Here is a 56255-nt window from a genome sequence, read left to right on the forward strand (position 1 = left end):
AGCCGGGCTACCCTCGCGAATTCCCCCGCCACGGAGGCCCGCCCCGAGGGTACGTCCCTGTAGCCCATCGGGGCTCTCGCGACATCCATGTCGCATGACCTCCTGAGCGCCGGTTTCGCTCGGCCTTCTGAAGGGGCGTTCCGGTGCGCTCGGTGGTTTCCCTGGAAACCCGTAGGGCGCATAACGCCTACGGCGTTATCCGCCATCGTCGTCGGGCATCGGTGTTTGGGCTAACGGCGGATAACCGCGAACGGTTATTCGCCCTACGAGTTTGCCGGCTGACGCTGTGTTATCCGCCCACGCCGAACGGCCCCCTCTCCCTTCAGGGAGAGGGTTGGGGAGAGGGGACGGACTTCGCTCTGGTACCTCTGCCAACCCTGACTCCGCACCCCCTCCCTAACCCTCCCCCGCAAGCGGGAGAGGGGACCGTTCGGCGTGATGCAAAACTGCGAAGCTCCCGGGCTCCCCGATTGGACTCACCGCCCACGCCGGACGCCCCGGTGGCACGGCCAACGGCGGATAACCGCGAACGGTTATTCGCCCTACGAGTTTGCCGGCTGACACTGCGTTATCCGTGCACGCCGAACGGCTCCCTCTCCCTTCAGGGAGAGGGCTGGGGAGAGGGGACGGACTTCGCTCTGGCACCTCTGCCAAACCCTGACTCCGCTCCCCCTCCCTAACCCTCCCCCGCAAGCGGGAGAGGGGACCGTCCGGCGCGATGCGAAATCCCGAAGCTCCCGGGCTCCCCGTAGGGCGCATAACGCCTACGGCGTTATCCGCCAAATCGCGGACAGAGTCCGCTCCTACGGTTCCAGGAAGCACCGTCGTAGGAGCGGACTCCGTCCGCGATCGTCTCCACCGGCCACGCTGGACTCCCCGGAAACCCACCCCGCTCCCTCCAATCGACCATCCCCCCAAACAGGTCCATGCTTGAACACAGGAGGAACGCAGCCATGACCCTCAGCGTCTTCGATATGTTCAAGCCCGGCGTCGGCCCGTCCAGCTCGCACACCGTGGGGCCCATGCGCGCCACCCGCGAGTTCGTCGAGCGCCTGCGCGCCGCCGGCCTGCTGACCCGCGTGGCCCGGGTGGAGGTGAACCTCTACGGCTCGCTCAGCGCCACCGGCAAGGGCCACGCCACCGACCGCGCCTGCCTGATCGGCCTGCTCGGCATCGACCCGGCGGACGCCGACCCGGCCGCCCTGGCGCCGCTGGTGGACGCCATATTCGCCGAGCACAGCCTGGCCCTGGACGGCGAGCACGTCATCGACTTCAGCCCCGGCCGCGACCTGGTGTTCCACGACGGCAGCCTGCCCGCCCACCCCAACGGCATGCGCCTGCGCGCCCTGGATGCCGCCGGCCACGTGCTGGCCGAGCGCACCTGCTATTCCGTGGGTGGCGGCTTCGTGGTGGACGAGGCCGACTTCAACACCGACCGTGCCCTGCCCGACAACCCCATGCCCCACCCCTTCCACAGCGCCGAGGAACTGCTGCGGCTGTGCCACGCCCATGGCTTCCGGCGCATCAGCGAGCTGATGTGGGCCAACGAACTGGCGCTGCGCAGCGAGGCGGACATCCACACCGGCCTGGCGCACATCTGGGCGGAAATGCAGGCCTGCGTGCGCCGCGGCCTGGAGACCGAGGGCACCCTGCCCGGCGGCCTCAAGGTGCGCCGCCGCGCGCCCATGCTCTACCGCCGCCTGAACGAGGCCGGCAGCGGCAACCTGATCGCCAGCACCCTGGGCGCCATGGACTGGGTGGACCTCTGGGCCCTGGCGGTGAACGAAGAGAACGCCGCCGGCGGCCGCGTGGTCACCGCGCCCACCAACGGCGCGGCCGGCATAGTCCCGGCGGTGCTGCACTACTACGCGCACTACCAGAGCGACGCGCCCATGGACGCCATCGAGCGCTACCTGCTCACCGCCGCCGCCATCGGCATCCTGTGCAAGCTCAACGCTTCCATCTCCGGTGCCGAGGTGGGCTGCCAGGGCGAGGTCGGCTCGGCCTGCGCCATGGCCGCGGCGGGGCTGGCGGAAGTGCTCGGCGGCAGCCTGGAACAGGTGGAGAACGCCGCCGAGATCGGCCTGGAGCACAACCTCGGGCTGACCTGCGACCCGGTCGCAGGCCTGGTCCAAGTGCCCTGCATCGAGCGCAACGCCATGGCCTCGCTCAAGGCCATCAACGCCGCCCAGCTGGCCCTGCGCGGCGACGGCCAGCACCTGGTGTCGCTGGACAAGGCCATCGACACCCTGCGCGACACCGGGCGCGACATGATGGACAAGTACAAGGAGACCTCCAAGGGCGGCCTGGCGGTGAACGTGATCGCCTGCTGAGCGCGACCGGCCGGTCGGGAATCGGACGAAATGCCATTAACCATCTAGTTAATTAGCTTGCTAAGGGTATAATTCGCACCCCCACACTGCGAGATTCCCGGCATGAAACAAGCACAGCGCGCCTCCGGCGCCAGCACCTTCATCCTGGTCGGCCTGGGGGCGCTCATCGCCCTGCTCGGCCTCGCCCTGGCCGCCGGCGGCGCACGCCTGGCCAGCCTGGGCGGTTCCTGGTACTTCCTCATCGGCGGTTTGGCCATGGCCCTGGCCGGCGTCCTGGTGGCGCTGCGCAAGCCGGCCGGCGCCTGGCTGTTCGGCGCCTTCCTGGCGGGCACCGCCCTCTGGGCCCTGGCCGACGTCGGCCTGCAGTTCTGGCCGCTGGTCTCGCGGCTGTTCATGTTCGGCGCCATCGGCCTGGTGGTGGCACTGGTCTACCCGCTGCTGGTGCGCGCCTCCGGTGGCGCGCCGGGACGCGGCGCCTACGGCGTGGCCACGGTGCTCGCCGTGCTGCTGGCGGTGGCCGCCGGCAACATGTTCGTCGCCCACCCCAGCGTGGCCCCCAGCGGCGACGGCCCCGGCCTGACCCCGGTGGACCCGGCCCACGCCCAGAAGGACTGGGCCCACTACGGCAACACCGAGGGCGGCAGCCGCTTCGCCGCGCTGGACCAGATCAACCGCGGCAACGTCGACAAGCTGCACGTAGCCTGGACCTACCACACCGGCGACGTGGCCGAGAGCGACGGCAACGGCGCCGAGGACCAGCTCACCCCGCTGCAGGTGGGCGACAAGGTGTTCATCTGCACCCCGCACAACAACCTGATCGCGCTGGATGCCGACACCGGCAAGCAGCTGTGGAAGAACGAGATCAACGCGCAGTCCAAGGTCTGGCAGCGCTGCCGCGGCCTGGCCTACTTCGACGCGACCAGGGCCGTCGTCCAGCCCAGCCAGCCCGACAGCACCCCGGTCACCACCGTCAGCGTGCCGGCCGGCGCCAACTGCCAGCGCCGCCTGCTGACCAACACCATCGACGCCCGCCTGATCGCCGTGGACGCCGACACCGGCGCCTTCTGCCAGGGCTTCGGCGTCAATGGCCAGGTGGACCTCAAGGCCGGCCTGGGTGACGTGCCCGATTCCTACTACCAGCTCAGCTCCGCGCCGCTGATGGCCGGCACCACGGTGGTGGTCGGCGGGCGCGTCGCCGACAACGTCCAGACCGACATGCCCGGCGGCGTGATCCGCGGCTTCGACGTCATCAGCGGGCAGATGCGCTGGGCCTTCGACCCGGGCAACCCGCAGGACCGGCAGGCCCCGGCGGCGGGCGGCACCTATGTGCGCAGCACCCCCAACAGCTGGGCGCCGATGTCCTACGACCCGGCGATGAACACCGTCTTCCTGCCCATGGGCAGCTCCTCCACCGATATCTACGGCGTGGAGCGCACGAAGCTCGACCACACCTACGGCGCCTCGGTGCTGGCCCTGGACGCCACCACCGGCACCCAGAAATGGGTGTACCAGACCGTGCACAACGACCTCTGGGACTTCGACCTGCCCATGCAGCCGAGCCTGGTGGACTTCCCCACGGCCGACGGCAAGCAGGTGCCGGCCGTGGTGATCGGCACCAAGGCCGGGCAGATCTACGTGCTCGACCGCGCCACCGGCAAGCCACTGACCCAGGTCGACGAAGTGCCGGTCAAGGCCGCCAACATCCCCAACGAGCCCTACGCGCCGACCCAGCCGAAGTCGGTCGGCATGCCGCAGATAGGCGCGCAGACACTGACCGAGTCGGACATGTGGGGCGCCACCCCCTATGACCAGCTGCTGTGCCGCATCGACTTCAGAAAGATGCGCTACGACGGCCTGTACACCGCACCGGGCACCGACCTCTCGCTGAGCTTCCCCGGCTCCCTGGGCGGCATGAACTGGGGCAGCCTGTCCACCGACCCGGTGCACGGCTTCATCTTCGTCAACGACATGCGCCTGGGCCTGTGGGTGCAGATGATCCCCTCGGCCAACAAGGGCCAGGCCGCCGGTGGCGGCGAGGCGCTGAACACCGGCATGGGCGCGGTGCCGCTCAAGGGCACGCCCTACGCGGTGAACAAGAACCGCTTCCTCTCGGTGGCCGGCATCCCCTGCCAGGCGCCGCCCTTCGGCACCCTCAGCGCCATTGACCTGAAGACCCGCAAGATCGCCTGGCAAGTGCCGGTGGGCACCGTGGAAGACACCGGCCCGCTGGGCATCCGCATGCACCTTCCGATCCCCATCGGCCTGCCGACCCTCGGCGGCACCCTGTCCACCCAGGGTGGCCTGGTGTTCATCGCCGGCACCCAGGACTTCTACCTGCGCGCCTTCGACAGCGGCAACGGCAAGGAAATCTGGAAGGCCCGCCTGCCCGTGGGCAGCCAGGGCGGCCCGATGACCTACGTCTCGCCCAAGACCGGCAAGCAGTACATCGTGGTCACCGCCGGCGGCGCCCGCCAGTCGCCGGACCGCGGCGACTACGTGCTGGCCTACGCCCTGCCCTGAACCCGACGCCCGCCACCCGGCGGGCGCCTCCTTCCGGCGCGGCCCCGGGGCCGCGCCCCTCTTCCGGTAAGTGTTCCGTCATGCGATCCCCCTTCACCTCCCCACACCTGCTGCCCCGCCTGCTGCTGGGCGCCGCCTGCCTCACCCCGTCCCTGGCCCTGGCCGACGAGCCGTTCCAGCGTTCGACCCTGACCGGCGACTGGGGCGGCCTGCGCCGCCAGCTGGACGACGAGGGCATCCGTTTCAGCGGCGAATACAGCGGCGAGACCGTCTACAACGCCGACGGCGGCCTGAAGCGCTCGGCGCGCTACTCGCAGAACCTCAAGCTCGGCGTGCAGTTCGACCTGGGCAAGCTCTACGGCCTGGACAACGGCGGCCTGGTGCAACTGACCCTCAACGACCGCCGCGGCAACGACGGCTCCGGCGACCTGGTGGGCAACCGCCTGCCGGTCCAGGAGAACTACGGCGGCCTCTACACCCGCCTCACCGAACTGAGCTACGAGCGCACCCTGTTCACCCCGGCGCTGGACGTGAAGCTCGGCTACATGGCCATGGGCAACGACCTCGGCGGCCTGGACAGCGGCATCCTCTGCAACTTCATGAACGCAGGCTTCTGCGGCCACCCGCTGAACATGTCCGGCGGCAGCGGCTGGGCCAACTATCCCAACGCGCACCTGGGCGTAAGCCTGAAGCACAGCTTCTCGCCGGCCTGGCAACTGCGCGTGGCGGCCTTCAACGTCGACCCCGAAAGCAACGGCAACTCCAGCCGCGCCTGGCACCTCACGCCCAAGCACAGCACCGGCACCGTGGTGCCCATCGAACTGGTCCACAAGCGCCTGGGCGAGCTGCCCGGCGAATACAAGCTGGGCTGGTACTACGACAGCTCCGACGCCCAGCGCATCGGCAGCGACGAGAAGGTCGCCGGGCGCGGCGGCCACTACTTCCTCCTGGACCAGGCCGTCTGGCACGCACAGGGCCTGCCGGGCCAGCGCCTGCACCTGTTCGGCCAGGCCTCCGTGGCCAGCTCGGCGGCCTCGCCCTTCACCCGGTGGTACAGCGCCGGCATGGTGCTCTACCAGCCCTTCGCCGAGCGCCCGCGCGACACCCTGGCCCTGGGCTTCGGCCGCGCCGTGCCCAACCCGCGCAGCCGCGAAGTACAGGAAGACAACGCCCTGGCCAACGGCCAGGCCTACCCCGGCCTGGACAACGCCGAGCGCCTGGTCGAACTGAGCTACGGCTACCAGGCCACGCCCTGGCTGCTGCTGCGCCCGGACGTGCAGTACATCATCGAGCCGGGCGCCTTCTCCGGGCAGCGCATCGACAACGCCCTGGTCTTCGGCCTGCAGGTCAAGGCCACGCTCTGATCCGCACCGCCGGCCGCCAGCGAGCGGCGGCCGGCGCGCCAATATTGCAGTTCGCGGCACAAGCTTTCTCAGCGGCGGAAAATATCGTTAGCTTGCTTTCTTTTTTTCCCGCTTCGGGCTAAGTTCGGCCCCGCAAGCCTTCCACACCATAAGAATCCGCCCGCAACGCCCAGCCCATTGACCTTCGCCCGAGCGCAGCGGCGCAACGCCTGCCATGCTCAATGGCGGTCCGCTGCGCCATGCCGGCAGCCCACCCCCGTGATCAAGCCCGACGACTGGAGATTCCATGAACCTGTCGCTGCTAAGCCGTTACGCCTTTTTCGCCGCTTGTGTGCTCTTCACCCTGTTCAGCCTGCCCTTCCTCGGGCACGACTGGGTCTGGCCCTTCACCCTGGTGACCCTCGCCCTCAGCCTGCTGGGGGTGTTCGACCTGCTGCAGGCGCCCCACGCGGTGCGGCGCAACTACCCGATCCTCGGCAACATCCGCTACCTGGTCGAAGGCATTCGCCCGGAAATCCGCCAGTACCTGCTCGAAGGCGACCGCGAGGCCCTGCCCTTCTCCCGCGCCCAGCGCGGCCTGGTCTACGCCCGCGCCAAGCAGGAAACCGCCGACAAGCCCTTCGGCACCCTCATCGACGTCTACGAGTCCGGCTTCGAGTTCATCGCCCACTCCATCCGCCCGGCGCCCCTGGCCGACCCCAGCACCTTCCGGGTGATGGTCGGCGGGCCGGAATGCAGGCAGCCCTACTCCATCTCGGTGTTCAACATCTCCGCCATGAGCTTCGGCGCGCTGAGCGCCAACGCCATCCGCGCGCTGAACAAGGGCGCGCGCATGGGCAACTTCATCCACGACACCGGCGAAGGCAGCATCAGCCCCTACCATCGCGAGTACGGCGGCGACCTCACCTGGGAACTGGGCAGCGGCTACTTCGGCTGCCGCACGGATGACGGCCGCTTCGACCCCGAGCGCTTCGCCGCCCAGGCCGCCAGCCCGCAGGTGAAGATGATCGAGATCAAGCTCAGCCAGGGCGCCAAGCCCGGCCACGGCGGCATCCTGCCCAAGCACAAGGTCACCGCCGAAATCGCCGCCACCCGCGGCGTGCCCATGGGCCAGGACTGCATTTCGCCCTCCAGCCACAGCGAATTCAGCACGCCCCGGGAACTGCTGGACTTCATCGTCCGCCTGCGCGAACTCTCCGGCGGCAAGCCGGTGGGCTTCAAGCTGTGCATCGGCCACCCCTGGGAATTCATGGGCATCGCCAAGGCCATGCACGAAACCGGCATCCTCCCCGACTTCATCGTGGTCGACGGCAAGGAAGGCGGCACCGGCGCAGCCCCGGTGGAATTCGTCGACCACATGGGCCTGCCGATGCGCGAAGGCCTGCTGTTCGTGCACAACACCCTGGTCGGCCTGAACCTGCGCGACAAGATCCGCGTCGGCGCCAGCGGCAAGGTGGTCAGCGCCTTCGACATCGCCAGCGTGCTGGCCATGGGCGCCGACTGGGCCAACTCGGCGCGCGGCTTCATGTTCGCCATTGGCTGCATCCAGAGCCAGAGCTGCCACACCAACAAATGCCCCACCGGCGTGGCCACCCAGGACCCACTGCGCCAACGCGCCCTGGTGGTGCCGGACAAGGCCGAACGCGTCTACAACTTCCACCGCAACACCCTGAAAGCCCTGGCCGAAATGCTCGCCGCCGCCGGCCTGCGCCACCCCTCGGAAGTGGAAGCCAAGCACCTGGTGCGCCGCGTCTCCTCCAGCGAAATCCGCCTGTTCGCCCACCTGCACTACTTCCTCAAGCCGGGCGAACTGCTCAGCGGCAATATCGAGGGGGAGTTCTACGAGCGGATGTGGCGCATGGCGCGCAGTGACAGCTTCGAGGCCAATGGGGCCTGATAAGCCTGTGTGTTCGTTTCCGGCCGGTGTTCGCTGCAATGGCGGCGCCGACCGGGATATACGACGAAGGTAAAGTCTGAAGGCGAATTCCTTGTCTGAGGATAAGTCCGAGGGATAGCATCGGGCCATTACCTGCAAGGATGCTCGACGTGCCTGGACCGCTACGCCTCTTCCTCCTCCTCGCCATCGCGCTTGCTGGGCTTTCGCTCCAGGCACATGCCGGCAACAAGCCCTGCTCGGGTAGCAAGGGCGGGATTGCCCGGTGCGATGGCGATCTATTCCTCTGTAATGACGGGTCGATCAGTGGGTCGAAGCGGAGTTGTTCGACCTATCTGGGTGGGGCGAACGGTTCTGGCAGCCAGGCTACGCCGTCCCAGCAGCGCTTTTCGGGTGCCTCCAGCGAATGCGGTTGTGGTTCCGGTAGTTTCTGTACGGGGCCTCGGGGTGGGGTTTATTGCCTGACGCCGGGTGGGCGGAAGAGTTATGTGAGGAGGTGAGTGATTTGCCAAGGCTCGGACTAAAGGGGCAACAGAGCGGACAGGTCGGTGGTTGGCAGCTATCGGCCAAAAGCGGACAGTCTCACTGGGACTGGGCTGGCGCGCCGGCGAGCGTGCTTGAATGCCTTGCTATGTATTCCTTCGCCGAGTAAGCGGGAAGACAAATGGCTTTTCTTGAGTTAAATTTATTTCGTTTAGCTTGTATTTAAACCTAATATCACCACAACTAAATCGTCGAATTAGATCTCTCACTTCAATATCACTTAGCTCGTAGTCCCAGGGCTGAATTATAGAGCCACCCCTAACTTTGTCGAAACCATACTTTTGCCCCAGGGCTACGGTGATAGTATTTTCAATCTCTGTAACCCACAGACAATCGCCAATTGATCTAAAGGCTGCATGTAAATGAGTTGCTTTTCTCTTTCCCGTGAGGCCGCTCTCCATATATTTGAAAGCGCCCTTTTTCTTTAATGTAGAGTAAGGGCTTTTCTTACCATGACTTCGCAGCCTTGATCTCAACCCCTTAGCCGTGCCCACGTACCATGAGTTCAGTTCAAGCTTCAAAATATAAATATACCAATTTCTAATTTCTTCACTCATTTTTCGGAATCAAATTGTGCATAGCGATTAAGCTACTTCGGCTGAGACACTACTCGATTCGCACTGAGCGTGTCTATTGCACATGGATTACGCCGCACGGCAGGAATATGTTTGCTGAGGTCGAAGCGTCTCATGCAGGTGTCTACCGGGGCGAGGGGTAGCCCAAAAACGTCCGCTCTTGGCCGGAACCAGTCTGCCGCGAGTGGCAGCTATCGACCCATAGTGGCCGTTGGCAGATGACTTAGATCAGTCCAGACTGGGCCGCTCATAAATATGCTTGACATGGTTTTGCTCACTAAAAGGAAGGTTTCGCTTCCGACAAGTACGCCCGACCAGAATAAAAATTCAGAGTATTTAATAATTCCCGGCGACATCACCATAAAATACTATGCTAGCGCTCTGTTTTTAATTCTACTGTTTTGAAGATATTTTGACATGCGCTATAGCCTGTATGTCGGCAATTTCATGCTCACTCACAGTTAGCGCGAATATTATTTTCTTTGTGGAATTGCCTGAGGTCCAAGCATAGCCGACGCTATGAATATTGCCAGCGCCATCCAGCTCAGTATTAAAGTCGGTAGTTTTCTTTGCGCTATACAAAGGAGGCGCAGAAGAGACAAATTTTATAAATAGACTCTCGGCTATTTTCGGGTCGGCACGCCGTGCAGTAACATGGCAGGCGTCTTGAGCTTCGGGGATTGAAAGAACAAAGAGGCCTTGTTCATTTGGCACTACCCAAGAACTCCCCGCTCTGAGTCCCAAGTACTTTTTAGCTTGCTCTGGGGGGAGGGCTGATGAGTTCTTCAGGCTGGATTTTAAATGATCCAAGTTCTCTATATTTTTAACGCAAAAGTTTACAAATATCTCCTGAAGCGCTTGGGCTTGCATTTCAGGGTTCTCAGCAAAGCAAGTTGACGACGCAAGAATGAGTGGAATTGTCGTGATGGAGCCGATGATTAAATCGAAACACTTTCCCATGGGCAGATCGGTGCGCGGTCGTTTTGAATAACGTTCCTTGTTCATGCTGTAATTGCTCGCTAGTTTGTTGGGTGGGTTGCTTTTCCAGCTATCGCTATACGAAGCTAGGAATAGACGACGTGGTCTGACCGGAAGCGACGCGTGTACGACCGTAATTCCATCTGGTTACGCTCGATTCTAACCGCGTTCTGCCGAGCATAACCAGTTAAAGTCGACTCAGGCGGACGCTCACAAGCATTATTGGGCACTTGTCGAGTTAGCTGGCGATGCGCCTCAGAAGTTGGGAAAAGCGGTAGATAGCCGTGTTGATGTCATCCCTCGTGTCACCGTCCCAATCTTCAATAGTTTCGAGTTCGGCTTTGAGAAACGCTATCCGCTCCCTGATTTCAGCTGCCTCTGCAGCCCCGCATTGTGAGGCAATCGCCGCCCATTTCTCCTCAGGGATTCGCTCCTGAATCGAAAGTCCGGCCTGAGCTTCTGTAATTAGTGCGGCGAGTTTGCTCATCGATTCACGCTCCGAGTAAGACTATGTCAGCGCTATATCTTCCCAGATTTTATATGTCTGCTCCTGGCCGTATGCAGCCCTTCACGAAGGGCTGCTATGAGTTGAACGCAGCCTTCGCAAAAAGCAGCCATCGCTCACAAACAGTCTATAGGAAGACAAACTCCTTTCCCGCAACCCAGCCCTTTCGCTTTTAATCTTCGGCAGCGCCACACAACTGCACCAGCCTCTCGGCAACAGCCCGATTGAAGGCCCACATCCCAGCCTGAATCGCGGCGAGCGAAAGGATGAAGGCGATCAGCGATGGCGAGTTCAGCAGGAACCAAGCCGTTGCGGCAGCACAAAGATGAAGCTGGAACTGCCTGGCGTTACCCTCCGCAGCCTTGACGTAGGCATATGAGCGCTCCCCGTCTCTTCGCGCACGCAATGCAGCTCGCTCGACAAGTTTCATTGCATGCCCCTGCTTGGCTCATCCGGTTGGCTAGTACAGGGTAGGAAAATAGAGGCCGCACTGTTACTCGACAGCCTCAAACGCCTCATGGTACTGCACAGTCCCCGCTGGCAACCCGCCGGCAAATGCCTGCGCCTGGAAGTATTCCTGGGGCACTCCAGGCAGTTCCAAACCCGGGTGAGCCTTGAAACCGAAGCGACCATAGTAGTTAGGGTCGCCCAGCACTACGCAGCCAGTGCCGCCGAGGCGTCGCAGTTCCGCCAGCGCTGCTTTCATCAAGGCTGAGCCAATACCCTGGCCCTGGCGATCCGGCCATACGGAAATCGGCCCGAGTCCGTACCAGCCACTTGCGCCCGACGAGATTCGGACCGGCGAGATGGCGACATGGCCAATGACCTTGCCCTCTTCTACCGCCACCAGGGAAACGCTGAGTTGCCCGCAGCGGCGCAGGGCGTTGACGATGAATTGCTCGGTATGGCTTGAGTGTTCTTCGTTTTCGAATGCCGCCGTGGTCAGGCGCGTGATGGCGTCGATGTCTTCGGGCTGTTCGTTGCGGATGGTCAGGCGCATGGCGATTTTCCCTTCAGTGTCCTGGTCGATGAGGCGGATGGCTCCCGGGTGTTCTCTGCCGATCACAACTGCAGTGCGATGGCCAAGGCACGCCAGGAACAATGCAGCTTCAGCGGTAGCCGCATCACTGGGATCCGCGGCGACGAAACCCGCATATTACCGCTGCGGCCCCTCCCTGGGCCGCTACTCCGCGAAACGTGGGAAGACCTCAGCCCCGCGCCAGCACCGTCTTGACCGCCCCCAGCAACAGCGCCTCGGCATCCGCCGGCGCCCCTTGCGAACGCCAGGCCACATGCAGGTCCGGCCGCACCAGCAGGCAACCGTCCTCGTCTATCTCGCGCAGGCGCGCCCAGTCGCCGTAGCTGTCTTCGTAATCGAGGCCCAGGCCGATGCGGCGCGCCACCAGGTCGATGCCCAGTTCACGGGCCAGCGTCTCGGCGGCCTGGCGCCAGGTTTCGCCGCCGTGACCGGTGAGCAGGGTCAGGCGGCCCTGGCCGCAGAGGTCGAGGGTGGACAGCTTGCGCCCGGCGGTGTCGTGCAGCCAGGCGTGCGGCAGGTGGGCGCCGGGCCAGGTGGTGGGGTGGTAGTAGAGTTCGCGGTCGCGGGTGTAGGCCGGCTCTTCGCTGCCGTCGGCGAGCACCGCGCCGCTGCGGTAGCGTTGCCCCAGTTCCACTCCGTGGCAGCTGAACTGGTAGTGCTGCAGCTGGATGGCCTGTTCCAGGGCGGCGCGGCGTTCGCGGCCCAGCGGGCTGTCGGCGCTCAGTTCGTGCAGGCTGTTCCAGCCCTCGGCCTCGCTCTGGCCCGGCTTGAAGCCCAGGGCGTTGGAGATCGGCAGCATGTTGCGCACGCTTTCCATGGCCCGGTCCACCACCTGGCGGCCGACGGGCTGGCGTTCGGCGGAGTAGCTGTCCAGCAACCCGGGGCCGGCCTGGCCCTTGAGCACCAGGGCCAGCTTCCAGGCCAGGTTGTAGGCGTCCTGCACCGAGGTGTTGGTGCCCAGGCCGTTGGCCGGCGGGTGGCGGTGCACGGCGTCGCCGCAGCAGAACACGCGGCCCTCGGAGTAGCGCTGGGCGACCACGTGGTTGATCTGCCACTTGCTGGTGGCGAGGATCTCCACCGGGATGTCGGCATCGCCGATCACCCGCCGCGCCCGCTCGATCACCGCGGCCTCGCCGAGGTCCGGCTCGCCCTGGGCGGGGTCGTACATGAACAGCATCACCCATTCGTTCCACGGGCGGACGCAGATGAAGGTGCCGCTGCCCACCCAGTAGTCGTTGCCCGGCTGGACCATCCAGTAGAGCACGCCCGGGCGGCTCTCGCAGTAGCGGCGCAGGTCGGCGCGCAGCCAGACGTTCACCGCGCAGCCCAGGCCCATCTCGCCTTCCAGCGGGATGCCGAGCAGCTCCATCACCCGGCTGCGGGCGCCGTCGGCGCCGATCATGTACTGGGCGCGCACGGTGAATTCGCGCCCGGTGCCGCGGTCGAGGATGCGCGCGGTGACGCCCTCCCCGTCCTGGGTGAAGTCCAGCAGTTCGTGGTCGAAGCGCATCTCGCTGCCCGCGCGCAGGGCCTCGTTGGCGAGGATAGGCTCCATCAGGTGCTGGGGGATGTTGCACATGGCCGAGGGGCTGGCCAGCTCGTAGTCGGACTTGCGCTCGATGGCGTTGCCCCAGGTGAGCAGGCGGCCCAGTTCCTGGCCGCTGAAGCTGGTGGCCCAGACGTTGTTGGCCATCAGCTCGTGGGGGCTGGCGGCGGCCACCACCTGCGCCTCGACGCCCGCATCGCGGAAGACTTCCATGGTGCGCTGGTTGGTGATGTGCGCCCGCGGGCTGTTGGCGGTCCAGCGGTACTTGTTGACCAGCAGGTTGCGGATGCCATAGCGCGACAGCAGCAGCGAGGCCGTGAGGCCGGACGGGCCGCCCCCGACGATCAGGACGGGGACTTCGATGACGTGGGAGGTGTTGTGCGGGTTCATGATCGTACTCCGTACTCTTGTTCTTGAAATCGGAAAGGTGCCCACCAGGGCGGGCGCGCAGGCCCAGGCCCCTGCTCACGGATCGCGGGCAAGCCGAACCCGTGCCGCCTGCCATGGCTGCCGGCAAATACGAAAGGATTGGGGCCGGGAACGGCGGTGCGCCGATCGGCCAGCGGTCCCGGCGTCGAAGCTGAAGCGGCCTGGGGCGGGCCCTCCAGCGCGCTCGACGTCGCCGACGAGAGCCACGGTAATTCCGCAACGATACTGCCGGTAGTCCCGCTGAACGGCTCTCAGCGTTCCATTTTCTGAACGCTGGACACCGCCCTGCCGATGGCGGGAACGAGCCCCTTCACATGCGCCCGCGCACTGGTCGCTGGAGCCGCGCCCCGCGGGTGGGCAACGGCCGGAGATCGGGCCGATCGACGGACCGACATGCCCGCGGCAGCCTCCCTGGGAGGCCCGGCCTTGAGCTACCGGACGTGTGGCATTGCGAACTCTTCTCGATTAAATGTAATATTATTACATTACATATAGGAGATACCCCATGAAACCAGGCATCCACCCCGACTACCGTCCCGTGCTGTTCCACGACACCTCCGCCGACGTGTTCTACCTGATCCGCTCCACCGTGCAGACGGACAAGACCTACACCCACACCGACGGCAACACCTACCCCTACATGACCCTGGACGTGTCCAGCGCCTCGCACCCGGTCTATACCGGCGAGCAGCGCAAGACCAAGTCCGAGGGCCGCGTGGCGGGCTTCAACAAGCGTTTCGCCGGCTTCGTCGGCAACAAGGGGGCATGATGAAAGTCCTCGCCTCCCTGAAGAAAGCCAAGCTGCGCCACCGCGATTGCCAGGTGGTGAAGCGGCGCGGCCGGCTGTACGTGATCTGCAAGTCCAACCCGCGCTTCAAGTGCGTGCAGGGCCGGCCCAAGCCGAAGGTCCGGCGTTGAGCCCCTTCCAGCCAGCGCCCGCTGCAATGGCGGGGCTGGCCGTTCATGGCGAGGAATCGAGCGCGGAGGCAACAGGCGATAAAAGGTTCGACCGCTGCCGGCCATGACCGGACCACCACGCCCGCACTTGCCGCCCCCTCGCCGCCGGTCTACACCGGCAATACGCCCTCCCCCGTACGCGACAGCCAGCGAGAAGCACAATGAGCAACGAAGTCCTGGCGGCAATGGTTGCCGCCCTCACCGGTTTCGGCGTTGCCTACTTCACCCTGCGCACGCAGATCAGGCAGGCGCGGATGCAGTTGGCGGCGGCGCACCGGGCCGAGATCATCCGCCGCCAGCTGGACGCCCTGGAGGCCATCTGGGGCATTTTCGCCGCGGCCTCCCGCTCGGGGGGCGAAGGCCGCATGCTGCAGGCCACGGGCGGCGGCCAGGCCATTTCGGTCGAGGAGGCCCGGGCGTTCATCCGCCTGCTGGAGGACACCTTCAACGCCAGGAGCGGGCTCTACCTGTCGCAGAAAGCCCGCCGGGCCCTGTTCGGCTTCCGCGACTACATCCGTGACGAGCTGATCGGGAACAGCAGCAACGGGCTCCTTCCGCTCTCCACCGAGCAGCTCGCCGCATTCCACGAGAAGAGAAGGTTCGTGCGCCTGTGCCTGAGGGCGGAAGTGGGCTCGACCGATCTTCGCGTGGCGCAGGAAGAGCTGCGTCTCTACGAGGCCGACCATAAGCTCGGGCATTGATTGAAAACCGGAGCGGGCATCGACCAAGGGAGAGCCTTTCGCCCGTCGCTACTTCGCCTGGCCGCCGTGCGCCTCAGAGCGCCCCGATGCGCTTGGCGCCAAAGGCATCGGCGGCGTAGTTGAACGAGTTCATGTAAGTCGTCTCGCTTTCATTCAGCGGCATGTAGTACATCATCTCGTCCTTGTAGTTGACGCTCTCGGAAACGAAGGTGGGGACCAAGGTCGCCTGCAGGTTGTCCGGGCTGATTTCGTCCAGGAACTTCAGGCGCAGGAACGACGTCTGGGTGCTGATCCGGTAGCTCTGCTCCAGCGTCTGCCCCGGGCCGAACTCGCCGGCATCGACCTTGACCGGCACAGTGAAGCGATACACCGGCTGGCCGGTGTCTTTCCTGTTGAACTGCAGCTGTGCCACGAAGCCGCGGATCTTCAGTGTCGAGTTGTTCTTGGCGGTGTAGTCCAGCTTCATCACCCCCTGGCCACCGGCGCCCTTGCGGTATTCGAAAGCGGTGCGGACGTTGCTGAAATCGATCCGCAGGTTGTCCTGCAGTTGCTGGAGCAGCTTCACCCGGCGGTCCAGGCGGTTGATCCGGTTGGCGTCTGCCGTCTGTGCCTCGGCGAACACCAGCTTGCCGATCTCGATCACCTCGTCCACGGTCCGGCCGTTCACGATCTTGTCTTCGCGCGCATAGATTTCATCGCTGGACTTGAGCTCGTACCGGCTGCCGGCAAGCGCCTGATAGGCGAACTTCTCGTAGCTCTGGACGGCGATCAGGGCGCCACCGAGTTGATGCGCCTTCGCCTTATCCTGCGGCTCGATCTCGGCGATCATGGCACTCCCCCGCTGGGTGAAGTTGCCGAGATTGACGTTCTCGAACACCTTCTCGCCGTTACTCTTTCCGCAACCGGAAAGGGCAATGAATGTGGCCAGTAGCAGCGGGCTGCAGCGCTTCATCAAAAGGTCCTTCTAATAGGGGGCATGGAGCCGAAAGGCGAACCGGATCCTGGATCCGGCGGAATGGGCACGGGCGGCAGGCGCCTCGACGCTTCCCTGTCTGTCGAAAAACAGGCGCCAATAAAATACCAGCAAAATGCCATCATTCAAGTGCGAAGCCCGACTGGCTAGGCATAGCCCCCTGGCTCAGTCCGTCAGGGCTCTTCCTCCCCCCGTCCAGCTCCGACAATGCTGAACCGACGGCCAACCATTGAAGTGAGAATAATTATCAATTATCGTTCGCGCTTCCTGGGTGGGGGGAGTCGGTTTGAGCAAGGATCAGATGGGGTCGTTGTACATGGAGCACAACAGCTGGCTGAAGGGCTGGCTGTACCGTCGCCTGGGCTGCACCAGCCAGGCGGCCGACCTGGCCCAGGACACCTTCCTGCGCCTGCTCCAGGCCCAGCAGAAAACCGGCGAGGCGCTTGACCTGCAACGCCCGCGCGCCTACCTGGCCACGGTCGGGCGGCGCCTGGTGTACGACCACTTCCGCCGCCACTCCCTCGAACAGGCCTACCTCGACCTGCTCGCCCGCACGCCCGAGGCCTTCGCCCTGTCCGCCGAGGAACTGTGGCTGATGCGCGAGACCCTGCAGCAGCTCGACGCCCTCCTCGACCGCCTGAAACCCGTGGTGCGCAGCGTCTTCCTGCTGTCCCAGCTCGACGGCCTCACCTACCTGCAGATCGCCCGCCAGCTCGGCATCAGCGAACGCACCGTGAAGCGCCACATGGTCAGCGCCTTCGAGGCCTGCATCCTGTTCGAAGGCGACCTCGGATGAGCGACAACGGCGCGCCGATCCGCCCCGAAGTGGCCCGCCAGGCGGCGCACTGGCTGATGCGCATGCACGACAGCGCGGCGGACAACGGCCAGTACCAGGCCTGCAGCCGCTGGCGCGCGGCCGACCCGGAACACGAGCGTGCCTGGCAGCGCGTGCAGCGGGTGCAGGAACGCCTCGGCCTGCTGCCACGCGACCTGGCCATGGGCACGCTCAACCGCGAACGGCGCCAGGCGATGAAGAAGCTGCTGGTGCTGGCCGCGCTGCTGCCGGCCGGCTACCTCGGCTACCGCCAGGCCCCCTGGACGCGCTGGACCGCGGACTACCAGACCGCCGTGGGCGAGCGCCAGCACCTGCGCCTGGCCGACGGCAGCCTGCTGGACCTGAACACCGATACCGCCGTCGACCTCGACTTCAGCGCCGGGCAACGCCTGATCCGCCTGCTGCGCGGGGAAATCCTCGTCGAGAGCGGCGCGGACAGCGCAAGCCCGGTGCATCGCCCCCTGCGCGTCGCCACCGGGCAAGGCCTGCTGCAGGCGCTGGGCACGCGCTTCAGCGTCCGCCAGCTCGATGGCCTGACGCACCTGCAGGTGCTGCAGGGCAAGGTGCTGGTCATGCCCCGACAAGTCGACGGGCAGGTCGTCGAGGCGGGCAGCCAGGTGTTCTTCAGCGAACTCGCCGTGGAAAAGCCGCGCGCCACCCAGGCCGACAGCCTGCTCTGGACCCAGGGCCAGCTGGTGGCCGACGACATGCCGCTGGGCGATTTCCTCCGCGAGCTGGGCCGCTACCGCAGCGGCTGGCTGCGCTGCGACGGCGAGGCGGCGCGCCTGCGCATCAGCGGCGGCTTCCAGCTGGACAACACCGACGCCATCCTCGCCGCCCTGCCCGCCACCCTGCCGGTGGAGGTCAGCTACCGCACGCGCTACTGGGTCAGCGTCAGCAAGCGCTGAAGGATGTTGGCCCCTTTTTCCACGCCGTCAGTCCTTTGATGTGGAACTGCCACACACCAAGGACAACCCATTCATGAAGCACCGCATCAACTCCGCCTCCGGAGCGCACCGCTCCTTCCCCGGCCAGCGCCTGGCCCAGCCGCGCCGCCTGCTCGCGCTCAGCGCGCTGGCCATGGCCCTGCAGTCGGCGATGCCACAGGCCCTGGCCGCGCCAGAGGCCGCCGCGCACGCCTACAGCATCCAGGCCGGCAGCCTCGGCCAGGCGCTGACCCGCTTCGCCGCCCAGGCGCAGATCACCGTGCAATTCTCCCCGGACCTGACCCAGGGCCTGAACTCCAACGGGCTGCGCGGCCACTACAGCGTCGAGGAAGGCCTGGCCGCCCTGCTCCGCGGCACCGGCCTGCAGGCGGTGTTCCGCGGCGACGGCGTCTACGGCCTGGTGCGCAACCCCGACGCGGCGCTGGCGCTGGACGACACCCTGGTGGTCGGCCAGACCCTGGGCAACATGACCGAGGGCACCGGTTCCTACACCACCGGCGCGGCCAGCATCGGCGGCAAGAGCCCGCAGGCGCTGAAGGACATCCCCCAGTCGGTGTCGATCATCACCCGCCAGCGCATGGAGGACCAGGGCATCACCAACCTGGCCGAGGCGCTCGACCAGACCACCGGCATCACCCTGGTCGGCGGCAACGATGCCAACACCAAGGTGCTGTCCCGCGGCTTCGCCCTCACCAACATCCAGGTCGACGGCGGCACGCCCGGCTTCCGCGAGCAGACCTACGACACCCTGGCGGACACCACCGCCTACGACCACATCGAGGTGCTGCGCGGCTCCGACGGCCTGTTCGGCGGCACCGGCGAGCCCTCCGGGGTGATCAACCTGGTGCGCAAGCAGGCGCTGTCCGAGACGCAGACGCAGGTCAACCTGTCCGCCGGGAGCTGGGACAACTACCGCAGCGAAGTCGACGTGACCGGCCCGCTGGCCTTCGACGGCGCGCTGCGCGGGCGCTTCGCCGCGTCCCAGGAAAACAAGCGCTACTTCTACGACGGCGCCGACAGCGACAAGCACGTGCTGTTCGGCGTGCTGGAGGCCGACCTCACCCCGGCCACCCTGGTCAGCGTCGGCGGCACCTACGAGTGGCGTGACATGGACGGCTACTGGGAAGGCGGCCTGCCGCGCTACACCACCGGCAACCCGCTGGGCCTGTCGCGCAGCGACAAGCTGAGCGCCGACTGGTCGAGCAACAACTACAAGCGCAGCGAGGGCTTCCTCAAGGTCGAGCACAGCTTCGACGAGGACTGGAAGATCAACTCCAGCTTCACCCGCAGCCACTACGACACCGAACAGGACATGGGCGCGGTGAGCGGCCCGATCAACCCCGACACCCTCGAAGGCGCCACCTTCCAGCGCATCGTCCGCAACTACAGCATCGACCAGGACCTGTTCGACGCCAACCTGCAGGGCGCCTTCGCCGCCTTCGGCCGGCGCCACGAAGTGCTGATGGGCGTGGACTACTCGGACATCCAGCGCAGCTACGCCGACCACAGCGAGTGGACCTCGCGGCAAGCGGTGGACGTGTTCTCCACCGACATCGGCTCGCTGCCCAAGCCGGCCAGCCCCGCGCTCTACTACGAGTACCCGGACTGGAACATCCGCAAGAGCGGCGCCTACGGCACCCTGCGCCTGGCGCTGGCCGACCCGCTCAAGCTGATCGTCGGCGCGCGCTACTCCGACTATGCCAATACCATCCACGCCCTGGTGCCCTCCTTCGGCACCAACAGCAAGGACGGCGGCCACGACAGCGGCATCGTCACGCCCTTCGGCGGCCTGGTCTACGCCCTCACCCCGCAGTGGTCGGTGTACACCAGCTATGCCGAAATCTACAAACCGCAGCCGGAAATCCTCGACCGCGACTTCAAGCCGCTCAAGGCCATCACCGGCGACACCTACGAGATGGGCGTGAAGGGCGAGCTGTTCGGCGGCCGCCTGAACCTCTCCTCGGCGCTCTACTACACCCGCCAGGAGAACAACGCGATCCAGCTGTTCTACGAGAGCACGCCGACCAACGCCTGCTGCTACGTGGCCGGCGGCAAGATGGTCAGCAAGGGCTTCGACACGGAAATCTCCGGCGAACTGGCGCCGGGCTGGCAGCTCACCGCCGGCTACACCTTCAACATCAACGAGCAGCGCAAGACCGGCGACGACACCGCGGTCGGCAAGCCGATCAGCACCCAGACGCCCAAGCACCTGTTCAAGTTCTTCACCACCTACCAGCTGCCCGGCGAGCTGAACCGCTGGAAGCTCGGCACCGGCGCCACCCTCCAGAGCAGCAACTACGTCAGCGGCGAAGTCCAGCGGCGCCTGGAAGACGGCTCGCTGAGCCCCAGCACCAACAGCTTCGAATACACCCAGGCCGGCTACGCGCTGTGGAACGCGCTGGTGGAATACCGCATCGACGAACACTGGACCGCCGCGCTCAACGGCAACAACCTGTTCGACAAGAAGTACTACCAGACCGTCGCCAGCAGCGACCAGGGCAACTGGTACGGCGCGCCGCGCAACTTCATGGTCACCTTGCGCGGGAAGTTCTGACGGCGTAGGGCCCTAGCTTGCTCCCGGATGCCCGCGGTTTGCGGGCATTCGTTTTCTTGTAGCCAGGCTCGCCATGGCCTCTGTCTTTTCGACGGAACCGCCCCAACGCCCCCTTCGCAACAGCCCCTCGCAAGCATGGTTCGCACCCTCGTTAGCCAGTAGCATGATGCTCCCCAGAAGCCGCGGACCGGGAACACCATGCTGACGGTACAGGACCTGATCGATATCGATGTGCTGAAGCTGCATGCGCTGGCCGGCCTGACCGGCACCAGCCGGTTGATCACCTGGGCCCATGCCGTCGACCTGCCGGACCCTTGGCGCTGGATCTCCCCCGGCGACCTGGTCATGACCACCGGCGTGGGTATTCCGGCCGGCGCGGACGACCAGGTCGCCTGGCTGGAGCAACTGGTGCAGAGCAACGCCAGCGCGCTGGTCGTCGCCCCCAGGGACGATGCCCCGAAGCTGACGGGCAAGATGCTCGAGGCCGCCGACCGCCTGCTGTTCCCCATTCTTCGCGGCAGCTTCGAGCTGGAGTTCGTCAAGCTGTCGCACCATGTGATCGAAAGCGTGCTGCAGGCCCAGCGCGAACGCTTCAACGCGAGCGAGCGCCTGTTCCAGACCTATGCCGAAGCGCTGCGCAAGGAGCCCGATATGGCCGGCCGCCTGTCGATCCTGGCCAGCACGCTGGACCTGGGCCTGGCCATCGAGGATGCGCTGAGCGGCGCCACCATCGTCGAATCCAGGGCGGCCCGGCAACCGTCCTCCGGGCGGGTCGAGCGGATACCGCTCGGCGGGCGCACCCGGGCCAACCTGGTCATGGCCCGCAGGGGCGAAAGGACGCTGGACGACCCCCTCCTGGTGCGCTCGCTGGTCGGTCTGCTCGGCGTCGAACTCGAACGCCTGATGATCCACCGCGACCAGCAGCGCGAAGAGGGCTCGGCCCTGCTGCGCAGCCTGCTGGAGAGCGAGACGGAGTTCACCCTCGCCCGCCCCCTCCTCGAACAACGCGGCCTGGTCGGCACGCTGGTGAGCCTGGCGATCAAGCCCGGCAGCGGCGGCCCCCGGGGCGCGGACGAGCTGCACCAGGCGCCCGCCCTGCACCAGGCAAGCCCCCTGCTGCTGAACGACAAGGGCCTGCTGCTGGCGATCAGCCGCGACGACAACGGCATTTTCGACGCCCTGCGCAGCAACCTCGGCGAGGGCACCGTGATTGGCGTAAGCGGGCCGATCGCCGCGGCGACGGGCTTTCGTGAAAGCGTCAGGCAGGCACGCCTGGCCCTGACCCAGGCGCAGGAAATCGATGCCGGCGTGCTGCGCTATGGCGAGGCCGAGACCGGCCTGATCATGGCGCCCAAGTCCCTGGCCGAAGCCCGGGCCCTGGTGGGGCGCTACCTGGGCCCGCTGATCGAGCACGACCGCACCCAGGGCGCCGCCTTGCTGCCGACGCTGCTGGCCTTCCTGGAAAACGACGGGAACTGGAAGGCGACCGCCTTCGACCTGGGCATCCACCGCCAGACCCTCGTCTACCGGCTGAAGCTCGTGGAGCAGCTCACAGGCATCAAGCCCACCACCACCAGCGGCATCGCGCGCTTCTGGATCGCCATCCAGGCCGGCAAGAATACCGAGCTGTTCGACGGCAACCCCTGAATGCGGACGGCCCCGCACCTGGGTGCAGGGCCGTCCGTAGCACTACTGCCCGCGGGCGTCAGTTGCCGGTTGGCATCGCGAACTCGGCGCCTTTGGCAATGGCCTGCGGCCAGCGCTGCATGATGCTCTTCTGCCTGGTGTAGAAGCGCACGCCCTCCTCGCCGTAGGCATGCATGTCGCCGAACAGGCTCTTCTTCCAGCCGCCGAAGCCATGCCAGGCCATGGGCACCGGGATCGGCACGTTGATGCCCACCATGCCGACCTGGATGCGCCGGCCGAACTCGCGGGCGATGTGGCCGTCGCGGGTGTAGAGGCTCACGCCGTTGCCGAACTCGTGGTCATTGATGAGCTGCACGGCCTCGGCGAAATCCTTGACGCGCAGGCACGCCAGCACCGGGCCGAAGATTTCTTCCCGGTAGATGCGCATGTCGGGGGTGACGTTGTCGAACAGCGTGCCACCCAGCCAGAAGCCATCGCCGCAACCCTCGCCGGCCGCCTCGCCATTGAAGCAGCGGCCATCCACCAGCAGCGTCGCCCCTTCCCGGACGCCCTGCTCGATATAGCCGGTGATGCGGTCGAGCGCGGCACGGGTGACGATCGGGCCCATCTCGGCCTCGAGGTTGGTGCCGTTCAGGACCTTGAGTGCCCGGGTGCGCTCGACCAGTTTCGGCATGACCTTTTCAGCGGTCTCGTCGCCCACGAAGACGGCCACGCTGATGGCCATGCAACGCTCGCCGGCCGAGCCATAGGCGGCGCCGATCAGGGCATCCACCACCTGGTCGATATCCGCGTCGGGCATGACCACCAGGTGGTTCTTCGCACCGCCCAGGGCCTGGACGCGCTTGCCGTGGCGCGCGCCGGTCTCGTAGATGTGGTTGGCGATGGGCGTGGAACCGACGAACGAAACGGCCTGCACATCGGGATGTTCCAGCAGCGCGTTGACCGCCTCCTTGTCGCCCTGCACCACGTTGAACACGCCGTCAGGCAGGCCGGCCCGCTTGAGCAGCTCGGCGATGAACAGGCTGGGGCTGGGGTCGATCGGGCTGGGCTTGAGCACGAAGGTATTGCCGGTGGCCAGCGCCACCGGGAACATCCACATCGGCACCATCACCGGGAAGTTGAAGGGCGTGATGCCCGCCACCACGCCCAGCGGCTGGCGCAGCGTCCAGTTGTCGATGTTGGTGCTGACCTGGTCGGTGAAATCGGTCTTCAGCAGCTGCGGCGCGCCGCAGGCGAATTCGACGATCTCGATGCCGCGGGTGACCTCGCCCTGGGCGTCGGTGAACACCTTGCCGTGCTCGGCGGTGATCAGCCGGGCCAGTTCGTCGCGGTGTTCGTTGAGCAGGGCCAGGAAGCGGTTCAGCACGCGGGAGCGGCGTAGCGGCGAAAGGTTGCTCCAGGCCGGGAAGGCGGCCTTGGCCGAGGCCACGGCGGCATCCACGTCGGCGTGGCTGGCCAGTTGCACCTGGCCGCTAACCACACCGGTGGCAGGGTTGTAGACTGGCAGTTGCTGGCCGCTGGTGGCTGCCGCCTGGGCGCCGGAAATCCAGTTTGCGATCGTGTGGGTCATCGTCTGTTCTCGATCATGGGGGCGGCAGGCGAGCGCATCGCCGCCCCGGAAAATTGATGTCGGCTCGCCGGCCTTCCCGCCAGCGAGACGGCGTGGGTCAGTAGATCGCGTAGACCTTCCTGACCGTTTCCAGCACATCCCAGCGCCCGGTCCAGCCCGGCGGCAGGATGATCAGGTCACCGCCGGTCACTTCCACTACCTCACCGCTACTGCTATCGGTGAGCAGCGCCTTGCCGGAGATGATGTAGGTGAACTCGGTGTCGGGGCGTTCGATCACTGGCCAGCCACCTGGCTGGCACTCCCAGACGCCGAGGTTTCCGACCGCTTCGGGAGCCAGTTTCTGAATGGCGATCTGCGGGTCGCCCTTGTCCGCACCGGCGCGCTGGCCGGCGGGGGTCAGGGGCAGGGCCTGGATGGCGGCGGACTTGATGATCGTGAAAGTTGTCACGGCGTACTCCTGTTAATGCGCACCTGTCAGCTTCTCGAGCAACATCGCAGTGCGGGATGGACGATGGGTGATGCGCTCTTCGATGTCGCTCAGCGAGGCCGCGGCGAGCCCGCTGTTCACACCGAGCCAGCGCAGCGGCTCGGGTTCCCACGACGGAGAGCGGTGGTTGACCAGGGGCAAGGCGTTGATGTCGCCGTCCTGTTCGAGGATCAGGTTGCGCAGGATGCGCCCCGCCAAGTTGCTGGTGGCGACGCCGTCGCCGACATAGTTGCCGGCCCAGGCGATGCGCTTGTTCCGGTCGATGCTCACCGTGGGGCACCAGTCGCGGGAGACGCCCAGCGCGCCGCCCCAGCGGTGGGTGATGCGCGCATCGGCCAGGTCCGGGAAGAACTCCAGCATCGTCTGGTGGATCTTGCCGTGGACGTTGTCCACCAGGTCGGCGTCGTCGGAAATCCGCGAGCCCCACTGGTAGGGCGCGCCGCGGCCGCCGAAGACCAGCCGTCCCTCGGCCGTGACCTGCCCGTAGACGCGCAGGTGACGCATGTCGTTGAAGGCCAGGCGGTGGTCGAGGTTCAGCTTGCGGCGCAGCTCGGCGGGCAACGGCTCCGTCGCCAGCACCAGCGAATACAGCGGGATGACGAAGCGCGAGTGCCCGGGCTGCTGCGAGGTGAACGCCTCGGTGGCGCGCACCGTGAACCCGGCCCGGACCGAGCCGCGCTCGGTGTGGACGACGCCTTCGGCAAACGCCGTAACGGCGGAATGCTCGTGGATGGTTGCGCCCATCGTCTCGACCAGCCGCGCCAGGCCGCGCACCAGCTTGCCGGGATGGATGAGCGCACAGTGCTCGGTGTACAGCCCGCCCAAGGTGCCCTGGGCACCGACCCGGGCGCTGGCCTGCGCGCCGTCGAGAACCTGCCACTGCTCCGGCAGCCCGAAGCGCGCCGACGCCTCCACCGCCGCCCGCGCCCGCACCAGTTGCGGTGCGCTGCGGGCCAGGGAGAGGAAGCCCTGCTTGGCATAGTCCGCCTCGACGCCCTCCAGGGCGAGCACGCGGCCGATCTCGTCGACCGTGTCGTTCATGGCCATCTGCAGCTTCAGCGCGGCGGCATGGGAATACATCTCGGCGACCCGCGACAGGGAAATCGGGAAGATCGCCGACGCCCAGCCACCGTTGCGCCCGGAGGCCCCGAACCCCACCTCCCGCTTCTCCAGCAGCACCACGCGAAGCGACGGGTCGCTCTTGAGCAGGTAATAAGCCGTCCACAGGCCGGTGTACCCCGCGCCGACGATGACGACATCGGCGTCCACGGAGCCCTCCAGCGCAGCGCGGACCGGGCCTTGCTCGAACCAGAGCGGCTTGTTGGGTAACTGAGTCAGATCGAATCTTGCGGTCATGGGGTTGGCTTCCAGTTGACGGCCATGGGTGGGGGCTACGAAGCGCTGCGTGCAGGCAGCGCGCCGGCTCGCCGGCGGGAGCGGGACAGCCGCACTAGCGCGTAGGAGGCGGCGATAGCGGCGATAGCGATCAGGCACTGCAGCAGGCTGATCTGCATCGAGGGGTCGAAGGCCATGCTCACCAACACCGCCACGATCGACGCGGTCACCAGTAGCGGCAGCCAGGGGTGGCCCCACATCGCGAACTTCAGGCTGCCCTCCTCCACCCATTTGCGGCGCAGCTTGAGCTGCGACAGGCAGATCATCAGGTAGACGAACAGGAAGACGGTGCCGGAGGAGTTGATCAGGAACTGGAAGACGGTATCGGGCCAGACCGCCGCGATGACCACGCAGCCATAGCCCACCAGGGTCGAGGCGATGACGCCGCGCACCGGCACGCCCTTGCGGCTCACGCCGGCGATCCAGCGCGGCGCCTCGTCGTTGGAGGCCAGCACATACAGCAGGCGGGACGAGGTGTAGAGCCCGGCGTTCAGCACCGAGAGCACCGCCACCAGGATCACCGCGGTCAGCATGTGGCCGGCGCCGGGAATACCGATGTGCTCCAGGGTGGCCACGAACGGCGACTTGCCGGCCTTGATCTCGGTCCATGGCTGCGCGACGACGATGAAGAAAGTCGCCAGGACGAAGAACACCAGGATGCGCAGCATCACGGTATTGACCGCCTTGCGGATGTTGCGCGAAGGGTCTTCGGACTCCGCCGCAGCAAGGGTGGCGACTTCCACGCCGGTCATGGAGAAGATGACCACGACCACGCCGGTGAACAGTGACGTCACGCCATGGGGCAGGAACCCGCCATACCCGGTGAGGTTGCCGAAGCTTGCGGTGGAGCCCGGCCACAGCCTGAAGGCATAGGCGCCCGCCACGATCAGGAAGACGACGATGGCCGCGACCTTGACGCCGGCGAACCAGTACTCGGCCTCCCCGAAGGAATGCACCGACATCAGGTTCAGCAGCGTCATGCCCACCATCAGCCCCAGGGCGATGACCCACACCGGTATGTCCGGGAACCAGCCATTGATGATCTGGCCACCGACCACCGCCTCGAAGCCGACCACGATCACCCAGAAGTACCAGTAGAGCCACCCCGTCATGTAGCCGGCCGGACGCCCGAAGGCCAGGCGGGCGTAATCGACGAAGGAACCCTTGGCGGGATGCGCGGCGGCCATCTCGCCGAGCATGCGCATCACCAGCGCGACGATGAGCCCGGTGATGGCATAGGTGATGAAAGCGCCGGGCCCGGTCGCGGCGATGACCGCGCTGGAACCCACGAACAGCCCTGCGCCGATGACGCCACCGAGGGCCAGCATGCTGATGTGTCGCGTCTTGAGGGCACGCTTCAAGCGTGGGTCGTGCTCTGTCTGAATAGGCACTGGTTGTCTCCTTTTATTTTAGTAATCAACACCGCCTTTTCAGAAGGTTAGGGACGCCCGGCGAGGCTGAACATCGACAAAATCCAAGGCACGGGCGGCTGGACTAGACAAATGTATGAAGGAGAGAGGGCGCTGCGCCGAGGGGGCGCCGCACAATTTCAGGGTCGTTCTGGAGGGCGCTCTTACGCTATGAGCCCTCCCCTGCTTCCGGATGTTCCCGGTATGCGGGGATTCGTCTTCTTGCGTCGAGCGGGTGGAGGGGTGGTGTCAGTGGGCGGCAATCGGCCAGAAGCAGCCGGTCTTCAGGTAGCCGCTTCGAGTGGAATCTGGCCATCGATTTGTCGGTGACGCTATGCTTCACGGAAGATCGAATAGAAGGTGTTGAAAAGTGTCTGCCGAGTACATTCTTGAACAATTCATTATTGGATCGCGCTTGCAACTGAGCATCTCCGAGGAGCGCTATAACGAGCTGGCACATGCCCGAAGCGTGTTGTCCGAGGCACTGGCTTTCGAACAACGCTACGAATTATTGCTTGGTAATTTTCTGGCCATGGAACTGGCTTTCACCGAAATTTGCCTGCGTACCAAAGTGGAGCCTCAACATCGGTACGTGGACTCAGCAGAAATCCTAGAGACAGCAAATCGCCATGTCGTGAATATGCTTACGGCTATGCGAGCCTATGCCGACCAGGTAGTGCAGGACTTCAAATGCCTGGAGCTGACTCCTAGCTTCGGCGAGGTGGCTAAGTCGGAGCTGAATGAGGCATTTTCCCGAAGCTCGGACTATCGATTTATGTGCAGTTTAAGGAACCACGTTCAGCATAAGGCTACTGCTGTTCATGGTTTTACAGCGAACGATGATGGGACGAGAGATGCCAACGGCTGGGTCGAAACAATCAGTTTTTATGCAAACAAAGTGACTCTTAGGGCGGATAAGGACTTCAAGCTCCGAGTTCTAGATGAGCAGCCTGAGAAGATCGATATTCGGCGGCGTGCACGACGAAGTGTGCAAGCGGTAGGCGAGGTGCATCTGGCTCTACGCAATTTATCCAAAGACCAAGTAGCGCGAGCTAGGTCAGCAATTGAGCTTGCAATCCGCGAATACAAGGAAGCTGGTGCAACGTCAGCCATCGGCCTTGGTGCTCGACGCGTCGGGGATACCAGCGCAGATGTCGCTCTGCTGCTGGACTGGGATGAGGTTCGACTTCGGCTTGTCGATAAGAACAGCAGCCTTCCACGGCTTTGGCCTCGCCGTAGTCATCGTGAACCGAAGGTTGAGGAGATTATCGCCCTGCGCGAGGAAATGAGGCAGACCCAAGCCCAAGCAGCAGCGCTTGTGTTCATTACCGAAGATCGCTGGCGAGACTACGAAGATGGTCTGCCGATGCCGGAGGGTCTATTTCATCTTTACAAGCTTCAGGTAGGACGCCATCCGACACACTCTCTCCAGCAATCGAATGCTGTCGACGTCTGAAGGAATAGCCACACCGGGTTGAACTCCGTGTCAGAGCCTTACGTATGCCTTTTCAATAACTTATGTATGAGGCAGATGTGGTCGCCGGTCGAGGGAAGAACCTGACCAATAGCCGCTGTTGGTGATAGGCAGCTATTGGCCGGGACTGGCCAGTGCTGGAGTGCATATCCAGGTTGAACGGGGGCTAGAGTAAAGAGTAAATATAGCCATTCTTTACTTAGAGCATTTACTAAATACCGCAGCCCCGCCAGCGCGCTTCTACTTGAGTAGATACTTATGATCCAGGAATCTAGCTATTGGAAAAATGACTTGCTCAAGCTTGCATGTAGGCTTGAGCGCAGGCTGATTCAAGAACGTTGGGGCGAGAAAAATTTCTACACGGTAGAGAAAGAAATATTCATCGGCTTTTATTCAGTTAGAAAATTAATTGAGTCAAAGAGAGTGCCCGACCATATATCGGGAAAGAAATACAATATCCATGAAGTCCCTTACTGCGAAGAACCCACATCGCTAGCTACAAATACAAAAGAAGCTCAGTACGACTTCAGGGCGCTGAAAAACACCGAAATATCAATATACGATCTCTGCAATCAGTTTATTCACAGCCACCACTTTGTGCCTTTCATTCCTGGTGGGAAAAACTTAATAGGCTTCTTCTTTTGCTCTGACCGCAAGCGGAAATCTGGACTTTATTTGATAACACTGTTTGATGTGGTTGAGATTTATCGCTTGGTCGGCAAAAGCTAATTGTACACTATTATGTGCAACACGCTCAGCAAGCGAAACACCACTGCGAGCATTAAACAAGGCGTACCTGAGCGGTTAAAGTATTTAGCTTCGCCCGCTGAATAGTAGCCGCAATCCGTACTTAACCAGAAAGAAATTCTAGCAATATGCGCAATCATCTTGAGGCATTAATTCCGATCTTTATTGACATAGAAGGTGAGCGCTTCAGTCTTCTCGGATCTGGGGTGTTGATTGAGTTTAGAGGGGAAGCTTTTCTATTAACCGCAGGGCATGTTATTGACGGATTTGAGCGCGGCGCTTTAATGGTGCCTCACTCTGACAATAAAATTGTTGAGATTAATGGAAGCTATTCTTATATCGATCCAAGTGACGGCAGAAATTTCGATAACTTGGACTTCGGATATTTCAAACTTGAAAAATCATTCGCTGAAGGAATGAAGGAATTATTTTATGCCATACCTGAAAGCGAGCTCGGAATAAAGGGAGACTATAGCGACAAGGAACTAATGACATTCGGCGGCTTTCCTATTCGAAAGCATAATGTAGCTGGCAGCGTGGCAACTACAAAAGAGTACGCTTATGGAGCGTATCACGCAGCCGCTTCGGACTATGCCACGCTTAGGTGCAAACCTAGACTCAACATAGTTGCAAAATACAACAGAAACAAAACCGTCGACCCATCAATTGGCAAGATACAATCTGCACCTCTGCCACACGGAATAAGCGGGGGAGGAATTTTTATATGGCCACCCGTACTTAAAGACTTGATCCCAGATTATCGCAAGCTTATTGGCATCGGGCATACATATCTGAAAAATGGCGGTTATTTTATCGGCACTAGATTAGAGATTATACTGACTGCAATACTTAAAAATAATCCTCATCTAGCCATCCAAACTTAACACAGCGCCCAAGCTGGCAGCTCTCAACTCCGCGTTAGAGACCATGTGAGATCGATGGCAGAGCGACCGCTTCTGGCCGATAACTGCCTGTCGTCGACTCGTGTAATCCCCTGTCTCTTTCGTTCACTACACGGCGCGATTGATCATCGTGGTGGTCATGACGGACAGGTGTATTCGTACACAAATAAAAAAAGCAGCCCTCGGGAGCTGCTTTTCGATCCTACTCTCCCTTTTTATGCTTATGGGGTTTCAGGTCTGGATGATCCTTTTGCCTTTCGGGCGTGACTCTCTGCCTCTTGTCCGGAGTACCATCTTCGTTTGTTCTTTTAGGGCCAGGCTTGATACTCATGGTTGACTTCCTTTATCGCTTGGGTTGTTAAATCCTGTTTTGTAATTAGCCCAGCCCCTTACAGCTGTCAAACAGGAGGCGGGCAAGGGTGACGAAGTCATGGTGCAGGCATTCGGTCGTCAATAGATGACTTGGTCACGCCTCAGAAATTAATCGGTCCTGAGCTTTTAGACATCTACGAGATATCCGCTTCTGGCCGGAAGCGGCCCCTTTTGTGAGCGGAGGCGGTACCGCGGCACCGCGCAATGGCCCCTTTTCCCTTGCTGGCGCGAGCAGAGTTCGATACGAACCCAATGCCAGTGGGGGCCGTTAGGAGTAGCGAAATAGGCGAACGATAGTCGCGCCTAGTTGCTCCGCGCTGGGGGAGCCGTCCAAGTGCCAGTTGGCAACAGCTGCAAACCGGAATATGCAGGGGCGACCTTGATGTGATCCTTGGCAAGTAGACCAGAAGTCTTCCTCAGATGTGATGGCGTCCAACTGCATCTCGAACGGACCGGCCACATCGCAGGTGTATTGCTCCCCAGGCAGGCGGAAATCGTCGTACTCAGGTTTTAGCTTCGGCATACATACGCTCCTAGCGCTCATCGATAGGACCGTTTTGCCGCAAGCCACCAACGGATGGAAACCCTACAGGGGGGCACGCTGATACGAGGCGCTCGATGCCTGCTTCAGGTCGGAATCGAGCGTCTAATATAAGCAGCTTCCGCCCCAGATTGTGTGAAAACCAATGTTGCCTTCCGCCACAGGTTGAATCGTCCCTAGTTTCGTGAACAGTCGATGTCCGCTTCTGGCCGGAAGCTGCCTTTGCCTAGGGGCCGCAATCGGCCAGAAACGGACGTTTGCGCATACAATAAGCGCCTGATCTTTCCGATCATGAACATAGCTACCCGAACAAGGAACTCGCCTCCATGGCCTCCTCAGACAAACAGAAAAAGCGTGCCCAGCGGGCCAAAGCCAAGGCCAAGCAGAACCGCATGGGCAAGCCGAAAGCCAATGTCATCCATCCGCTTCTAGCCAACCCGCTGATCAACGAGCCGTTCGACGATTTCGAACTCGACCTGAGCACCTTCGACTTCAAGGACATCCAGGAGAACGGCTTCGACCCGGTGTATTTCAGCGATCTGTTCGAGGCCATGAGAGAAGCAGAGGACATCAGCCTGCTCGCCATGTGCCTGGTGTTCCTGCAATACCCGGTGTTGCAGTTGGTGGTCGCCGAGGAACCGGAAGAGGCTACGACCGATTTCATAATGGGCCTGCTGGTCGTCTACCGCGAGATCTTCCACGATGAAGACGAAGACATGGCAATGGCCTGGATCGAAAGCAACGCCTTCCTGAGCGCCTATAACGAAGCGTCGGCGATCCTGCAGAAGAAGATCGCTCGCGCCTGAAGAGAGCACCTCATGGTGCGATCTTGCTCATGCCCACCAGTGCAGCGGAAACGTGCCTGGCTGCGCTCTCGGTGGTTAGAGCTACCGCTCCGGCAGGAGTGGCCAGTCGTTCTGGGGAAATCACTCTCCATGTACCGACTCGCATCGATATCAGATATGAGTCGGAAGGGGAGCCTTGTAGCCTGCCACTGCCATCGCTCATTTGCCTCAAGGCGTTCAAGTACCTTCAAGAGCGGTTGCGTGATCGGCGCACGAACCGGTCGTGAAGCTTGCCCTCTCACCCACAACCCAAAAACAACCACCCCCTTCCCTCGCCCACCCCTTTTACATATAAGATATGATTTCATACTAATTTGACATCACCGCAAGCGACGAGGAGTGGCGAAGCATGTGGTTCGCAAAGGGTGCGAAGGAACTGGCGGGTGAGGTGAGCGAACTGTGCCGGCAGTGGCTGGCGGGCAATTGGCGCAGCCCGGCCGCCGCTGCCGTGCTGCGTCGCCACCGGGACCTTGCGCAGGCCCTGCAGGACGTCCAGGACCACTGGCAGCGGGATCGCGACACTCTTGAGCACCAGGCGGAACGCCACGCCCCCGTCGATGAAACCCGACTGCAGGAACTGCAGGCATCGCTCGGGGCTCGGGAGCGACAGTTGGCCGAGACCGAGCAGGCCCTGAAGCGCGCCGAGGAATGGGCCGCCGCGGTCGAGGCCGAACGCGCGCGGCTTCTGGAGGAGCAGCAGGTCTGGGAGCTGACCAAGCAGACGCTGACCGAGGGTTGCTGGGACCTCAGCGTGGTCGATGGCAACCCCGACCACCCGGCCAACGTGATTCGCTGGTCGGATCAGTTCCGCTCGTTGATCGGCTACAACCGCCAGGAATTTCCCGATGGCTGGGACAGCTATTTCGCCATCACCCAGCCCGAGGACCAGCAGCGGGTCATGCAGGCCTTCGGCGAGATGATGGCCGACCCCACCGGGCAACGCGTGTACGTCGTCGAGTACCGCATGCGCCACAAGACCCGCGGCGATTTGTGGTTCCGCGAGCGCGGCCGCTGCCTGCGCGATGCCAATGGCGTGCTGTTGCGGGTCACCGGCGCCACGCGGGAAATCACCGACGAGAAAGCCGCGCAGGCCCTGCGCGAGCGGGAGCAGGTCAGCATCCAGAACACCTATGCCGAAATCTCCCAGATGGCGGGCGTCATCAAGGGCATCGCCGAGCAGACCAACCTGCTGGCCCTGAACGCGGCCATCGAGGCGGCGCGGGCGGGGGAACAGGGTCGCGGCTTCGCCGTGGTGGCCGACGAAGTGCGCAACCTGGCCAAACGCACCCAGGACTCCGTGCTGCACATCCAGTCGATGCTCAACAAGCAGCATGGCAAGGGCTGATCTCAGCGAAATCGGCCCCTGCCCCATCCGAAATCTCCCACCCATATTCGCCCTTGTGAGCCTACAAACCCCGTCGCTAGATTCCGTTCCTGCCACGGTCGATCCCGTGGCCCGGATCGCAGTCCGGAATTGTCTATTTGCGCCAAAAGCGCCAAAGCTCCCAGCACCGGCGCTTTTTCTCGCCTGTTGCTTGAGCAGCCATGGCGGATCGTGCGGGGCAGGTTTCTGCCTGGCCGGGTAAATGCGCACTAGACAACCGGTACTGCGACCCCGCACGGTCCGCCGCCCTTTCCGGGCGGGCGGCTCCTTCCTCCGAACCAGGAGCAACGGAAATGCCTCATCACCCTCTGTTCGTTGTGCGTGCCTTGCCATCCCCCCTGCCCTGCGCCTCCGCCCCGGAGGTGCGCCATGCCTGATCGCAAGCTGGTACCGCTGCAGGCCCAGGCCTATGAAAGCGTGCTGTATGTCGACCTCTCCGCGCCGTCGGAGCACCTCTACGAAGTGGCCGAGCGCCGGTTGAACGCGCTGGAGGACCTGCTGCGGGTGCTGGAGGTGCACGAAGGCCATGATGTGCTGGTGCATGAAACGGCGCGCGTGGCTTCCGCCCTGGTGCCACTGGTGGGCGAAGCGCGGCAGTTGTACGAGCTGGCGCGCCGGCGCGCGCTGGAGGCGCCCGCCGGCGCCTGACCCGCAATCGCTGCCCTGCCAGGCCGGCGCCCGTTCGACGGGGCCGGCCTTTTTCATCCCGGCTCAGTCCCGGTCGGGCGCGCCCAGCGGGAACAGCGGGCGGTAGGGCCGGGCCTCGTCCACCGCCCGGGCGAACGAGGGGCGCGCCAGCAGGCGGGCCCGGTAGGCGCGCAACGTCGGGTAGTTTTCGCCGATGGGGTGCGTCCAGTCGGCATAGAACAGCGAGGGGGCTGCCGCGCAGTCGGCCAGGGTGAAGGCTTCGCCCGCGGCCCAGGTGCGGCCGGGCAACTGGCCCTCCAGCCAGGCGTAGGCGCGTTCGAGCTTTTCCACCGCGTCGGCCAGGGCTTCCTGGCGCTTGGTCGCATCGCCGGTCAGGGCGCCGCCCACGGCATGCTGCACCGGCGTCATCACGTGCAGGTCGAAGAAGCGGTCGAGAAAGCGCACGTCCAGGGCCGCCAGGGGCTCGTCCGGCAGCCAGCGCACCGGCCCGCCCCGGGTGAGCTGCAGGTACTCGATGATGATGCTGCTCTCGGCGAGGCTGCGCTCGCCGTCCAGCAACACCGGGAACTTGCCCAGCGGCCACAGCCGCAACCACTCCTCCGCGTGCTGCGGCGTGTCGGGGCCCAGGCAGCGGAATTCGAAGGGTATCCGGTTCTCGTACAGCGCCATCAGCACCTTCTGGGTGTACGAGGAAAACGGGTGACCGTAGAGCACGAGCGCCATGGCAGACCGCCTGTTTGTAGTGGATGTGCCAGCGGCAAGTGGTAGCACAGCCCGGCGGAGCGCGCCGCGAATCCGACGGCCGACCCGTCGCGCCGGCCGCGGCTTGCCGCCCGGCCGGTAGCGCTCCGGGGCAGCCGGCCATTTAGGGTCGAAAGCTGCCGGCGGGCCGATCCCGGCGCCTCCTGCGCCAGGCTCGCGAGCATTGGCAGGTAAGGCCGCAACGCGTCCTGCCAGGGGAAGGCGCCCCACGATGTGAAGCGCCCACCAGAGGGGCAGACGTCAGAACGAGCCCTGCAGCGTGACCATGAAGTTACGCGGCTCGCCGTAGAAGTTGCCCCAGGAAACGGCCCCCACGCTCTGGTAGTACTTCTTGTCGAACAGGTTGTTGCCGTTGAGGGCGACCGACCAGTGGTCGTCGATGCGATAGCCCAGGCGGCCGCTCCAGATGGCGTAGCCGGACTGTACCGACTTCACGCTGGACGACGTGACAGAGGTGTCGCTCTGCGTCGTAATTCCGGCGCCCACGCTCCACCGATCCAGTTCGCCAGCCAGTTGGTAGTCGGCCCAGGCGCGGAACAGGTGGCGCGGGAAATAGGTGACCGCGAAGGCCGTTTCCTGCGGGTTGTCGTCCGCGCTCTCGAGGTATTTGGTCTGGGTGTAGGTATAGCCGGCCAGCACCTGCAACCTGTCGATCACCTCGCCGCTGATTTCCGCTTCGAAGCCCTGCGCCCGTACCTTGCCCGCATCGCTGTAGCAGTAGCCGTCCGAGGAGCCGGGGCAGGCGCTGTCGTAGTTCGCCTCGGCCCGGTGCTCCTCGATCGTGCGGAAGAGGTTGAAGGCGGTGTTGACGCGGCCGTCCATCAGCTCACCCTTGAGCCCGACTTCGTAGCTGCCGCCGGTCCTGGGCCGCAGCGGGCTGCCGGATTCGTCGGTGTAGGTGCTCTGGGGCTGGAAGATATCCGCGTAGCTGGTGTACACGGACCATTCCTCGTTCAGGTCGTAGATGAGCGCCGCGAAGGGCGTGACCTGGCCGTTTTCCTGGCTCTTGTCGTGCTGCCAGTAGTCCCAGGCCTGGGTGTAGGAGTCGCGGTTGTTGCGGTACCAACTGACGCGGGAGCCGAGGACGAAGGTCAAGGGCTCGGCCAGCTTCAGCCGGAGCGTGGCGTAGGTGCCGAACTGCCGGGTGTCGGACTCGGTGGGAACCGGGCCGCCCCGGTAGGAGTTGGGGGCGTAGAAGCTGTCCGCCGGCTCGGGCATGTGCGGGTTGGGGTTGAGGGGGTCCTGGGAGACGCCGAGCAGGCTGGTCATGTTGATCAGCGCCCAATGGTCATGGGTCTTCGCGCGGCTGGCGTTGGCGCCGACGGTCAGCTCGTGCTGCAGGCCGAAGGCATCGAATTTCCCGTCCAGGTAGGCATCGAAGCCGTAGTCGGTCTGGTCGTAGTCGAACAGCCCGGAGTAGACCGAGGAAGGCGCCGTGGTGGCGCCCGGAGCAACGCCGCCTGGCGTCTCGGACAGGGCGTACTTGATGTCCTGGTCGTTGTGCGTCCAGACACCGGCGAACTTGAAGGCCCAGTCCTCGTTCAATTGGTGGGACAGGTCGGCAAACAGGGTGGTGCGCTCGCTATCCCAGCTGTTCCAGGACGCCCCCAGGCAGGTCGAGCGGCTGAGCTTCAGGTCCGAGCCGTCGCTGTAGCGCGGCAGGCCGTGCCAGCAGGGCCTGGCATCGAGCCGCTCGTAGGCGACGCCCAGCCCGACGGTGGTGTCCGGCGTAACGTCGTAGTCCAGGGCGCCGTAGAGGACCTGGTCCTTGCGCTTGCCCAGATCGTAGAAATACTGCCGGTCCTGCAGCGCCACCACGGTGCGCCCGCGCAGCGTGCCGGACTCGTTGAGCGGGCCGCCGCTGTCCACCTGGCCGCGGTAGTCGTCCCAGGAGCCCGCCGAGAGCGTCAGGTGGGTGGTCGGCGTGCTCTGGCCACGCTTGCGTACGAAGTTGACCCCGCCGGTGGAGCTGCCCGAGCCCTTCATCATGCCCGCCGCCCCCTTGAGCACCTCGACCCGGTCGTAGAAGGCCATGTCGCCGGAGAAGCTGTTGGCCTGGACGTATTCGCCCCCGACATCCAGCGGCACGCCGTCGTACTGGTACTGCCCCTGCATCATGAAGCCGCGGGAGTAGAAGTACTTGCCGCCCATGGGCGACTCGTACACGGTGATGCCCGGAGTCTTCTCCATGGCCTGGTCGATGGTGGTGATGTTGCGGTCGTCCAGGTACTGGCGGGTCAGGACGGTCACCGCCTGCGGCGTTTCGCGCAGCGTATGCGCGCCCTTGCCGATGGTCACCGCGCGGGCCGAATAGGACTGGGTGCCCTCGCTGGTCGGGTCGAGCTGCGGGCTGGAGACGGTCGTGGCGCCCATCTCCAGCACCGCGCCGGACTGCGGCGCGGGCACCAGGCCGTAACCGCCGTTGTCCAGGCGACGCACGCTCAGCCGCGTGCCGGAAAGGATGCGGGCGAAGCCGTCCTCGATGCTGTACTCGCCGTTGAGCCCGGCGCTGCGCTTGCCTTCGGTCAGCCCGGCGTTCACCGAGATCGGAATGCCCGCGCGCCGGCCGAACTCGCCCAGCACCTGATCCAGCGGGCCGGCGGGGATGGCGTATTGCTGGGTCCGCGTGGCCGTGGTTTCGGCCTGCGCCGGCAGGGCCGGCAGCAGGGCGAGCGCGGAACAGGAGAGCATGGCCAAACCGAGCGATTGGCGCAGAGCGCGAGCGATGGGGTGAAGCGTCATGGGCAGAGGGTCCGTTTCTCGTTGTGGGCCCGCGTGTGCGAGCAGGGATTTCCCCCTAGGCCAAGCGAGAAACGAAAACCTGCCACTTTCTTGAGAATTATTTTCATCGCCACGCTGGAGGGGGCGCTATCCGCCTCAGCGAGGGCCTACCGTCACCCAGTAGCGGGTACGCCGCTGGACCCTGACCGGCAGGCTGTCCGCCAGCATGGCCAGCACCTGGTCGGTATCGCCCAGCGGGTAGGAACCGCTCAGGCGGATGTCCGCCACCGCCGGGTCGCAACGCAGCAGGCCGGGGCGATAGCGATCCAGCTCGGCGAGGAAGTCCGCCAGGCGCATGCGCTCGGCGATCAGGTAGCCATCGACCCAGGCGCCCTGGTTCACGTCCAGCGCCTGTGGCCTGTCCACGCCAGCCGCGCCGATCCGCGCCTGCCAGCCCGCCTCGATCACCGTCGGCGCACCGCCCGCCAGGGAGCTGGCGGCGACGCGCCCCTGGGTGACCGCCAGGAAGGTGCCCTGCCCGTCGTTCTCCCGCCGGACCCGGAAGCGCGTCCCCAGGGGCTGCAGCATCGCCTCCTGGCTGACGACACGGAACGGCCGCCCCGCGGCATCGCCGGCAGTGAGAATCTCGATTTCGCCATGGCGCAGGTACAACTCGCGCGCACTGTCGGTGTAACGCACATCGACTGCCGTGGCGGTATTGAGCCAGAGGCGCGTGCCATCGGGCAGCGCCTGCTGGCGGCGTTCACCGGTGCCGGTGTGGTAGTCGGCCATGGCGCCCTGCACCCAGTGGCTGTCGCGCCCCTGCCAGGCAAGCCCGCCGAGCAGGCCGAAGCCGACCAGCACCTTGAGCGCCTTGCGCCGGTCCAGCTCGCTGTAGTGGCGGCGCCCGGCCAGTTGCCGCGCCAGCGGGTCGGCCAGCGGGCCGGCGTGGCGCTGCAGGCTGAGCGGAATGCTGCTCAGGCGCTGCCAGGCGCGCTCATGCTCGCTGCTCGCCTCGCGCCAGTTCAGCAACTGGCGCTGCTCGACATCGCTCATGCAGCCCGACTGGGCCAGGGTGAACCAGGCGATGGCCTGGTCGCGGATGACCGCGGGGATGGGGCGGGAGTCGGTATCGCGGGGCATGGCACTCACTCGAAGCGGCTGGCGTAGCAGGCGGCGAAGGCCTTGCCCATCGCCTTTTGCACCTGGTTGACGCTCAGGCCCAGGTGCGCGGCGATCTGCGGGTAGGTCAGGCCGTCGAGCTGTGACATCAGGAAGATCTGCCGCACCTGCGCAGCGAGGCCGTGCAGCAGTTCATCCACCTCCACCAGCGCTTCGATCAGCAGCAGGCGCTCTTCTTCGGAAGGCGCCACCCGCTCCGGGCGCGCGGCCAGCGCTTCCAGGTAGGCGCGCTCCACCGCCTGGCGTCGCCAACGGTTGACCAGCAGGCTATTGGCGATGGTGGCGAGGTAGGCCAGCGGCTGACGGAGGTCGGCAAGGGGGCTGCGCGAACGCATCACGCGCACGAAGGTATCCTGAGCCAGGTCCTCGGCATCGGCATGCCCGCCCAGACGGCGCTGCAGCCAGCCCTTCAACCAGCCGTGGTGGGCAATGTAGAGCCGTTCAACATCCCGTTCGAATGCCTGCTCGCGGTCCATGAACTTCCAGTCTTGTCAAACATGATAATCGTTCTCAACAGTACTGGATTTACCCTGCCCGGCGCAATTCGCCGGAGCGCCTGGCCGCTGCAGGACATGCCCTACGGCTCGCGGGAATTCAGGGTACGCGACTGCAATGGCTATCACCTGGCCTTCGCCCAGCAGGCAAGCCCGCCGGCTGGCGCCTAGCGCATGGCCGCCAGCTTGATGCCGAACCCCAGCAGGCAGGCCCCGGCCAGGCGCTCCAGCAGATTGGCGACCCGCGGATTGGCCCGCATGCGCTCGGCCAGTTTGTGGGTCAGCAGAACGGCCGCCAGGCCGTAGAGGAAGGTCACCACCGCCACGGTCACCGCCATGAAGGCGAAGGTCACCAGCCCCTGGTGTCTCAGCGGGTCGATGAACAGCGGCAGGAATGCCATGTAGAACACGATCGCCTTGGGGTTCAGCAGCGTGATCAGCATGGTCTGGCGCAGGTAATGGCCGCTTTGCATGCTGCTCTTGCGGGGGGCGCTGCCCGGCTTGCTCAACAGCATCCGCAGCCCCAGCCACGCCAGGTAGGCGGCGCCCAGCCATTGCACCGCATGGAAGGCCGCGGGGTAGGTGGCCAGCAAGGTCGCCACGCCCGCCACCGCCATCCACAACAGCACCTGATCGCCGAGGATCACCCCGCAGGTTGCCGCCAGCCCGGCCTTGATGCCGCCCTTGCCGGTGGCCGTGATCAACGCGAAGTTACCCGGCCCGGGAATGGCCAGCAGAACGATGAACGCAACGAGGAACGCGCCGTAATCGGTCACTCCGAACATGAATGGATCTCCTTGGCGAGGCAGGGGCGCTGAAACGGTCCAGTCTATCACCGGCGCCGAAGAGCGCTTGGGGGATGCCTGCTCCGGCGCGTTGGCAACGGCTCGCCAGAAGCCGCCCCAATCCTGGCTTCCCCCTCATCACACCCGCAAATGCGAGAACGTAGGGCGCATAACCGTTCGCGGTCATCCGCCGTTGGCCGTACCACCGGGGCGTTCGGCGTGGTCGGTGAATCCCATCGCGGACGGAGTCCGCTCCTACGGGATATATGCCGTGCCCATCGGCAACCTGTAGGAGCAGGCCCTGCCTGCGATTTCGCGCGCAGGGCGCGCTCCTACAGGGGAATGGCATGGGTGGGGCGGCGTAGGAGCGGATCTCATCCGCGAATCGCGCCGGTGGTTCCGGCTATCGCGGACAAGGTCCTCCTACGTTGCAGGCGAGCATGGCTTCTCGTAGGAGCGAGCTTGCTCGCGAACAAACGCGGTGCCATGCGGTTCGCGAGCAAGCTCGCTCCTACGAAGAGCACTTCGGTAGAGCCTGTAAGACAGTTGCTCCTACGTCCGTGTTTCCCTGGAACGTAAGAGCCACTCGTCGAAGCGCTCTTCGTAGGATGGGTTGCTGGCAAGGCCCGCCGTTGGGCTGGCCCATCGCCGCGCCGGGCCGGAAGCCGCCACCCACGAAATCCCCCCGGAAATCGGCTATCGTCCCGAGGTCCTCACATGACCGCAGGGGCCGAACCCACATGCACATCGTCATTCCCGACGACTACCAGCACGCGATCCGGACGCTCGACTGCTTCGCCCGCCTGGCCGGGCACGACGTCAGCCTGTTCCATGACCTGGGCCCGGCATCGCCGGACGAGCTGGCGACACGGTTCGCCGACGCCGACGCCCTGGTGCTCACCCGCGAACGCACACGCATCGATGCCGCGCTGCTCGACAGGCTGCCGAAACTCAAGCTGATCAGTCAGACGGGCAAGGTCTCGGGCCATCTCGACCTCGACGCCTGCACCGAACGCGGCATCGTCGTGACCGAAGGCCGAGGCTCGCCCGTGGCGCCCGCCGAACTGGCCTGGGCGCTCATCCTCAATGCGCGCCGACAACTCGTACCGGCCATCGAAGCGTTCAAGGCCGGCCACTGGCAGATCAATGTGGGCCAGGCGCTGGCCGGGCAAACGCTGGGAATCTGGGGCTACGGCAAGATCGGCCAGCGCCTGGCGCGCTACGCCCAGGCGTTCGACATGCCGGTGCTGGTCTGGGGCAGCGAAGGCAGCCGGGCGGCCGCCACGGCCGACGGCCATCAGGCAGCGGCCTCTCGCGAAGCCTTCTTCGCCGAAGCGGACATCCTCAGCCTCAACCTGCGCCTGTCCGAGCGCACGCGCCATGGGGTCACCCTCGACGACCTCGCCAGGATGAAAAACAGCGCCCTGCTGGTGAACATCAGCCGCGCCGAGCTGATCGCCCCAGGTGCGTTGCTCCAGGCCCTGGATGCGGGACGCCCCGGCTACGCGGCCGTGGACGTCTACGAGCAGGAACCCCTGCTCGCCCCCGACAATCCCCTGCTGAAGCACCCGCGCGCGCTCTGCACCCCGCACCTGGGGTACGTGGAGAAGAACGGCTATGAGCTGTACTTCGGCGATGCCTTCGACAATGTGCTGGCGTTCTTCGAAGGCAAGCCGAAGAACGTTGCGAATCCGGAGGCGCTGGCGGTGCCGCGTGGCGAGTAGGCTGGGAAGCAACCGCCCCTAGAAAGCGTATTCCGCCCCCACGGTCAGGCTGCGCCCGTTGCCGCTGAGAAAGGTCGGCTGGCTGGCATCGGCGCGGTTGCGGATCACGTAGCTGCTGGCATAGGTCTTGTCCGCCAGGTTGTCGCCCTGCACATACACACTCAGGCCCTCGCGCGCCTTGTAGGCGGCTTTGAGGCCCCAGAGCGCGTAGGCGTCCTGATAGTTGTTGCGCGTGTTGGCGTGGTCGGTCGGGGTGTCCTGGGGCAACCAGCGCAGGTTGGGCCCGACGCTCCACGGCCCGCGCCGGTAGAGCAGCTCGGCCGACCAGAGCTGGCGCGGCACGCCGGCGATCTGGTTGCCCTGGAACTCGCCGCCGCGGAAGCGGAAGTCGCTGAAGGTCCAAGCCACCCGGTAGGCCAGGTCGCCGCCTATGCCGGAGGCAGTCGGCAGCAAGCCGTTCAGCCCCGCTTCGACACCGCGGTGGCGGGTACGCGAGCCGTAGTTGTAGGTTCCCACCTTCACCCCGTAGGCGTCGCTGGTGGAAATCAGCTCGTCTTCCACGTCGCTCTGGTACAGCGTCAGGCTCCAGTCGGTCCGGGCGATGCGACCGGCGCCGCCGATCTCGTAGGTGGTAGCGCGCTGCACGTCGAGGTCGACCAGTTGCGCTTGCGCCACCGCCGGGGCTGCGGGCGAGACTTCGGCGGAAACGATTTCCCAGAACGTCGGCGCTTCGTGGCTGCGGCTGATGTTGGCGTACCAGCGCAGGTCCGGGCTGGGCGTCCAGTTCAGGCCGATCTTCGGCGTGGCGAAGTTCCAGCCCTGGTCGAGGTGGCCGGCACCATCGCGCGAATCCGCATCGCGGCTGACATCGCTCCACTTCACCTCGGTCACCAGGGTCCAGTCCGGCGCCAGGTTCCAGTCCAGGCCGAGCAGCAGATCAAGGTTGGAGGCCGTGAGGTCGAAGTTGCCGAAACGCTGCATGCGGCTTCCGTTCTGGGGGTTGTTGGCGTACAGCTCGCGGGTCATGTCGCTGTAGGACCAACTGGCGCCCAGGCGGTAGCCGAACAGGCGCCGTTCGCCTTCGAGCAGCCATTGCGCACCGAGCGTGTCGCTGTCGGTCAGGGTGTGGCTGAGCGGATCGGTGAAATCGTCCTGGGTGTTCTGCCCGTAGACGCCGAAGCTCTGCTGCCAGCCCGCCCCGCTCCACTGCGTACGGTTGGCCAGTCGCAGTTGCTGGGTATCACGGTGCGGGTCACGCTGGTAGACGTTGAGCAGGCGATCCTGCGGCGTGTTGCCATCGCCCAGCACGCTGCGCGGATCGTCCTTCAGGCGCGCCTTGGTGATGACGTTGGGAATCTCGAAAGTCAGGTCGCTGTAGGACAGGTAGCTGCGATTCTGTACGCCGTTGCCCAGGTCCAGACCGAAGTTGCTCTGCACGAGGGTGCGATGGGAAGCGGAGTGGTGGCGATAGCCGTCGTACTCGTCGTGGCTGACGCTCACCCGTCCATCGTACGCCCCCTCGTCCAGCCCGGCGGCAGCCTGCAGGCCCTGGCGGCCGAAGCTGCCGGCCTCCAGGCGGACGCGTCCGGCTTCGTCGGCGCCGGTCAGCGAGTTGAACTCCAGCTCGCCACCCAGCGCGGTGGCGCCGGGGCTGCCGGCGTTGGCGCCGCGACGGGCACTGATCCACGACGCATTGCGTGGCTCCAGCAGGCCGATGATGAAGGAACCGTCGGCCTCGTTGAGCGGCAGCCCGTCCTGCAACAGCAGCACGCCGCGGTTGACCGGATTGCTCTGGATGCCCGAACCCCGGATGTTCAGGCGCGGCTGGTCGGTGCCACCGAAGAAGTCCTGGATCACCAGGCCGGGCTGGTAGTCCAGCGCATCGCGCAGGGTCGCCAGGCGTGTCTCCTGTTGCGGCTCGGCGAGGTTGGTGCCGCCCGGTACGCGGGCCAGGCGCTGGCGCTCGGCCTGCGCGGACTGGCTGACCGGCGCGAGGCTTTTTTCGCTGATCTGCATCGGCTCCAGCTCGAGGCGGTCCTCCGCCGCCACCGCCAGTGGCAGCAGGCCGAGGGCCAGCAGGGGAAGTGAAAGTTTCGAGGGAAAATGGCGTTTCGGGGAAGGACAACGACTCATGACAAGCTCCGTCTGCACGAAATCTGGCTTACCAGCTCAGGTAGAACATGCCCTTGGCCAGCAGCACGATGCCGACCATGTGGCTGAAGACGCTCAGGTGGATTCGGCGGAAATACGTCGAATTCATGCGCCCGCTGTGGAGGAGGAACATGGCGGTGAAGAAGTGCCCGAGCACGCTCAGGGCGAGCAGGATCTTCAGGCTCAGCAAGGTGCCGAAGGACGATGCCAGCGGGTCCGCCAGCAGCGGCAGGTAACGCGTCCAGACCATGCCCAGGCCGGCGCCGAACAGCACCAGCAGTACCCAGGGCATCAGCCGCCGCGCACGCTTGCCGATGCCCTGCTCCACCTGGCGCATCACCGCGGCCGGCACGTGCTTGCGCACGCTTTCGAAGATCAGCACCTCGAAGAACACCGTGCCGATGAACATCAGCGCGGCGAACAGGTGCAGGGTCAGCAGGATGGGATAGATCATGGCGCGGGTGCCTCCAGGGCCAGCAGGGTCTGATGCAGCACCGTCACCACCTGGTCGGCGGCATACCCGGTGAGGTCGAAAGGCTGCAACGCGCCGTCATTGACCAGCACGAAGCGCTCCACCAGGCCGATCAGCTCGGCCGGATGGTGGCTGACGCAGAGCAGCGCCGCGCCCGAGCTGGCGAGCCAGTCGCGGCAGAGATCGAGCAGGGATTCACGCAGGGCCGGGTCCAGCGCGCTGAATGGCTCGTCGAGCAACAGCAGGTCTGGCTCGATCGAGAACGCGCGCGCCAGGGCAACACGCTGGGCCATGCCGCCGGACAGTTGATGCGGCCAGGCGCGCTCGTGCCCGGCGAGGCCGACGCGCTCCAGCCAGTGGCTGGCCATCCGGCGCGCAGTCGCGCGGTCGAGGCCGCTCGCCTGCAGGGGGATTTCCAGGTTCTCCGCAACCCGGCACCAAGGCAGCAGGCGCGGCTCCTGGAAGGCCAGCACGGGATGGCGGAATCCATTCTCCACCTGCCCCCGACGGGGCTTTAGAAGGCCGGCAGCCAGGCGCAGCAGGCTGCTCTTGCCGGCGCCGCTGGGCCCGAGAATGCCGACCCGCTCGCCGGGCAGCAGGCGCAGGGAGGCATCGGCAAACACCCGACGTTCGCCCAGCACCAGATCGACGCCGTGCCACTCAAGCATGGGCGGCCTCCTGCCAACGGCCCATGCGCCGCTGCAGCGGTTGCAGCAGAAGAAATTCCAGCGCGGCGACCAGCAGCAGGATCAGCAGAGTCCAGGCATACAGCCCGGCGCTATCGAAGGTGCCGCGCGCATTGGCCAGCGCGAAACCGGCGCCACTTTCCGCGCCAAGCACTTCGGCCATCACCACCAGGCGCACGCCGCCGCACGTGGCGATCAACAGCGCCGCGCCCAGCGGCGCGGTGAGTGACGGGATATAGAGCCGCCGCAGCTTCTGCCAGGGGCTGAAGCGGTAGACCCGCGCCATCTCCAGCAGGCCGCGGTCGACCATCTGCATGCCCTTGACGGTGTTCACGTACATGCCCGGCGCCAGCATCAGCACACTGATCAGCACCACCATGGCCGAACCGAGACCGACCCAGAGCATCGCCAGCACCACGACCACCACCGGCGGCACCGACATCAGCAGCCAGCGCAGCGGCTCCAGCAGACCGCGCACACGGGCGTCGAGCCCGGCCAGCAGCCCCAGGCAGAAGCCCAGCAGGCAGCCCAGGCCGACGCCCAGGACGATACGCAGCAAGCTGGCGCCGGCGTTAAGGCGGAAGTCAGCCTCGAAAGGCAGGCGGACCATGGCTTGCAGCGTCTGCCATGGCGTCGCCATGAGCAGCGGGCCCAGGCGCAGCGCCAGCAACTGCCAGCCCACCAGCAGAAGCATGCCGCCCAGCAAGGCCCAGCGTCGGGAGGTCATGGGTCTCATCTCAGGGCCCATAGAAACTGGCGGGCGGCAGGGCGCCCCCGATTGCCTGCGGATGGCGCCTTGCGATCAGCCCGAACAGCGCCTCCAGCGGTCCACGCGCCGAGCTGGCGGAAACACTCTCCAGACGCGTGACGCGGATGGACTCTTCCAGCGCCTCCACCGGCAGGTGCGGCAGGTGCCGATGGACCAGCTCCGCGCAGGCCCGCGAGTGCGCGCTGCACCAACGGGCGGACTCGGCGTAGGCGGCGTCCACCGCGCGCGCCAGTTCGCCGTCCTTGGCGCGCTGCGGGCTGCTCATCAGCCCTGCCTGAGGCAGTTCGGCCTGCTGCGGGAAGGCCTGCCTCCAGGCGCTCTCCAGGCTTTGCACGCGGTACAGCGGCGCCCCGCCCCGGCTGCGGTTGCGCCAAAGCAGCAGGGATACCGCCGGCTCCACCAGCAGAGCGTGATCGGCGCGGCCTGCCAGCAGCAGCGCCTGGGCGTCCTGGCCATCACGGACCGGGCGCAGCGTCAGGTCCCTGCCCGGCTTCAGGCCGTGGCTGAGCAGCAATTCATCGACCAGGATCGCCGGCAGGTCGCGCTGGAACGGCAGCACCACCTCCTTGCCGGCCAGGTCGGCGAAACCCTTCACCTGGGGGTCGCGGCTAACCAGCCAGATGATTCCCCACACCGAGACGTTGAGCAGCCGCACGGGTTGCCCGCGCCCGGCCATCAGCGCCGGCAGGTTCACCGGGGCGGCGCTGTAGTCGAGTTCGTTCTTGGCCAGCAGCACGCGCAACTGATCGGGGTTCTGCCAGAGGCGGAACTCGACGTGCTCGGCATACGGCTGCAGAGCACCGCTCTCCACCATGTGCAGCAGCGGGAAGCTCACCACGGCACCGGGGCCGCCCAGCCGCAGCACCGCTTCCCTGGCCGTACCGACAGGTGCCTGCAGGCACGCGCCGGCCGCCAGAACGAAAGAAAGGAGCAGGCGGGGGAGCTGTCGATTGATTGACTTGCGAATAAGACTTATCTTCATTCGCAGATCATTGCAGCCCGCATGCCCGCCACGAATGACAAATGTTAAGTTCTCGCCCAATCGCGGCGAATGCCTGCGATTGCTGGGCGCCATCCCCCTCTTCGCCGACCTGCCGCAGGACCTCGTGGCCAGCCTGTGTGACTCGGCCAGCCTGCTGCGCGCCGAGGGCGGCAAACTGCTGTTCCGCGAAGGCGACCCGGCCGAACACTTCCTGCTGGTGCGGCGTGGCTGCGTGGAAATGCTGCGCTTCACCTGCGACGGCGAAGAGCGTGTCTTCCAGCTGTTCCGCGAAGGTCAGTTGATCGCCGAAGCGGCCATGTTCATGCCCCACGGCCGCTACCCGATGAACGCCCGCAGCCAGGGTAGCGGCGAATTCTTCCGACTGAGCCGCAACGCACTGCACAAGGCCTGCGAGGGCCATCCGCCGCTGGCCATGCGCATGCTGGAAAGCCTCAGCCTGCGTCTCTACCGCCAGGTCAACGAGGTCGACTGGCTGACCGCAAGCTCCGCCTCCCAGCGCCTGGCCGCCTACCTGCTGGGCCTGCACCGTCGCCAGGGCGAAAGCCTGATGCTGCCGATCAGCCAGCGCCAACTCGCCACCCACCTGGGCATTCGCCCGGAATCCCTCAGCCGTCTGCTCTCCGACTGGCAGCAGGCGGGGCGCATCCAGGGCCGGCTCCGGCAATGGCGGCTGTGCGACCTCACCTACCTACAGGAACTGGCCAGCCCGGCGGTACGCTCCTTCTGAGGGGGTCGGCTTGTGCTCGCCGTCCAGCAATAGCGGGAACTTGCCCAGCGGCCACAGCCGCAACCACTGCGCCGCGTGCTGCGGCGTATCGGGGCCGATGCAGCGGAATTCGAAGGGCGTCTGGTTCTCGTACAGCGCCATCAGCACCTTCTGGGTGTACGAGGAAAACGGATGACCGTAGAGCACGAGCGCCATGGCGGACCGCCTGCCGGAGCGCACACACCAGCCCACCGCCGACATCCTGTTCAGTCTCCCGGCTTTACTATCGCAAGTGTATGTAACTACCGTCGCCAAATATCCGCAAAAGTTGAAAATACGGGAGGCGCGTGTCATTCCAGAATTACACATCAAATAACCAAACCCGATAATGAATTCCTACTTAATTTCATTATCGGATCAGCGCTGGAAAACTTCCCAATGGCGTTGGACAGCCCGCTGGGCGAAAGCTAGCTTCAGCCTGAACGCCGGGCCCTCCGGCGCCCTCCAAGCCACCACAGGGAAGTACCGAGATGGCCTTCGATCGCTTCAACTCCCGTATTGCAATCACCCTCGGCCAATTCACCTTGTTGAAACGTGCCGACCTGTTATTCGACCGTTATAGCGAGCCCTATATAGTTTCCCTCGCCATCGACACTTCGAATATCCACAAGGGTGCCCTCACTTTCAACTACATGCCCTTTCCGAAAGTTCGCCAGGGTTCGACGGTGAGCATGCTCGGCGACGGCCACCTGCTGTATGGCCCGGCCAACCCCGGCGAGTACGTCGCGCTGTCGCTGCTGATGATGGAGTCCGACGGCGACCTGCGCGAGGCGGGCGAGCGCATCCGCGACGTCGTCAGCAGCAAGGCCGTCGACCTGGGGCTCAAGGCGGTGATGCTGGCCAACCCCGGCTCCGCCGCCGTGGTCGCCCTGCTCAAGGAGCTGACCGCCTTCACCGCCGGGCGCCTGGCCAGCGATGGCGACGACGAGCTGTTCCGCACCGAGGGTGCCTTCCTGCGCGACCAGCCCAACCCCTACCACGTCAACCGAAGCTACCGGCAGGGCAACGACTTCATCGACCTGGAGCTGCGCATCCTCCCGCTCGACGCCCCCAACGGAGAAGGCGCCGCCCCGCAGGCGCTGCCACTGGCCTGAGCCCTGCCCGCCCCCATTACCGAGGAACGCACCATGGTCACCGGACTGGATCTCTACACGCTCGCCGCCACCAAGAAGGGCCAGAAGTACGCCAACGTGCTGGTCCCCAAGGACAACCCCAACTGGAACGGCCCCTGGGACTGCGCGGAATTCGTGTCCTGGGTGGCCTACCAGAAGCTGAAGAAGCTCTACGGCTGCGTGAACGACCAGGGCAACCCGGCGACCACCGAGGCCTATTCCGGCGCCTGGGTGCACGACGCCAGCAACGGCACCCTCATCCCCACCAACGAGGCCGACGCCATGCTCACCGCCGGCGTGGTCCTGGTGCGCAAGCCGCCGCTGCCCGGGCACATGGGCCACGTCGCCATCACCGACGGCGCCGGCAGGACCATGGAGGCCGCCGGCACCGGCCTGGGCGTGCGCGCCGGCAACGTCACCGGGCGCGTCTGGGACTACTACTGCCGCCTGCCCGGCGTGAGCTACAGCAGCAGCCCGGGCACGCCGAAGCTCAAGCCGCCGCCCTCGGTCATCCGCCTGGAGCAGCCGAACGTGAAGGGGCCGAAGGTGACGGAAATCCAGCAGGCCCTGAAGGCGGCCGGCTTCGACCCCGGCAAGCTCGACGGCGCCTACGGCCCGCATACCACCGCGGCCGTGTTCGCCTTCCAGACCACCCGCCGCCTGGTCGCCGACGGCGTGGTCGGCCCCGCCACCGCGCGGGCATTGAAGATCCAGTGGCCCTGACAGGGAGATCGAGCATGGAACAGCAACCGATGAAGGCGCCCTTCTACCCCATCGTCTACGTGCGCGGCTACGCCATGAGCCGTGGCGAGATCGACGAGACCACCGCCGACCCCTTCTGCGGCTTCAACCTGGGTTCCACGGTGATGCGCGCGGTGGCCACCGCGGGCGCGCCGCCGCGCAAGTTCGTCTTCGAATCGCCGGTGATCCGCCTGGCCAGCCAGTTCGGCTACCGCGACGTGTACGAGGACGGCTACGACGTCCTCGACCCCAACTGGCTGACGCAGCAGAACAACAGGCTGGCCGCCCGCTCCATCGTCATCTACCGCTACTACGACCCGGCCTCCACCCTGCTGGGCGTCGGCAAGACACCGAGCATGGAGCAGTTCGCCAAGGGCCTGAACGACCTGATCCTGCACCTGCGCGACCTGGCCTTCGCCAACCCGGCCAACCAGTTGGCGAAGAAGGAAGACTTCCGCTGCCACCTGGTGGCGCACTCCATGGGCGGGCTGGTCTGCCGCACCTTCCTGCAGAACCCGGACTGCGGCTCGGCGGAGGCGCGCGCGGCGGTGGACAAGTTCTTCACCTACGCCACGCCGCACAACGGCATCGACATGGTCGGCATCAACGTCCCGAGCCTGCCGGTGTTCTCGCTGCCGTTCGACATCGAGAACTTCAACCGCGACAAGCGCATGCGCGAATACCTGCGCCTGCCCAGGCTGCCGAAGAACTACGACAAGGTCGACCTGCTGCCCGAAAGCGCCCTGCCCTCCAGCCGCGTGTTCTGCATGGTGGGCACCAACCGCAGCGACTACGAGGTGGCGGCCGGCCTGTCGCGCACCTTCGTCGGCCACGGCAGCGACGGCCTGGTGCGCATCGAGAACGCCACCCTGCACGGCCTGAACGCCGACGGCACGCTCGGCGAGGAATGCGCCAAGGCCTTCGCCTACCGCGCGCATTCCGGCTTCTTCGGCATCGTCAACAGCGAGGAGAGTTTCCAGAACCTGGTGCGCTTCCTGTTCGGCAACGTGCGCGTCGACATCTGGCTGGACATCGACGAGCTGCGCCTACCCAAGGAAGTGCTCGACGCCGCCGATGGCGCCCCGGTCAACGCGCTCTACCAGATCGAGCTGCTGGCCTCGCCGCGCAGCAAGCCCTGGTATCTGTCGCGGCGCACGGCGGAGGAAGATTCCGCGGCCTGCCTCACCCAGGCTGAGTGGAAGCCGGGCACGCAGCTGTACCTGTCCAGCGTGTTCCTCGCCGAGTTCGGCAAGGTCGACCCCGAACTGCCCGGCCTGGCCTACAGCCTCACCCTCGGCGTGCGGGTGCCGGACTACGAGATCGACAAGCGCTTCTGGCCCAACAGCCACTACGAGGGCAGCTACCTGTACCGCGACACCGTCATCATCCAGCTGGAACGCCCCAGCGACGGCGGCGACCAGTGGACCATCCGCTACGCCTGGCAGAACACCGGGATGAACACCTCGACCATCCCCCTCCAGGCCAGCGAGCTGGACGGCAGCGGCATCCAGGTGCTGCTGCCGATCGACAGCGACGTCCACGGCAACCCCGCCGCCGCCGCCATCAAGGGGCAGGTGCGGCTGATGGTCTCGACCTGGAACCCGGAGGGCACCTGGCCCTGATGGCCGCCTGCACAAATCTTCCAGACGCCGCCCGCCCGCGGGGTATGCTGGACGACTCGCGGGCGCGGCGGAGGCGCGGCATGCACAGCGGCAACTGGATCGACCTGGCGCAGGATGCCGACACCGGCATCGAGACCCTGCGCGCCCATTTCAAGGGCCACGCGTACGATCCGCACTGGCACGACAGCTACCTGATCGGCTTCACCGAAACCGGCGTGCAGCAGTTCCGCTGCCGCCAGGCGCGCAACGTCAGCACGCCGGGCAAGGTGTTCTTCCTCGAACCCGGGGAGATCCACGATGGCGATGCGCCCACCGCCGGCGGCTTCACCTATCGCATGCTCTACCTCGACCCGCAGTGGCTGGAACGCGAGGTGGGCGCGCTGTTCGAGGAAGCCCCGGCAGGCTGCCAGTTGAGCGTGCCCCAGGTGCTGTTCGACGACACGCGCATGGTCGCCGCCATCGACGCCGCCTTCCAGGCCGTGCACGGCCAGGACCTGCGCATCGTGCGCCAGGCCGCCCTGGACGAGCTGCTCGGCGGCCTCACCCAGCGCCTGCACTGGCGCAAGCGCGTCGATGACCACCCGCGCCTGCCGCTGGTGGCCCTGCGCGCGCGGGACTACCTGCACGCCAACCTGATGCAGGACATCGACCTCGACGACCTCGCCCGCGCCACCGGCTGCGACCGCTTCCGCCTCAGCCGCGCGTTCAAGGAGGCCTTCGGCCTGCCGCCGCATGCCTACCTGATCCAGCTGCGCCTGGCCCGTGCGCGCCAGTTGCTGGGCCGCGGCCTGGCCCCGGCGCAGGTCGCCGCCGACCTCGGCTTCGCCGACCAGAGCCACCTGGGCCGCTGGTTCCGCCGCGCCTATGGCGTTACCCCGGCGTACTACCGGCAGCGCTGCTCAAAGCTTCCAGACTGACGCCCGGCCCGCTGCGAGCATGCCGGCTCCACGTCCCACGGAGCCCACGCCATGATCCAGGCCCTGCAGCAATGGCTGCCCTTCCTCCTGTTCGCCTTCGTCGCCGCCATCACCCCGGGGCCGACCAACCTGCTGATCTTCAGCAACAGCGCCCGCCACGGCTGGGGCGCGGCACTACCCATTGTCCTCGGCGGCTGCGGCGGCGCCGCGCTGGTGGTGCTGGCGGTGGGCAGCGGCCTGGGCGAGCTGCTCGCCGGGCGGCCGCAGGTGCAGGGCATCATGGCCGCCGCCGGGGTGCTGTGGCTGACCTGGCTGGCCTGGCAGATCTGGCGCAGCCCGCCCCCCGGCCTGGAAAGCGCCGCACCGGCGCGGCGCATCGGCCTGCTGGATGCGGCCCTGCTGCAGCTGGTCAACCCGAAGAACTGGACCGTGGCCCTGGCGGTGATCGGCGTCTACGCAGGCCAGGGCGACGACCGCCTGCTGCGCATCCAGCTGATGTCGCTGCTGTTCTTCATGGTCGGCGTGCCCTGCCTGAGCGCCTGGGCCGGGCTCGGCGCCGGCAGCGCACGGCTGTTGCGCTCGCCGCGCGCGCTGCAGCGGCTGAACCGGGGGTTGGCAGTGCTTCTGCTGCTCTCGGCCTGGGCGGGGGTTTTGTAGGAAGGATCGAGCGGAGCGATACCCATCGCCAGGACCGCATGGGTTTCGCTCAACCCATCCTACGAGAAGCACCTCGGCGCGACCTGCAAGACGACCCTGAATGGGCACACTTCGAGACGAATGGTTTTACAAAAATAAAACCCGAAAGGTTATGCTTTTGTAAAACCTCAACAGGAGGCATGTTCATGACCACTCTTGCCCTGCGTAAATCCGGGGGGTCCCTGATCATTTCGGTTCCCGCGGCCTTCGTCGCCCAAAACAAGCTGCACGCCGGTAGTCAGGTTGAGTGCAACATCGTCGAGGGAGCCCTGGTGATCAAACCGATGACGCGCCCGAGCCTGGCACAGCTGATCGCCGAAACGCCCAAAGACTCGCTCGCTCCGGACTGGGACAACATGCAGGCCGTAGGCGCTGAGCAATGGTGAGGCGTCCACCGAGCGTTCCCGACCGCGGTGAGATCTGGCACCTGCAGTTCGATCCCTCGACGGGCCGTGAAATGATCGGCGACCACTTTTGCCTGGTCCTGTCGAAACGCGAATTCAATGAAATAGGCCTGGCCCTGGCCTGCCCCATCTCGCAAGGCACATCCAGTGTGGCGCGCAACCAGGGCTTCCTTGTCACCCTGATGGGCGAAGGCACCGACACCCAGGGCAATGTCCACAGCCACCAGGTGCGGACGCTGGACTGGAGGGCGCGCCGAGCCATGTTCAAGGAAAAAGCCCCCGACTCCGTAACCAACTACGTGCTTTCGCTGGTCGGAGCGATCCTGGAATAACCCCCACCCATCGCCCGCCGGCCCTGCCGGCGGGATCGCGGACGGAGTCCGCTCCTACGGTTCGCGGGGAAGCACGGTATTCCACATTCCGCCGCGATTCGCGGATGAGATCCGCTCCTACGCTGCGCCACCCGCGCCATTCCCCTGTAGGAGCGCGCCCTGCGCGCGAATCGCGGGCAGGGCCCGCTCCTACAATTGTCGTGAGGCCTGGAGTTTCCTCGTGGGACTCTGTCCGCGATTTGGCGGATAACGCCTGCGCCTACGGGAATGGCGTGGGATCGTAGGGCGAATAACCGTTCGCGGTTATCCGCCCTACGGGGAATGGCGCCGGGGCGTCCGGCCCCTACCAGCGGTAGCGCAACAGCCGGCCGATGCGCCCCAGGGTGGGCCAGCGCTGCATCAGTTGCACGAACGCGCGTGACGACCAGGCCATCCGCCGGCACTCCTCGGGGGTGTAGGTGAGCCTTTCCTCGACCAGGCGCAGCCCCGGCACCAGCGCCTCCAGTTCCGTGGGGTCGTCCAGCGCCCAGTGCACCTGGGCGCCGCGCGCCCAGAACGGCAGGAACAGCCCCAGCATGCGGATGCCGAAGCGGTTGTAGCCGTCGAAGATCAGCTCGCCGTGGGGGCTGCGCGCCAACAGCCCGCGCAGCAGCGCGCTCACCTCGGCTTCGCGCAGGTAGGGCATCAGGCCTTCGGCGACGATCAGCAGCGGGCGGCCGCTGGGCAGCGCGTCGAGCCAGGCCGGCTCGCCCATGGCCCCGGGCAGCAGGGTGCAGCCTTCGCGCGCCGGGTACACCTCGCTGCGCAGCGCCAGCACGTCCGGGTAGTCCACTTCGAACCAGGCCACGCTGGCCGGCGGGTCGAGGCGGAACACCCGGCTGTCCAGGCCGCAGCCCAGGTGCGCCACGCAGGCGTCGGGGCGGGCGGCGAGGAATTCGGCGGCCCAGCGGTCGAGCTTCCAGGCGCGCAGGGCGATGCCGACGTAGCTGCTGCGGCCCAGGCGAAAGCGCGAGAAGTCGTAGTCCAGGCGCGCCAGCGCGGCGGCCGCGAAGCGGTCCTGCAGCAGCGAATCGGGCAGGCGGCTTTCCATGGCCTTGGCGTAGAAGGTGATCAGCAGGGTCTGCTTGACCCCGCCGAGCTGGATGCGTGGCATGGGCGGCTCCCGGGGCGGACGATGGCACCGCCCTCCCCGGCAAGCCTAGGACCGCATCGCCGGATGCCGCAAGCGCAGCGGCGCCGCCGGTTTAGCGCAACCGCAGGCGGGCCCAGTCCCGCGGGGCGATCTCGCCGGCCAGCTGCAGGCCGCCGCGGGCATCGCTGAACAGCACCAGCGAGGTGCCGTAGCCGGGGGTTTCCAGGTCCTGGTGGCTGAGCGTCTGGGCCAGCTGCTCCATGCATTCGCTGTGGGTGACGAGGATCAGGTTGCGGTGGCTGGCCTTGTGCTCCAGCACGTGGTCGAGCAGGTCGCCCTTGCAGTCGGCGACCCAGGCCTGGCCCAGGGTGCCGTCGCCGAACATCCGGCTGGCGGTCTGGGTGGTGCGCGTCAGCGGGCTGGCGTAGACGTCGGCGTTGCCCAGGCCGAAGCGGCTGCGGTAGTCCTCGCCCAGGGCCGTGGCCAGCGCCCCGCCGCGCACCGTGATGCCGTCCTCGGCGCCCAGGCAGGGGGCGTCGGAGCGGTCGCAGCGCTCGGCGTGGCGCACCAGCACCACCACCTCGCCCAGGCGCCAGTGGTGGGCCAGGTCGTCCGGGCTTGGCAACGGCGGGTGCTGTTGCGCCACGCTGGCCGCGCCGCACAGGGCCATCGCCAGCACGCCGAGCAGCCCGCAGGCCAGGGCCATGATGCGTCGGGGTGGGCGGCCAGCGCCCTGTCGCACGGTTTTCTGCCTCACTTCGCCACGGGCCTCGCAGGGGATGGGTCGGAGCGCGCCCGGCATGCTGCCGGATGCTGGCCGCCATCCTGCGTGGACGAAGGTGAAAACTCCGCGAGGCGGATGTGAGGATTTCGTTGAGCGGCGCCCGCCGCCGATGCCGACGAGCTGCCGGGCCGGGGCCGTCGGCGGGCCCCGGCCCGGCGGGCGTCAGTCGCTGATGCCCTGGATGTCGTTGAAGGTGGACAGCAGGGTGTTCAGCGCGTCCAGGCTGCGATCCTTATCCGGGGCCTTGGCATGCAGCTCCCGCACCGCGCCCTCGACTGCCGCGTTGGCGGCCTTCCAGTCCTCCGGGCTCCTGCGCTTGAGCTCGGCGGCGGCGGCGCGCCACTTGGCCTGCAGGGTGTCGACCTTGGCCCGGGCGGTGGCGAAGTCGTCGGCGCCCACCGCGTCGAGCGACTCCTCGGCCAGGCGGCCGTATTCGCCGAGGTCGCCCAGCGGGCCCTGCTGGTCGTCCGCCTCCATGCCGCTGGGCGGCGCGGCGTCCTCGGCCCAGGCCGGGCTATGTGCGACCGGAACAACAGCAACCAGCAGCGCCGCCAGCGCAGCTGCCCATACCGTCCGCGAGGAAGAACTCATCGTCTGGCTCCTTAGCGTGGCCAATGTAGCTTCGGGGAGTGTAGAGGCTGGGCCGGCAAAATTGCAGCCGGCGGTCACGGCGCCGGCAAACCGAGAACTCCCCTGAGAAAAACCTTATCAAGGAATCCCCCTACAGCACATAACGCCCAGCTCCCACAGCCCGGCTCGTTAGTCTTCCCGGCGTCATGGCATTTGCCATGACAGGGTGTCGCAACCCAAAGGTCCTTCAGCACAGCAGCAGCAGAAATCAAAGCAAGGCGCCACGTGCGTCACGCTTGCCTTGGTTATGGCTGGC

General features: G+C 65.4%; 51 protein-coding genes and 2 pseudogenes. 28 read left to right on the forward strand and 25 right to left on the reverse strand.

Annotation, left to right across the window (positions count from 1 at the left end):
* The first annotated feature begins 953 nt into the window (after positions 1-953).
* The 5 genes from VV867_RS20065 to VV867_RS20085 all read left to right on the forward strand — a co-directional run bounded on the left by VV867_RS20065 (position 954) and on the right by VV867_RS20085 (position 8611).
* Positions 954-2333, forward strand: coding sequence for an L-serine ammonia-lyase (locus VV867_RS20065; RefSeq protein WP_328567359.1), 1380 nt, complete (start codon positions 954-956; stop codon positions 2331-2333).
* Positions 2334-2435: 102 nt separating this feature from the next.
* Positions 2436-4853: a glucose/quinate/shikimate family membrane-bound PQQ-dependent dehydrogenase gene (locus tag VV867_RS20070; protein WP_328567360.1), complete on the forward strand. Its 2418-nt coding sequence runs from the start codon at positions 2436-2438 to the stop codon at positions 4851-4853.
* 80 nt (positions 4854-4933) lie between these two features.
* A complete protein-coding gene (locus VV867_RS20075; protein WP_328567361.1) occupies positions 4934-6217 on the forward strand; it encodes a carbohydrate porin in 1284 nt (427 codons plus the stop codon).
* Positions 6218-6503: 286 nt separating this feature from the next.
* Positions 6504-8114 carry an FMN-binding glutamate synthase family protein gene (locus VV867_RS20080; RefSeq protein ID WP_089391605.1) on the forward strand — a complete coding sequence of 537 codons (1611 nt, stop codon included), beginning with the start codon at positions 6504-6506 and terminating at the stop codon, positions 8112-8114.
* Between the two features lie 140 nt (positions 8115-8254).
* Positions 8255-8611, forward strand: a complete 357-nt coding sequence (locus VV867_RS20085; RefSeq protein WP_275627060.1) for a hypothetical protein — start codon at positions 8255-8257, stop codon at positions 8609-8611.
* 129 nt (positions 8612-8740) lie between these two features.
* Here the strand turns inward: VV867_RS20085 and VV867_RS20090 are convergent, their stop codons facing one another.
* From VV867_RS20090 to VV867_RS20115, 6 genes are all read right to left on the reverse strand, one after another.
* Positions 8741-9211: a GIY-YIG nuclease family protein gene (locus VV867_RS20090; protein WP_275627061.1), complete on the reverse strand. Its 471-nt coding sequence runs from the start codon at positions 9209-9211 to the stop codon at positions 8741-8743.
* A 411-nt stretch (positions 9212-9622) separates the two neighbouring features.
* On the reverse strand, positions 9623-10234 hold the full coding sequence (locus tag VV867_RS20095; protein WP_328567362.1) for an NMCC_0638 family (lipo)protein: 612 nt from the start codon (positions 10232-10234) through the stop codon (positions 9623-9625).
* Between the two features lie 211 nt (positions 10235-10445).
* A complete protein-coding gene (locus VV867_RS20100; protein ID WP_275627064.1) occupies positions 10446-10694 on the reverse strand; it encodes a hypothetical protein in 249 nt (82 codons plus the stop codon).
* Between the two features lie 190 nt (positions 10695-10884).
* Positions 10885-11142, reverse strand: coding sequence for a hypothetical protein (locus VV867_RS20105; protein ID WP_328567363.1), 258 nt, complete (start codon positions 11140-11142; stop codon positions 10885-10887).
* A 63-nt stretch (positions 11143-11205) separates the two neighbouring features.
* On the reverse strand, positions 11206-11712 hold the full coding sequence (locus VV867_RS20110; protein WP_328567364.1) for a GNAT family N-acetyltransferase: 507 nt from the start codon (positions 11710-11712) through the stop codon (positions 11206-11208).
* A gap of 208 nt (positions 11713-11920) precedes the next feature.
* Positions 11921-13687: an FAD-dependent monooxygenase gene (locus VV867_RS20115; RefSeq protein ID WP_328567365.1), complete on the reverse strand. Its 1767-nt coding sequence runs from the start codon at positions 13685-13687 to the stop codon at positions 11921-11923.
* A 544-nt stretch (positions 13688-14231) separates the two neighbouring features.
* Here VV867_RS20115 and VV867_RS20120 point away from each other — a divergent pair.
* The 3 genes from VV867_RS20120 to VV867_RS20130 all read left to right on the forward strand — a co-directional run bounded on the left by VV867_RS20120 (position 14232) and on the right by VV867_RS20130 (position 15384).
* Positions 14232-14495 (forward strand): type B 50S ribosomal protein L31, encoded by a 264-nt coding sequence (locus tag VV867_RS20120; protein ID WP_275627069.1) that lies wholly within the window; start codon positions 14232-14234, stop codon positions 14493-14495.
* Entirely contained in the window at positions 14495-14644 is a 150-nt protein-coding gene (ykgO, locus tag VV867_RS20125; RefSeq protein WP_009619020.1) for a type B 50S ribosomal protein L36, read from the forward strand. Before VV867_RS20120 ends, ykgO begins: the two co-directional genes overlap by 1 nt.
* A gap of 200 nt (positions 14645-14844) precedes the next feature.
* Entirely contained in the window at positions 14845-15384 is a 540-nt protein-coding gene (locus VV867_RS20130; protein WP_328567366.1) for a hypothetical protein, read from the forward strand.
* A gap of 73 nt (positions 15385-15457) precedes the next feature.
* On the opposite strand, the gene VV867_RS20135 is transcribed toward VV867_RS20130, so the two are convergent.
* On the reverse strand, positions 15458-16336 hold the full coding sequence (locus VV867_RS20135; RefSeq protein ID WP_328567367.1) for a hypothetical protein: 879 nt from the start codon (positions 16334-16336) through the stop codon (positions 15458-15460).
* Positions 16337-16658: 322 nt separating this feature from the next.
* On the opposite strand from VV867_RS20135, the gene VV867_RS20140 reads away from it, so the two are divergent.
* The 4 genes from VV867_RS20140 to VV867_RS20155 all read left to right on the forward strand — a co-directional run bounded on the left by VV867_RS20140 (position 16659) and on the right by VV867_RS20155 (position 22340).
* A complete protein-coding gene (locus VV867_RS20140) occupies positions 16659-17153 on the forward strand; it encodes a sigma-70 family RNA polymerase sigma factor (protein WP_109937282.1) in 495 nt (164 codons plus the stop codon).
* Positions 17150-18100, forward strand: coding sequence for a FecR domain-containing protein (locus tag VV867_RS20145; protein WP_328567368.1), 951 nt, complete (start codon positions 17150-17152; stop codon positions 18098-18100). Before VV867_RS20140 ends, VV867_RS20145 begins: the two co-directional genes overlap by 4 nt.
* A 73-nt stretch (positions 18101-18173) precedes the next feature.
* On the forward strand, positions 18174-20693 hold the full coding sequence (locus VV867_RS20150; protein ID WP_328567369.1) for a TonB-dependent siderophore receptor: 2520 nt from the start codon (positions 18174-18176) through the stop codon (positions 20691-20693).
* Positions 20694-20891: 198 nt separating this feature from the next.
* A complete protein-coding gene (locus VV867_RS20155) occupies positions 20892-22340 on the forward strand; it encodes a PucR family transcriptional regulator (protein ID WP_328567370.1) in 1449 nt (482 codons plus the stop codon).
* Positions 22341-22398: 58 nt separating this feature from the next.
* Here the strand turns inward: VV867_RS20155 and VV867_RS20160 are convergent, their stop codons facing one another.
* From VV867_RS20160 to VV867_RS20175, 4 genes are all read right to left on the reverse strand, one after another.
* Positions 22399-23910, reverse strand: coding sequence for a CoA-acylating methylmalonate-semialdehyde dehydrogenase (locus VV867_RS20160; protein ID WP_328567371.1), 1512 nt, complete (start codon positions 23908-23910; stop codon positions 22399-22401).
* 97 nt (positions 23911-24007) lie between these two features.
* A complete protein-coding gene (locus VV867_RS20165; RefSeq protein WP_328567372.1) occupies positions 24008-24358 on the reverse strand; it encodes a cupin domain-containing protein in 351 nt (116 codons plus the stop codon).
* 12 nt (positions 24359-24370) lie between these two features.
* A complete protein-coding gene (locus tag VV867_RS20170) occupies positions 24371-25753 on the reverse strand; it encodes an NAD(P)/FAD-dependent oxidoreductase (protein ID WP_328567373.1) in 1383 nt (460 codons plus the stop codon).
* 35 nt (positions 25754-25788) lie between these two features.
* On the reverse strand, positions 25789-27183 hold the full coding sequence (locus VV867_RS20175) for an amino acid permease (protein ID WP_328567374.1): 1395 nt from the start codon (positions 27181-27183) through the stop codon (positions 25789-25791).
* 388 nt (positions 27184-27571) lie between these two features.
* On the opposite strand from VV867_RS20175, the gene VV867_RS20180 reads away from it, so the two are divergent.
* The 7 genes and pseudogenes from VV867_RS20180 (at position 27572) to VV867_RS20210 (ending at position 34114) form a co-directional block, all read left to right on the forward strand.
* On the forward strand, positions 27572-28657 hold the full coding sequence (locus VV867_RS20180; RefSeq protein ID WP_328567375.1) for a hypothetical protein: 1086 nt from the start codon (positions 27572-27574) through the stop codon (positions 28655-28657).
* A gap of 276 nt (positions 28658-28933) precedes the next feature.
* On the forward strand, positions 28934-29404 hold the full coding sequence (locus tag VV867_RS20185) for a hypothetical protein (RefSeq protein WP_328567376.1): 471 nt from the start codon (positions 28934-28936) through the stop codon (positions 29402-29404).
* Between the two features lie 146 nt (positions 29405-29550).
* On the forward strand, positions 29551-30306 hold the full coding sequence (locus VV867_RS20190) for a hypothetical protein (RefSeq protein ID WP_328567377.1): 756 nt from the start codon (positions 29551-29553) through the stop codon (positions 30304-30306).
* A 1257-nt stretch (positions 30307-31563) separates the two neighbouring features.
* On the forward strand, positions 31564-32043 hold the full coding sequence (locus VV867_RS20195; protein WP_328567378.1) for a hypothetical protein: 480 nt from the start codon (positions 31564-31566) through the stop codon (positions 32041-32043).
* 388 nt (positions 32044-32431) lie between these two features.
* Positions 32432-33115 (forward strand): annotated as a pseudogene (locus VV867_RS20200) (PAS domain-containing protein); the annotation flags it as partial.
* 102 nt (positions 33116-33217) lie between these two features.
* A pseudogene (locus VV867_RS20205) lies at positions 33218-33409 on the forward strand (methyl-accepting chemotaxis protein); the annotation flags it as partial.
* A 426-nt stretch (positions 33410-33835) separates the two neighbouring features.
* Positions 33836-34114 (forward strand): hypothetical protein, encoded by a 279-nt coding sequence (locus VV867_RS20210; RefSeq protein WP_109936440.1) that lies wholly within the window; start codon positions 33836-33838, stop codon positions 34112-34114.
* A gap of 63 nt (positions 34115-34177) precedes the next feature.
* On the opposite strand, the gene VV867_RS20215 is transcribed toward VV867_RS20210, so the two are convergent.
* The 5 genes from VV867_RS20215 to VV867_RS20235 form a co-directional block, all read right to left on the reverse strand.
* Positions 34178-34837, reverse strand: coding sequence for a glutathione S-transferase family protein (locus VV867_RS20215; RefSeq protein WP_328567379.1), 660 nt, complete (start codon positions 34835-34837; stop codon positions 34178-34180).
* Positions 34838-35116: 279 nt separating this feature from the next.
* Positions 35117-37618 (reverse strand): TonB-dependent siderophore receptor, encoded by a 2502-nt coding sequence (locus tag VV867_RS20220; RefSeq protein ID WP_328567380.1) that lies wholly within the window; start codon positions 37616-37618, stop codon positions 35117-35119.
* Positions 37619-37753: 135 nt separating this feature from the next.
* A complete protein-coding gene (locus VV867_RS20225) occupies positions 37754-38740 on the reverse strand; it encodes a FecR domain-containing protein (RefSeq protein WP_328567381.1) in 987 nt (328 codons plus the stop codon).
* A gap of 5 nt (positions 38741-38745) precedes the next feature.
* Positions 38746-39255 (reverse strand): sigma-70 family RNA polymerase sigma factor, encoded by a 510-nt coding sequence (locus VV867_RS20230; RefSeq protein ID WP_328567382.1) that lies wholly within the window; start codon positions 39253-39255, stop codon positions 38746-38748.
* A 185-nt stretch (positions 39256-39440) separates the two neighbouring features.
* On the reverse strand, positions 39441-40058 hold the full coding sequence (locus tag VV867_RS20235; RefSeq protein WP_328567383.1) for a LysE family transporter: 618 nt from the start codon (positions 40056-40058) through the stop codon (positions 39441-39443).
* 740 nt (positions 40059-40798) lie between these two features.
* Between VV867_RS20235 and VV867_RS20240 the strand changes: the two genes are divergently transcribed.
* Positions 40799-41782 carry a D-2-hydroxyacid dehydrogenase family protein gene (locus tag VV867_RS20240; protein WP_328567384.1) on the forward strand — a complete coding sequence of 328 codons (984 nt, stop codon included), beginning with the start codon at positions 40799-40801 and terminating at the stop codon, positions 41780-41782.
* 18 nt (positions 41783-41800) lie between these two features.
* On the opposite strand, the gene VV867_RS20245 is transcribed toward VV867_RS20240, so the two are convergent.
* From VV867_RS20245 to VV867_RS20265, 5 genes are read right to left on the reverse strand one after another with little or no spacing between them, the layout of a single operon-like run.
* Positions 41801-43915 carry a TonB-dependent receptor family protein gene (locus tag VV867_RS20245; RefSeq protein ID WP_328567385.1) on the reverse strand — a complete coding sequence of 705 codons (2115 nt, stop codon included), beginning with the start codon at positions 43913-43915 and terminating at the stop codon, positions 41801-41803.
* Between the two features lie 28 nt (positions 43916-43943).
* Positions 43944-44387 carry a CopD family copper resistance protein gene (locus tag VV867_RS20250; RefSeq protein WP_109934808.1) on the reverse strand — a complete coding sequence of 148 codons (444 nt, stop codon included), beginning with the start codon at positions 44385-44387 and terminating at the stop codon, positions 43944-43946.
* Entirely contained in the window at positions 44384-45073 is a 690-nt protein-coding gene (locus tag VV867_RS20255; RefSeq protein WP_275627091.1) for an ABC transporter ATP-binding protein, read from the reverse strand. Before VV867_RS20255 ends, VV867_RS20250 begins: the two co-directional genes overlap by 4 nt.
* A complete protein-coding gene (locus VV867_RS20260) occupies positions 45066-45818 on the reverse strand; it encodes an ABC transporter permease (RefSeq protein ID WP_328567386.1) in 753 nt (250 codons plus the stop codon). The genes VV867_RS20255 and VV867_RS20260 overlap by 8 nt, the downstream gene beginning before the upstream one ends.
* 10 nt (positions 45819-45828) lie before the next feature.
* Entirely contained in the window at positions 45829-46695 is an 867-nt protein-coding gene (locus VV867_RS20265; RefSeq protein ID WP_328567387.1) for an ABC transporter substrate-binding protein, read from the reverse strand.
* Between the two features lie 181 nt (positions 46696-46876).
* Here VV867_RS20265 and VV867_RS20270 point away from each other — a divergent pair, with 181 nt between their 5' ends.
* Positions 46877-47590, forward strand: a complete 714-nt coding sequence (locus VV867_RS20270) for a Crp/Fnr family transcriptional regulator (protein WP_109934812.1) — start codon at positions 46877-46879, stop codon at positions 47588-47590.
* Here VV867_RS20270 and VV867_RS20275 read toward each other — a convergent pair.
* Positions 47552-47785 (reverse strand): glutathione S-transferase family protein, encoded by a 234-nt coding sequence (locus tag VV867_RS20275; protein WP_275627094.1) that lies wholly within the window; start codon positions 47783-47785, stop codon positions 47552-47554. The genes VV867_RS20270 and VV867_RS20275 overlap by 39 nt on opposite strands.
* A 314-nt stretch (positions 47786-48099) precedes the next feature.
* Between VV867_RS20275 and VV867_RS20280 the strand changes: the two genes are divergently transcribed.
* The 7 genes from VV867_RS20280 to VV867_RS20310 all read left to right on the forward strand — a co-directional run bounded on the left by VV867_RS20280 (position 48100) and on the right by VV867_RS20310 (position 53453).
* A complete protein-coding gene (locus VV867_RS20280; protein WP_109934813.1) occupies positions 48100-48723 on the forward strand; it encodes a hypothetical protein in 624 nt (207 codons plus the stop codon).
* A gap of 33 nt (positions 48724-48756) precedes the next feature.
* On the forward strand, positions 48757-49464 hold the full coding sequence (locus VV867_RS20285; RefSeq protein WP_328567388.1) for a peptidoglycan-binding domain-containing protein: 708 nt from the start codon (positions 48757-48759) through the stop codon (positions 49462-49464).
* Between the two features lie 14 nt (positions 49465-49478).
* Positions 49479-51104: a hypothetical protein gene (locus VV867_RS20290; RefSeq protein ID WP_328567389.1), complete on the forward strand. Its 1626-nt coding sequence runs from the start codon at positions 49479-49481 to the stop codon at positions 51102-51104.
* An 80-nt stretch (positions 51105-51184) separates the two neighbouring features.
* Complete coding sequence (locus tag VV867_RS20295; protein ID WP_328567390.1) at positions 51185-52021, forward strand: AraC family transcriptional regulator; 837 nt, start codon at positions 51185-51187, stop codon at positions 52019-52021.
* Positions 52022-52072: 51 nt separating this feature from the next.
* On the forward strand, positions 52073-52678 hold the full coding sequence (locus VV867_RS20300) for a LysE family translocator (RefSeq protein ID WP_275627098.1): 606 nt from the start codon (positions 52073-52075) through the stop codon (positions 52676-52678).
* A 185-nt stretch (positions 52679-52863) separates the two neighbouring features.
* Entirely contained in the window at positions 52864-53103 is a 240-nt protein-coding gene (locus VV867_RS20305; protein ID WP_139210225.1) for an AbrB/MazE/SpoVT family DNA-binding domain-containing protein, read from the forward strand.
* Complete coding sequence (locus tag VV867_RS20310; protein ID WP_328567391.1) at positions 53097-53453, forward strand: type II toxin-antitoxin system PemK/MazF family toxin; 357 nt, start codon at positions 53097-53099, stop codon at positions 53451-53453. The genes VV867_RS20305 and VV867_RS20310 overlap by 7 nt, the downstream gene beginning before the upstream one ends.
* Before the next feature lie 343 nt (positions 53454-53796).
* On the opposite strand, the gene VV867_RS20315 is transcribed toward VV867_RS20310, so the two are convergent.
* From VV867_RS20315 to VV867_RS20325, 3 genes are all read right to left on the reverse strand, one after another.
* Complete coding sequence (locus VV867_RS20315; RefSeq protein ID WP_328567392.1) at positions 53797-54606, reverse strand: class I SAM-dependent methyltransferase; 810 nt, start codon at positions 54604-54606, stop codon at positions 53797-53799.
* A 91-nt stretch (positions 54607-54697) separates the two neighbouring features.
* Positions 54698-55291: a histidine phosphatase family protein gene (locus VV867_RS20320; RefSeq protein WP_328567393.1), complete on the reverse strand. Its 594-nt coding sequence runs from the start codon at positions 55289-55291 to the stop codon at positions 54698-54700.
* Positions 55292-55531: 240 nt separating this feature from the next.
* Positions 55532-55960 carry a hypothetical protein gene (locus tag VV867_RS20325; RefSeq protein WP_328567394.1) on the reverse strand — a complete coding sequence of 143 codons (429 nt, stop codon included), beginning with the start codon at positions 55958-55960 and terminating at the stop codon, positions 55532-55534.
* Positions 55961-56255: the final 295 nt, after the last annotated feature.

Source organism: Pseudomonas sp. JH-2 (genome assembly GCF_036231725.1).
GTDB classification, from domain to species: domain Bacteria; phylum Pseudomonadota; class Gammaproteobacteria; order Pseudomonadales; family Pseudomonadaceae; genus Pseudomonas; species Pseudomonas delhiensis.

Bases quoted from the DNA above. Each gene is read 5' to 3' on its own strand.
- VV867_RS20140 (WP_109937282.1), top strand. From the start codon at position 16,659: ATGGGGTCGTTGTACATGGAGCACAACAGCTGGCTGAAGGGCTGGCTG.
- VV867_RS20080 (WP_089391605.1), top strand. From the start codon at position 6,504: ATGAACCTGTCGCTGCTAAGCCGTTACGCCTTTTTCGCCGCTTGTGTG.
- VV867_RS20260 (WP_328567386.1), bottom strand. From the start codon at position 45,818: ATGACCTCCCGACGCTGGGCCTTGCTGGGCGGCATGCTTCTGCTGGTG.
- VV867_RS20245 (WP_328567385.1), bottom strand. From the start codon at position 43,915: ATGAGTCGTTGTCCTTCCCCGAAACGCCATTTTCCCTCGAAACTTTCA.
- VV867_RS20135 (WP_328567367.1), bottom strand. From the start codon at position 16,336: ATGAAGCGCTGCAGCCCGCTGCTACTGGCCACATTCATTGCCCTTTCC.
- VV867_RS20290 (WP_328567389.1), top strand. From the start codon at position 49,479: ATGGAACAGCAACCGATGAAGGCGCCCTTCTACCCCATCGTCTACGTG.
- VV867_RS20240 (WP_328567384.1), top strand. From the start codon at position 40,799: ATGCACATCGTCATTCCCGACGACTACCAGCACGCGATCCGGACGCTC.
- VV867_RS20170 (WP_328567373.1), bottom strand. From the start codon at position 25,753: ATGACCGCAAGATTCGATCTGACTCAGTTACCCAACAAGCCGCTCTGG.
- VV867_RS20325 (WP_328567394.1), bottom strand. From the start codon at position 55,960: ATGAGTTCTTCCTCGCGGACGGTATGGGCAGCTGCGCTGGCGGCGCTG.
- VV867_RS20090 (WP_275627061.1), bottom strand. From the start codon at position 9,211: ATGAGTGAAGAAATTAGAAATTGGTATATTTATATTTTGAAGCTTGAA.
- VV867_RS20100 (WP_275627064.1), bottom strand. From the start codon at position 10,694: ATGAGCAAACTCGCCGCACTAATTACAGAAGCTCAGGCCGGACTTTCG.
- VV867_RS20275 (WP_275627094.1), bottom strand. From the start codon at position 47,785: ATGGCGCTCGTGCTCTACGGTCATCCGTTTTCCTCGTACACCCAGAAG.
- ykgO (WP_009619020.1), top strand. From the start codon at position 14,495: ATGAAAGTCCTCGCCTCCCTGAAGAAAGCCAAGCTGCGCCACCGCGAT.
- VV867_RS20215 (WP_328567379.1), bottom strand. From the start codon at position 34,837: ATGGCGCTCGTGCTCTACGGTCACCCGTTTTCCTCGTACACCCAGAAG.
- VV867_RS20225 (WP_328567381.1), bottom strand. From the start codon at position 38,740: ATGCCCCGCGATACCGACTCCCGCCCCATCCCCGCGGTCATCCGCGAC.
- VV867_RS20160 (WP_328567371.1), bottom strand. From the start codon at position 23,910: ATGACCCACACGATCGCAAACTGGATTTCCGGCGCCCAGGCGGCAGCC.
- VV867_RS20195 (WP_328567378.1), top strand. From the start codon at position 31,564: ATGGCCTCCTCAGACAAACAGAAAAAGCGTGCCCAGCGGGCCAAAGCC.
- VV867_RS20255 (WP_275627091.1), bottom strand. From the start codon at position 45,073: ATGCTTGAGTGGCACGGCGTCGATCTGGTGCTGGGCGAACGTCGGGTG.
- VV867_RS20210 (WP_109936440.1), top strand. From the start codon at position 33,836: ATGCCTGATCGCAAGCTGGTACCGCTGCAGGCCCAGGCCTATGAAAGC.
- VV867_RS20185 (WP_328567376.1), top strand. From the start codon at position 28,934: ATGATCCAGGAATCTAGCTATTGGAAAAATGACTTGCTCAAGCTTGCA.
- VV867_RS20155 (WP_328567370.1), top strand. From the start codon at position 20,892: ATGCTGACGGTACAGGACCTGATCGATATCGATGTGCTGAAGCTGCAT.
- VV867_RS20310 (WP_328567391.1), top strand. From the start codon at position 53,097: ATGGTGAGGCGTCCACCGAGCGTTCCCGACCGCGGTGAGATCTGGCAC.
- VV867_RS20110 (WP_328567364.1), bottom strand. From the start codon at position 11,712: ATGCGCCTGACCATCCGCAACGAACAGCCCGAAGACATCGACGCCATC.
- VV867_RS20315 (WP_328567392.1), bottom strand. From the start codon at position 54,606: ATGCCACGCATCCAGCTCGGCGGGGTCAAGCAGACCCTGCTGATCACC.
- VV867_RS20300 (WP_275627098.1), top strand. From the start codon at position 52,073: ATGATCCAGGCCCTGCAGCAATGGCTGCCCTTCCTCCTGTTCGCCTTC.
- VV867_RS20235 (WP_328567383.1), bottom strand. From the start codon at position 40,058: ATGTTCGGAGTGACCGATTACGGCGCGTTCCTCGTTGCGTTCATCGTT.
- VV867_RS20270 (WP_109934812.1), top strand. From the start codon at position 46,877: ATGACAAATGTTAAGTTCTCGCCCAATCGCGGCGAATGCCTGCGATTG.
- VV867_RS20150 (WP_328567369.1), top strand. From the start codon at position 18,174: ATGAAGCACCGCATCAACTCCGCCTCCGGAGCGCACCGCTCCTTCCCC.
- VV867_RS20070 (WP_328567360.1), top strand. From the start codon at position 2,436: ATGAAACAAGCACAGCGCGCCTCCGGCGCCAGCACCTTCATCCTGGTC.
- VV867_RS20250 (WP_109934808.1), bottom strand. From the start codon at position 44,387: ATGATCTATCCCATCCTGCTGACCCTGCACCTGTTCGCCGCGCTGATG.
- VV867_RS20145 (WP_328567368.1), top strand. From the start codon at position 17,150: ATGAGCGACAACGGCGCGCCGATCCGCCCCGAAGTGGCCCGCCAGGCG.
- VV867_RS20320 (WP_328567393.1), bottom strand. From the start codon at position 55,291: ATGGCCCTGGCCTGCGGGCTGCTCGGCGTGCTGGCGATGGCCCTGTGC.
- VV867_RS20295 (WP_328567390.1), top strand. From the start codon at position 51,185: ATGCACAGCGGCAACTGGATCGACCTGGCGCAGGATGCCGACACCGGC.
- VV867_RS20285 (WP_328567388.1), top strand. From the start codon at position 48,757: ATGGTCACCGGACTGGATCTCTACACGCTCGCCGCCACCAAGAAGGGC.
- VV867_RS20130 (WP_328567366.1), top strand. From the start codon at position 14,845: ATGAGCAACGAAGTCCTGGCGGCAATGGTTGCCGCCCTCACCGGTTTC.
- VV867_RS20220 (WP_328567380.1), bottom strand. From the start codon at position 37,618: ATGACGCTTCACCCCATCGCTCGCGCTCTGCGCCAATCGCTCGGTTTG.
- VV867_RS20190 (WP_328567377.1), top strand. From the start codon at position 29,551: ATGCGCAATCATCTTGAGGCATTAATTCCGATCTTTATTGACATAGAA.
- VV867_RS20280 (WP_109934813.1), top strand. From the start codon at position 48,100: ATGGCCTTCGATCGCTTCAACTCCCGTATTGCAATCACCCTCGGCCAA.
- VV867_RS20085 (WP_275627060.1), top strand. From the start codon at position 8,255: ATGCTCGACGTGCCTGGACCGCTACGCCTCTTCCTCCTCCTCGCCATC.
- VV867_RS20230 (WP_328567382.1), bottom strand. From the start codon at position 39,255: ATGGACCGCGAGCAGGCATTCGAACGGGATGTTGAACGGCTCTACATT.
- VV867_RS20120 (WP_275627069.1), top strand. From the start codon at position 14,232: ATGAAACCAGGCATCCACCCCGACTACCGTCCCGTGCTGTTCCACGAC.
- VV867_RS20075 (WP_328567361.1), top strand. From the start codon at position 4,934: ATGCGATCCCCCTTCACCTCCCCACACCTGCTGCCCCGCCTGCTGCTG.
- VV867_RS20115 (WP_328567365.1), bottom strand. From the start codon at position 13,687: ATGAACCCGCACAACACCTCCCACGTCATCGAAGTCCCCGTCCTGATC.
- VV867_RS20105 (WP_328567363.1), bottom strand. From the start codon at position 11,142: ATGAAACTTGTCGAGCGAGCTGCATTGCGTGCGCGAAGAGACGGGGAG.
- VV867_RS20065 (WP_328567359.1), top strand. From the start codon at position 954: ATGACCCTCAGCGTCTTCGATATGTTCAAGCCCGGCGTCGGCCCGTCC.
- VV867_RS20095 (WP_328567362.1), bottom strand. From the start codon at position 10,234: ATGAACAAGGAACGTTATTCAAAACGACCGCGCACCGATCTGCCCATG.
- VV867_RS20305 (WP_139210225.1), top strand. From the start codon at position 52,864: ATGACCACTCTTGCCCTGCGTAAATCCGGGGGGTCCCTGATCATTTCG.